The sequence below is a fragment of the Hydrobacter penzbergensis genome (genome assembly GCF_900106985.1).
GTDB lineage: Bacteria > Bacteroidota > Bacteroidia > Chitinophagales > Chitinophagaceae > Sediminibacterium > Sediminibacterium magnilacihabitans.
The window spans coordinates 1-57,671 of the sequence record NZ_FNNO01000004.1 but is presented as its reverse complement, the minus strand read 5'-3'; the positions used below and the strand labels follow the sequence as shown (position 1 = coordinate 57,671).

Sequence of the window (57,671 nt, the reverse complement as noted above, 5' to 3'; positions counted from 1 at the left end):
TTGTGCCCAGTTCTTGATGGCAAAATAGGAATCCATGATGAACCCTTCCTTGAACGAAAGCTCGTTCTCCACCGAGAGGAACGATTCTATGATCACAAAACGTATATCGGCATGGAAAGTTTCTCTTTGCAGGCTCTCGTATTTATTGATCACACATATTTCTCCCCTGTTAAACATTTCCTGCACCACTTTCTTGAACAACAGGTTGATGCGGGGCTGTACACGGAAGCCCAGCTTAAAGTCGATCCGTATCACTTTCCCTTTCACGAGTTCTTTGGTAGAATACTCCATGGTAAAAGGAGCATCGGCCCTGTCGATATGTATAAACCAGTAAACTTCGGCCCGCTTGGCCCTGCGGTGCAGGATGGAATGCATGATCCTTTTTTCAATTTCTCCATCGTAATCGGCCTTGGTAAGGTAAACCAGGTGCGTGGCGTATTTGGGGAAATTCGTATCCTCGCTGAGTTCTATCAATCGTGGGAGATAATCCGAGAACTTCACGAACTGTAAATAGCGATTGGTGATCTTGCGGGCCCGGAACCATATTACCATGATGAAAGTGAGTCCGAATTCAAAGAAAAGGAACATCCACCTTTGCTTGATCTTGGCCACATTAGCAATGAAGAAAGCCAGTTCCACGGTAATGAACACCATCATAATAAGGGTGATCAATGCAAAATTCCATTTGCGAACCCTGTGCATGTACACATACATCAGCGTGGTGGTCATCAGCATGGCAATGACAATGGAGAAGCCATAAGCCGCTTCCATATGACCGCTCTCCCGGAAATACAACATCATGGCTATACATCCGATCCATAATATGATATTGAGGCTGGGAATATAGATCTGCCCTTTGATGTCGGTGGGGAATTTAATGGTAACCCTTGGCCAAAAGTTCATGCTGATGGCTTCACTGATAAGTGTAAATGACCCACTGATCAAAGCCTGGCTGGCAATGATAGTGGCCATCGTGGCAATGATGATACCCACAAGCAGGAACCAGTGCGGCATCAGCTCATAAAAAGGATTCAAATCGCCCAGCGATTTACTGTGCTGCAACAGCAACCAGGCGCCTTGCCCCATATAATTGATGATGAGGGCGAATTTCACAAATATCCAGCTCACCTGGATATTTCTGCGTCCGCAGTGTCCGAGGTCACTGTACAACGCTTCTGCTCCTGTTGTACAAAGGAAAACAGCGCCCAGTATCCAGAAACCTTTGGGATAGTTGACCAGCAGCTCAATGCCATAATAAGGGTTGATGGCCTTAAGAATTTCAGGCATGTGCGCAATCTGCGCAGCCCCTAATATCATGATCATGGTAAACCAGATGAGCATAATAGGGCCAAAAGAAAAGCCCACTACTTTGGTACCGAACCGCTGGAAAAAGAACAGTAGAGAGATGATACCGATCACAATACCTACCGTAAGGTTATTGCCGGGAACAATGATAGTTTCCAAACCTTTTACACCACCCAATCCTTCAATGGCCGAAGCCACGGAAATGGGAGGAGTGATGATTCCATCGGCCAGCAGGGTGGCAGCACCGATGATGGCCGGCACATACAACCATTTGGCATACCGGCGAACCAGTGCATACAGGGAAAATATCCCTCCCTCGCCTTTGTTATCCGCTCTCAGCGTAAGGAATACATACTTAAAAGTAGTTTGCAGGGTCAGTGTCCACACCACACAGGATATTCCACCATATACCAGCTCTTCCGTAATGGGCCGCTCGCCGATGATGGAGCGGAATACATATAAAGGAGAAGTTCCAATATCACCATAAATGATACCCAGCGTTACCAATAAGCCCGCAAAACTTAATTTGCTCAAATAATTATGACCAGCCGAAGAAGAGGTAGGCATGATGAGTCAGAGTGGTTTGGTTTATGATTAAATACAAAATAAGTAAAAAAGGATATCGGAAAGATGGCTGGCAATCATAGCAATTATCAAGGGTCAAAACTATTTTCTAAATCAGCACCTGTAAGGTTTTTACCAAAATATTAATCGACATTTAAGTAATAACAATTGTTCGTTTTACCTTTCGGGTCCGAATCCCTTCATCCTGTTATCTTTATCGCATGTCAGCACACCAGCACTTTACGAACCTGTTCACCGATATTTACGGTTCGCTCAACGAGCAGCAAAAAAAAGCTGTAGATACCATTGAAGGTCCTGTGATGGTGATTGCCGGTCCGGGTACAGGTAAAACACAGATACTGGCGGCCCGCATTGGAAAGATCCTAATGGATACCGATGTTTTACCCGAAAATATCCTCTGCCTTACCTATACCGATGCCGGCGTAGTAGCCATGCGCAAAAGACTGGTTGGCTTCATGGGTCCCGATGCGTATAAAGTGAATATCTATACTTTTCATGCCTTCTGCAACGACATCATCCAGGAAAACCTCTCCCTCTTCGAAAAAACAGCCCTGGACCCCATTTCAGCGCTTGAAAGCATCGAGTTATTCAAAACGCTGATCGACAACTTTCCCAAAAACCATCCTTTAAAACGTTACCGGGGCGATGTTTATTTTGAGGTCAGGAACCTGCAATCACTCTTCAGCACCATGAAACGCGAAGGGTGGACGCCAGGGTATATTTCGTCTCAGATCGATGCCTATCTCAAAGACTTACCCAACCGGCAGGATTATATCTACCAGCGCAATGGCAAAAATTATAAGGCCGGCGATCTGAAGACGGCCCGCATAGAAGAAGAAACGGAGAAGATGGAAAAGCTGCGTGCTGCTGTTAACGAATTCAACCGTTTCCAGGAGATGATGCTCAGGAAGAACCGTTACGATTTCGACGATATGATCAATTGGGTGATACGGGCCTTTAACGAAGAGAAGCACTTGCTGGCCCGCTACCAGGAACAATACCAATATATATTGGTTGATGAATACCAGGATACCAGCGGTACGCAGAACAGGCTGGTGGAACTGCTCATCAGTTATTGGGACAAGCCCAATGTATTCGTGGTGGGCGATGATGACCAAAGCATCTATCGCTTCCAGGGAGCCAACGTGGAGAATATGCTCCATTTCGCCAACCAGTACCGCGAGCACCTGCGAACAGTAGTGCTAACCAACAACTACCGTTCAACCCAACCCATCCTTGATGCTTCCAAAACACTGATCGACCGGAACAGTGAAAGGCTGGTGAATAAAATAGAGGGGCTTTCCAAAACATTACTTGCTTCTAATGCTGCTATCGCCCAACTGGATCACCAGCCAGAACTAAGGGTTTATGAAACGCAACAGGATGAAATGATCGATATCACCATGCACGTGTCTCATCTATTAGAACAAGGCATTCAGCCGGGAGCCATCGGTATTATTTATAAAGAGAACAAATACGGTGAAGAACTGACGCAATACTTCAGGCAGCAAAACATTCCTGTGTACAGCAAACGCAGGCTGAACATATTGGAACTACCCTTGGCCAGGAAGATCATCTTATTACTCAAATACCTGGCTGCTGAACACGATATTCCTTATGGTGGTGATGAAATGTTGTTCGAGATCCTGCATTTCGACTGGTTCGGTATCGCACCGCTCGACATTGCCCGGCTGAGCATTGAAGTGGCTGAACGGAAATTTGGAAAAGATAAAACATCTATCAGGCAATTATTGCATGACAAAATTAACCAACCTCCACAGGATCTCTTCAGTCAGCCTGTTCCTGCAGCATTGAAAAATGCTGGACTCATGCTTGAATCACTGATTGCTGATGTACCCAATGTTACCCTGCAAAACCTTTTTGAAAACTGTATCCGCAAAGCAGGGGTATTGAACTTCATCATGCAACAGCCCGATAAACACTGGCACCTGCAGGTACTCACCGGCCTCTTCAATTTTATAAAAGAAGAGACGCGGCGTAATCCTTTGCTTTCACTGGAAACACTGGTAAACAATATAGCATTGATGGAGAAAGAAGCCATCAGCCTTCCGTTGGTACAGGTAAGCGGTACCGATAAAGGTGTTAACCTCATGACGGCACACGGTTCAAAGGGATTGGAATTTGAGCATGTATTCTTTGCAGGTTGCAATGCCAGTAACTGGGAAAAGAAACGCAAGCCGGGCGGTGGATACAGTTTCCCGGATACACTCTTTATTTCCCAACCCGCACATAAGGAAGAGGAAGAATTGCGCCGCCTGTTTTATGTGGCCCTTACACGCGCCGAAGAACACCTCGTTATTTCTTATGCACGGTTCAAAGACGATGGCAAAGAGCTGGAGCCTTCCATGTTCATTGCCGAGATACAGGAAAAACATACATTGCCTGCCATGACGGTATTGGTTGATGAGGAAACCCGCAGCAGATTTGCCGCACTGACTTTCCAAGCCGCATCAGCTCCGGAGATCGACCCCATGGAAGCCGACGTGGTTACACACCTGCTCGACCGATTCGTGATGAATGTGACCGCTTTGAACAATTACTTGAAATGCCCATTGCAATTCTATTTCAACAACCTGGTTCGCGTTCCTTCGGGCAAATCGGAAGCCACCGAATTCGGTTCCGCCGTTCACGATGCCCTGCACAAGCTGTTTAGCAAAATGAAGGACACCAATGCCTTCCCGCCTAAAAGTACTTTCATTGAAGACTTTGAAAAATACATGCACCGGCACCGTGAGAGTTTTACCAAAGAGCAGTTTGCAAGAAGAAAAGAATATGGGCAGGAAGTGTTGTCTAATTATTACGATCAATATGTTGATACCTGGAATAAGATCGTGGTAGTGGAAACCAGCATCCGGAATGTGGTAGTAAAAAATGTTCCGCTCAAGGGCAAGATAGATAAACTGGAGTTCGACGGTAAAAATGTAAATGTGGTGGATTACAAAACCGGTGATATTGAAAATGCAAGAGATAAGTTGAAACCGCCGCACGATAAAAATCCCAACGGGGGCGATTACTGGCGGCAGGCAGTATTCTACAAGATCTTAATAGACAATATGGAGCAGAAGAACTGGAATGTGGTAAGCGCCGAATTCGATTTTGTGGAGCCCGACAAAAAGAAGCAGTACCGCAAAGAAAAGATCGTTATCAAGCCGGAAGATATTACCACTGTTACACAGCAGATCAGCTCTGTATGGCAGAAGATACAGGATCGCGAGTTTTATACCGGTTGCGGCAAGGCCGACTGTCACTGGTGTAATTTTGTTAAAACCAATAACCTGGCCGTATCACTCCACAATCTTAACGAAGAAGAAGACAACGATTAATTTCAAACAATATAATTTTGCGCCTGATTAATGATCCAGATGAAGCATACGGTATCCTTTTTTATCGCTGTCCTGTCGGCCTCCATCGCCACACTGGCGCTGCATTCCTGTGCCAATATCATTCCGCCTGGCGGAGGGCCTAAAGACAGCCTGCCTCCCCGGCTGGCCCTGGCATCGCCCAGGGATTCATCCCTCAATATCCCGCTGACCACTAAAAACATCGTACTCACTTTCGATGAGTTCGTGCAGTTGCAGAACATACAGGAAAACCTCATTGTTTCCCCCACGCTTAAAAATATTCCAACGGTAGACGCACACTTGCGCAACGTAACGGTGCGTCTTAGAGACACCCTGGAACCCAACACCACGTACACACTCGATTTTGGCGATGCCGTCAAAGATGTAAATGAAGGAAATGTGGCAAAAGGTTTCAGCTATGTTTTTTCTACGGGAAAAAACATCGACCATTTTACTTATAGAGGCAAAGTGTTTTTAGCAGAAACAGGTAAGGCAGACAGTACATTGATCGTTGTACTGCACAACAACCTGTCAGACACAGCCATTTCGAAAGATCGTCCGCGTCATTATGCACGCATCAACGGAAAGGGAGATTTTGTATTTCGCAACCTTCCAGCCGCTACTTTCAACGCCTATGTAGTACCCAACGATTATACCAAGCGATACGACGACAGCACAAAATTGTTTGCTTTCCTGGATTCATCCGTAACAGTAGGCGCCAGCACCAGGATAGATACTTTTTATGCTTTTCAACAGGTAAAAAAGAAAGAAAAAGCTACGACTGTTCCTAAAAACACTGCTGCACCCAACAAACCCAAGGAAGATAATAAGCTCAAATTGTTTGCCGGTTCATTGGAAGGTGGCAGTCAGGACCTGTTGAGTGATCTTCAATTGAATACCAACCATAAGCTGGCAACGATCGACAGTACGAAGATCCTTTTATGCGATACCAATTACCAGGTGGTAAAAGGTTATACCCTTTCGCTAGACACCAGTAAGACCAGGATCCATCTCCGGTACGATTGGAAGGAAAATGTTCCGTTCAGGCTGGTCATTGCCAAAGACGCGATGACCGATACGGCCGGGAATATGCGGGCCAAAGCAGATACCATCCGCTTTTATACAGAAAAAGAATCCAGCTATGGGAGTCTTTTCCTTCAATTCAAAAACCTTAACCTACAGCTGAACCCGGTATTGCAATTTGTACAGAACGACCGCATTGTGGAGTCGGTAGTGCTTACCTCGCCGGAATTCAAACGCAAGCTTTTCAAACCTGGTAATTACGAGTTGCGCGTGCTGTACGATGCCAACCAGAATGGTGTATGGGATACCGGAAGGTTCCCTGGCAACCGCAAGCAGCCCGAACGCGTGCAATCCATTCCAACTCCGCTGAACATCAGGGGCAACTGGGATAACCAGGTATCGGTGAATCTCTGATGATGTATCTTTGCAGGATGCAGCTTCCTTCCGCTTTATTAGAGAATGCAGTGGCGCAGTTTGCCAAATTGCCGGGCATCGGCAAAAAAACAGCGTTGCGGCTGGTCCTGCACCTGCTTAAACAGGAAGTGAACGAAGTACAACATTTTGGAGAGACCATCGCCCGCATGCGGCGCGACATTAAATTCTGCCAGCGTTGCTTCAACATCAGCGATGGCGATATCTGTGCCATCTGTTCCAATTCCATGCGCAACCAGCGCATGATCTGCGTAGTAGAAAACATCCGCGACGTCATTGCCATTGAAAGCACCCAACAATTCAACGGCGCCTATCATGTACTGGGTGGCGTTATTTCCCCGCTCGACGGTGTTGGTCCCGATCAGTTGAACATCAGCGCCCTCACACACCGTATTGAAAAAGAAGAAACAGAAGAGCTGGTGTTCGCGTTAAGTCCGAATATACAGGGCGATACCACCATTTATTATATCCAGAAAAAAATAACCCACCTCCCCTGCCGCGTTACCACCATTGCACGTGGCATTGCTTTTGGCGGCGAACTGGAATATGCCGATGAGATGACATTGGCGCGCAGCATCGCCAACAGGCTGCCGGTACAGCAGTATGTAAAGTAAAATAGTGCAGCAAGCAACCTTTCGTTACCCATTACCGTAATAGTATATAATTAATGCATAACATTGAATAATTTGCATATCAACCGCAAATTCAATTTTATGAAAAGATGGATTCGGATCATTTTGGCAATTGCTGTGGCATGTGCTGTAACCGGCGGCATCATTGCCTATCGTATTTTCAACAAACCCCACAGGGATGTTACACAGGAAACCGGCGTAGCGCTTACCGCACAGCAGCTTTATGACGCTTTCAAGACCAACGAGCAGGCGGCCAATCAAAAGTACCTCGACAAAGCCATCCAGCTTACCGGAGAGATTGCCGATATCAGCAAAAACCAGGAAGGTAATATTGTCGTAAATTTTAAGACCAATGACCCGCTTGTTATGATCAATTGTACTTTCAAAACCAACCCCGGCGAGTTAAAACCGGGGCAGAACATCACTTTCAAAGGCATCTGCACCGGGTATATTCCCGATGCCAACGTTGTTATCAATGAAGGCGTTTTAGCAAAATAAACAACCTATGAAGCAAATCATTACCATCCTCCTCCTTGCACTGGCAATGACCGGCGATCTGCATGCACAAAAAATATTCGGCACAAGGAATGGAAAGATCGGTTTTATTTCACCTACGGATGACGATGTGAAAGCCGTAAACAACGAAGTCTCCAGCAGGATATCTGACAATGGACAGATCACTTTCAGCCTGCTCATCAAAGGGTTTCGTTTCAAATACGCAGAAATGCAGGACCACTTCAATGACCAGTACCTGGAAAGCACCAAATTTCCAAGGGCCGATTTCAAAGGCATGATCACCAACCTGGGCGATATCAACTTTTCGAAAGATGGTACTTATAAAGCCATTGTAAAGGGCGATCTGCTCATGCACGGCGTTACCAAAAACGTTCTGGTGAATGGTGTAATTGAAATCAAAGGGGGTAAACCTTCGGTTAAAGCCTCTTTTGTGATTGTGATGAAAGATTTTAAAATAGACGCGGCCAATGTAACCGATAAGGTAACAATCGAAATCAATTGCCAGTACCAATAAACATCATTGTGATATAATAAACCATCTTTATGTACCGCTCCTATAAGAAACTTGCTGTGCTGATCACTTGCTGCTTGACCGCCTCATTGTTGCAGGCGCAACAGGTAGATCTTTTTAAAATGCAGGACAGCGCCAATAAAGCAACCGACAAAACCATTACTGCCGGACCTGTGATCAATACTTTTTATTCTACACGACTGGTAAATGCGCATACAGTAGAAATCACGGGTCCTGGAAGTATGGACTTTCGCATCAATCACCGTTTTTCGCCGGTGAACCAGGGCCTGTATGAATTATTCGGTCTCGACGGCGCCTCGTTTCGTTTTGGGTTCGACTTTGGTATTGCTAAAGACCTGATGATCGGTGTGGGCCGTACTACATATAACAAAGAATACGACGGGTTTATCAAATACCGGCTCATGCACCAGAGTACCGGAGCAGGGGCCATGCCTTTATCCATTGCAGTACTCGGATCGGCCATGTACAAGACCATTGATTTGGATACCAGTCTGAAAGCAACCGCCACTGACCGGCTCACTTATGTGCTACAGCTGATGATTGCCCGCAAATTTAATGAGCATACCTCTGTTCAGATATCGCCCACCCTCACACATTACAACCGGATCATCGGCTTCACCGGCGGATCTTCCGATATGCTTTCCATAGGTTTTCTCGCCCGGCAGAAAGTGAGCAAACGCATCAGTATCAATGCTGAATATTTCTGGCAGGCGAATCGCTTCAACGGCACATATGACCCGCTTTCCATTGGTGTGGATATTCAAACGGGCGGGCATGTTTTCCAGCTTCATTTTACCAATTCCATTGGCATGAACGAACATGCGTTCATCCACGAAACCACTGGCTCATGGGGCAATGGAGCCGTTCGCTGGGGCTTTAATATATCCCGTATCTTCAATATCAGCTCGAAGAACAAGAAAGGGAATTGGTAATCCATTCCCTTTTCCCTTAACTTTGCACTGCCACAGGCGGATTTGTTTATTGTTCAGCCTGGCGTTCCGCACTATTGCGGAATCAATTGAACTAATAAACGTATTGAAGAGCCCTTCATTTTTTCTCTCACAAGCGTTTATTGGTTCCATAATATAACCGGTTGCCCTGTTCTCTTACAACGGAACAACAGCAACCCAAAGAGTGCATTATGGATATCAGAAAAGAACTGGAAAAAAGGATACTGGTGATCGACGGCGCTATGGGCACCATGATCCAACAACACAAACTTACAGAAGCCGATTACCGCGGTGAGCGTTTCAAAGACTGGCAATGCGATGTAAAGGGCAATAACGACCTGCTGTGTATTACACAACCACAGATCATCAAAGGCATTCATAAACAATACCTTGCTGCCGGCGCCGACATTATTGAAACCAATACCTTCAGCAGCACTTTCATTGCCATGGCCGATTACGAAATGCAATCGCTGGCTTATGAATTGAATGTAGCCGCTGCGCGCTGTGCCAGGGAAGCCATCCAGGAATTTACCGCAGAAAATCCGGGTACTGCACAACGGTATGTGGCTGGCGCCATCGGTCCGCTGAATAAAACCTTGAGCCTTTCTCCCGATGTAAACAATCCCGGCTACCGCGCCGTAACATTCGATGAAGTGGCCGATGCTTATTATGAACAGATAAGCGGACTCGTAGATGGCGGCGTTGATATTTTACTAATTGAAACCATCTTCGACACCCTCAATGCCAAAGGCGCCATCTATGCGGCCAAAAAATATTTCAGAACAAGCGGCAAACCGGAATTGCCCATCATGATCAGCGGTACCATTACCGATGCTTCGGGGCGTACGTTGAGCGGACAAACACTGGAAGCCTTTTATACTTCCATCATGCATGCAAACCCTTTAAGCGTGGGATTGAACTGTGCATTGGGTGCCGCCGAAATGAGACCACATATTGAAGAACTGAGCCAGATAGCCGCTTGTTATACTTCGGCCTATCCCAATGCGGGTCTGCCTAATGCCATGGGTGAATACGATGAGGCGCCCCATGAAACGGCTCATTTTATAGAAGAATGGGCCAAAGAAGGGTTCGTGAACATCGTAGGAGGTTGTTGCGGCACCACGCCCGATCACATCAAACACATTGCCGACAACGTTAAAAAGATTGCGCCGAGAGCGATACCGGTTATTGAAACCGAGTTGGTTTAATCATTAAGTCAAGTATCATGAGTGGAGACATCATTATCAAACCTTATTTACGCCTTTCCGGACTGGAACCATTGGTTATACGGCCTGAAACGAATTTTGTCAATGTAGGCGAACGTACCAATGTAACCGGTTCCAAGAAATTCGCGCGGCTCATCAGGGAAGGTAAATACGAAGAAGCCCTTTCTGTAGCGAGGCAGCAAGTGGAGAGCGGTGCACAAATACTGGATGTGAACATGGACGATGCGTTGCTTGAAGGCGTAACAGCCATGACCACTTTCCTCAACCTGATCCAGAGCGAACCCGATATTGCCAAGATTCCCATTATGATCGACAGCTCGAAATTCGAGATCATTGAAGCGGGATTGAAATGCGTACAGGGTAAATGTATTGTGAACTCCATCTCCATGAAAGAAGGAGAAGAGAAATTCATTGAGCAGGCCATCATTTGTAAATCTTTTGGCGCCGCAGTAATTGTGATGGCATTTGATGAAATAGGACAGGCCGATACCAAAGAAAGAAAAGCAACTATCTGTCACAGGGCTTATAAAATACTGACTGAGCGCGTAGGCTTTGCACCGCAGGAGATCATCTTCGATCCCAACATCTTTGCTATTGCCACCGGTATTGAAGAGCATAACAATTATGCAGTTGATTTTATTGAAGCCACCCGCGAGATCAAGCAACTGATGCCGCTGACCAAAGTGAGCGGTGGTGTTTCCAACGTTTCTTTCTCTTTCCGCGGCAACGACCATGTGCGGGAAGCCATTCACTCGGTATTCCTGCTCCATGCCATCAAAGCCGGTATGGACATGGGCATTGTGAACGCAGGTCAGTTAGTGGTATACGATGAAATAGAACCCCGCCTGCGCGAGTTGTGTGAAGACGTGATCCTGAACCGCAACAACGAGAACAACGAAGCCACCGAAAAACTCATTGCCCATGCCGAAACAGTGAAAGCCAAAGGCAAAGTGGAAGTGAAAGACGAAGCATGGCGGAATGAGCCCATTGAGAAAAGACTGGCCCATGCACTGGTGAACGGCATTACCGATTATATAGATGCAGATACGGAAGAAGCCAGACAAAAATATCCTAAGCCATTGGATGTGATCGAAGGCCCGTTGATGGATGGTATGAACATCGTAGGTGACCTGTTTGGCGCCGGTAAGATGTTCCTGCCACAGGTGGTGAAGAGCGCCAGGGTGATGAAAAAAAGCGTGGCCATCCTTACACCTTATATAGAAGCCGAAAAAGAAGAAAAGAAAAAGGCGCAGCTACTTAGCGGTGAGGCAGACACAACATCTGCCGGCGCTGCCAAGATATTATTGGCTACTGTAAAAGGCGATGTACACGATATCGGAAAAAACATCGTAGGCGTGGTATTGGGATGTAACGGCTATGACATAGTTGACCTGGGTGTGATGGTGCCGGCCGACAAGATACTCGAGACAGCGATCAAAGAGAAGGCAGATATCATTGGGTTGAGCGGGTTGATCACACCTTCACTCGATGAAATGGTGCATATAGCCAAGGAAATGAAGCGTCGCAATATGCAGCAGCCGCTGCTCATCGGAGGCGCTACCACTTCGCGCATACATACTTCGGTTAAGATCGCACCGGAATATAATAATGGCGTTGTGCATGTGCTTGATGCTTCACGAAGTGTTACCGTAGCAGGTTCTTTGTTGAATAAGGAACAGAAAGAAGCCTTCCTGAAAAATACCGCTGAAGAATACGCCCGGTTGAAGCACAATTTCGACAACAAAAAGCCGGTGAAGCAATACCTTCCTTACGAAGACGTATTGCAGAACAAAACAAAGATCAACTGGGATGATTTTCAGGCAACCGATCCGCAATTCCTGGGCACTAAAGTATTCGACGATGTAGACCTCTCCGAGATCAGACCTTATATTGACTGGAAGCCTTTCTTCATTGCCTGGGAAATGCACGGCAATTTCCCCGACATTCTCAGCGATGAACTGGTTGGAAAAGAAGCCACCAAATTGTACAACGATGCCAATGCACTGATTGATAAGATCATTGCTGAAAAATGGCTCACAGCCAAAGGCACCATCGGCTTCTGGGAAGCGGGCAGTGAGAACGACGATGTGGTGGTAAAGAACGGAACAGCAGATACCCGCTTATCCTTCCTGCGACAGCAGGTAAAAAAAGCGCCCGGACAACCCAACCTGTCGCTGGCTGATTTTGTGGCGCCTGTTTCCAGTGGTAAAAAAGATTTCATCGGCGCTTTTGCCGTTACCATACACGGCATTGAACCGCATATCAAAAGATTCGAGCAAAACTTCGACGATTACAACAAGATAATGTTGCAGGCCCTGGCCGATCGTTTTGCAGAAGGTTTGGCCGAATACCTGCACCTGAAAACAAGAAAAACATATTGGGGTTACGATCAGTCCGAACAGCTGAGCAACGAAGAACTCATCAAAGAACAATACACTGGTATTCGTCCTGCGCCAGGTTATCCTGCCTGTCCGGATCATACAGAGAAACACAAACTCTTTCACTTGCTCAAAGCCACCGATACAGTGGGCATTGAGTTAACAGAGAGTCTGGCCATGTACCCTGCTTCCTCTGTTTGCGGTTGGTATTTTTCTAATCCAAGCAGCCAGTATTTCGGCGTGGGTAAGATCCTGCGCGATCAATTGGAAGATTATGCCCGTAGAAAGAACATGCCCCTGGCAGAAGCAGAAAGATGGTTGAGTCCGGTTTTGGATTAGCCCTTACCTTTGCGCCGAACAACCGATTCAGTATGAAATGTGTAAGTAAATCGCTGTTGGTATTGGCTATGGTATTGCCCGTTTTAACGCAGGCGCAAACAAAGAAAAAAGAAAAAAAAGGCGAGCTTTATTTTTCCTGGGGCTATAACAAAGAATGGTACACGCATTCAGACGTTACGGTTAGTCAGCCTGAGCTGCAGACTAAGTACACAATGAAAACTGTGCACTCGCACGATCATATCGGATGGGATGAAGGTATTTTCAGCATTCCCATCAGCATACCACAATACAATTATCGAATAGGATATTTTTTCAACCGAAAAAAAGGATGGGCTTTCGAAATCAATTTCGATCATACCAAACATATCATACAAGACGGACAGCAAATTGAAGTGAAAGGCATGCTGAATGGAAGACCGATTGATTCCACCATCAATTTCTCCAAAGCCAATGGCTTTTATTATTACCTGAACAATGGCGCCAATTTCCTGTTGTTCAACATCGTGAAAAGATGGAACTGGTTGGAAGCAAAGAACAATTGGTTCAAATTGGATGCACTTGCAAAAGCGGGTGTAGGTCCTGTTATCCCGCACGTAGAGAACAGCCTGTTCGGTCAGCACAACGATGCCGGTTTCCAATTGGGCGGATGGAACATGGGTTTCGAAGGCGCTTTACGCGGCACTTTCTGCAAGCATGTTTACCTTGAGTTTGCCAACAAGCTGGATTATGCCAGCTATTCAGGATTGAAAGTGTACAAAGGAACTGCGTCGCAGGCTTTTGGAACTTATGAGCTTATCCTGAACCTGGGATTCACTTTTTAATATCATCTCTTCTCAAACAGCCACCATAACCTTCTACGTGGTTTAACCTTGAAGTTTTTGCGCACATACGTTGCGATGTGGTGCATGGCTTCATCCATATCATCGGTAAGGAACAACAATGTTTTGTCAACCGGCGCGATGGTTCCGGCGGCTTCCATGGAGTCGATGGCTTTCATCAATGGTTCGTAATAAGATTTGCCATAGAGTACGATGGGAAAATCGTAGATTACTTTTGTCTGCGCTAACGTAATGGTTTCGAAGAATTCATCCATCGTGCCAAAGCCTCCCGGCATGATGATGAATGCGTAAGAATATTTTACCAGCATCACTTTGCGGGCGAAAAAATAATCGAAAGTGATCCATTTGTGCATATACGGATTGGGATGCTGTTCATGCGGCAGTTTGATATTACATCCTACCGAAGTACCGCCGCTTTCAAAAGCGCCGCGGTTGGCTGCTTCCATAATGCCCGGTCCGCCGCCTGTCATGGTGGTAAAACCGGCAGCAGCAATGCGCCTGCCGAATTCCCTGGCTGCATGGTAGTATGGATGATCTTCTCCAAACCTGGCAGAGCCGAACACCGTAACACAGGGCCCAAGGAAATGCATGGTCCTGAACCCTTTGATGAACTGCCAGAATACATCCCAGGCAAAACCCAGTTCACTGATCCTGGGGCGGGGTCCTTCGAGATAAATGGATTGTTTTGCAGGAATGATCCTGTTTGTCTTTTTCATATACACATCTTGAATACAAAGAAGGGTCAAATTAGTAAAAAAATAGCATGCGGTGAATGTGGTTTTTGATGCATCTTTATATTCGCTTAAACCCATCAACATGCGCATCATTTCATACAATGTCAATGGCATCAGGGCTGCTATCAAAAAAGGATTTCTCGACTGGTTGCAGACGAATCCGGCAGACATTATTTGTTTGCAGGAAACCAAAGCACAAAAAGAAGACATTGATATTGCATCCATAGAATCGCTTGGCTACCAGACATACTGGTTTTCGGCACAGAAAAAAGGATACAGCGGGGTGGCCATCTTTACCAAAATCAAACCCGACCAGGTTATATCGGGAAATAAAATTGAACAAAGTGATTTTGAAGGAAGGGTGATCCGCGCCGATTTCGGAGATATCACACTCATCAACGCTTATTTTCCTTCGGGCACCAGCGGCGATGAACGGCAAACTTATAAATACCAATGGCTGGATGAATTCTTTGATTATGTTCAGGACTTGCGTAAAAAAAGACCTAAGTTGATTGTTACGGGTGATTATAATATTGCACATACCGAAGTAGACATCCACGATCCCAAGGGAAATAAAAACTCATCCGGCTTCCTGCCCGAAGAGCGGGCCTGGATGGATAAATTTCTTGGGAAACAATGGATCGATACTTTCCGCCTCTTGCATCCCGATACCAAAGGCGCTTATTCCTGGTGGAGCCAGCGTTTCCCTTCAGTACGATTACAAAACAAAGGATGGCGGATCGACTATATCTGTATCAGTGAAGCATTGAAGCCCCAACTGAAATCCGCTGCTATTTACCCAGATGTAAAACACAGCGATCATTGTCCCATCTACGCGGAAATTAAATGAGCATGTTTATCTACAACGTCACCACGAAAGTCTCCCCGCATATCCACGAAGACTGGGTACGCTGGATGAAAGAAGAGCACATACCGGCTGTTATGCAAAGCGGCTGCTTTACGGAGTACTGTTTTGTAAAACTGCTGGAAACCGACGAATCAGAGGGGCCTACTTATGCCACGCAATATTTCGCAGCTACCAGGGATGATTATGAGCGGTACATTGCACAGCATGCAACTGCATTGCGGCAGGATGCCCTGGATCGATGGGGTAATCATTTCGTTGGTTTTCGCACACTCATGCAGATTGTGAATTGAGTGTGGATAGTTTTTACAGGCGATGTTGGCATATCCAAATCTTCGTTATATTTCTCTGAAACCCGCACGGGAACTGAATTCCAGCCATCTAACCCTTAAAACCCTTTGCCCGCAAGCGTTCCAGCCAGAAGGCATTTACGGAATTATTTCCAACTATTTGAATAAAATCGGCTGAAATCCTTTATGGCAGGGTGTTTGCAGGTTCCAAAAAAGAGGATAAAAAAGCAATGAAATATTTTGCTGAACGACAAAAGCCAATAAATTTGTTTCATAGAATTAAAACAATCTAAAAACACATCTATGAACAAAGCTGAATTGATCGCCCAGATTGCTGAAGATGCTGGCGTTACTAAGACCCAGGCAAATGCTGCCCTGGATTCTTTTGTTGACACAGTAACCAAAGCGCTGAAAAAAGGCGACAAAGTTACCCTGGTTGGTTTTGGTACTTTCTCTGTATCTAAGCGTGCTGCTCGTACAGGTCGTAACCCTCAGACTGGCGAAACGATCAAGATCAAGGCTAAGAAAGTTGCCCGCTTCAAAGCTGGTAAAGAATTAAGCGCTAAGATCTAACTGAAAGCTCTTCAAAAGAATTGAACCCCGCATTAGCGGGGTTTTTCTATTTTTGCAATTCATTTATTTTCAAAACCAAAAACAATACCATGGGTAGAGGTGATAAAAAGACCGCAAAAGGTAAAAGATTTCAGGGCTCTTTTGGAAAAACGCGTCCTGCCAAGCCGAATAAGAGTAAGAAGCCTGCCGTAAAAGCTTCTTAAACATTCCATCGTCATCCCGAGCAACGTCACCCTGAGCGAGCGAAGCGAGTCGAAGGGGCAGCCGAGGGACCTCATGAAGTCTTCAGCAGGTCCCTCGACTCGCTGCGCTCGCTCGGGATGACGATATAATGGTACATCAGCGATTCTTCGTTGCTATTGTTTCTATTGCCTGAACCAATCTGTCCAGGTCATCTATTCTTGTATATACATGCGGCGTAACGCGCACGCAACTGATGTTTTCCCACACAATACCAACGGTATGTATCTTATAGCGGTTGAATAAAGCGCTGTCGAGCTCTGCCGGTGTCATACCTTCAATGCTTACGCCCGTTATGGCGCAGGAATATTCCGGTTTCAAAGATGTATGCAGTTTTACACGCGGAATGGATTTTACCTTCCCGGCCCAATAATTTTTGAGATAGCGAATGCGTTCTTCTTTCCGTTTACTCCCGATGGCTGTATGAAAATTGATCGCTTCGCCTATTCCCTGCTCTATCGGAAAGCTACGGGTACCAAGGGTTTCAAATTTGCGAATGTCGTCGCTGTGCGGTTTATCGTTACAGAGTAGCGGCCATATCTTGCCAATTTTATCTTGTTTGATCCATAACATGCCGCTGCCAATGGGTGCACTTAAGAATTTGTGCAGACTGGTTCCGAAATAATCACATTCCAGGTCCGGGATCTTGAAATCAAGCAGTCCGAATGAATGCGCCCCATCCACAATCACTTCCAGGTTGTGCCGGTGCGCCATCTGGCAAATCTTTTTCACGGGCATGATCTGTCCCACCCAATTGATGATATGGGTAACATGCAATATCCGGGTTTTAGGTGTGATGGCTTTTTCATAAGCGCTTACAATCGCCTCATCATCTTCTATGGGAAAATCGAAACTGATCTGCGTATACTGTAATCCGTCACGCATGGCACGCTGCTTCCAGGCCTGTATCATGTTCGGATAATCCTGTTTGGTACCGATCACTTCATCGCCCGCTTTGAGTTCCAGTCCATAGATAACTGTATTCAGCGATTCGGTGGCATTCCTGTTCACCGCTATTTCTTCGGGCAGGCAGCCGGCCAGTGTTGCCAGCTTCTGGCGCAGCGGCTCCCTTCCCTGGTCCAGTATCCGCCACATATAATAAGAGGGCCCTTCATTGGATAAACGATTGAAGCGTTCCACCGCTTCCTGTACCACACGCGGAGCGGGACTTACTCCGCCATTGTTGAGGTTCACCAGGTTGGGATTTACAGTGAAAGACTGTTGTATCACTGACCAGTAGTCTTCATCAGTTGCCACAGTCTCCGGACTGCATCCTGCTACTTTTTGTGCAGCCTGCTTCCATTCCGCTGCATGCAACTGGTTAAAAAGGCTATTGGCAGAGAACGCCCCCGCCATCAGGCCAAGCTGCCCGATGAATTTCCTGCGCTGGTTCATACGCATAGGTTTAGTGAGAAAGTTAATGATAATTTTGCGTCCAAAAAATCGATTATGCTAAAACCAATAAAAAATGAAAGACAATATGAAGATGCGCTGGCTCGTACTTACGCACTATTGCAAAAAGAGTTGAAAGCCAATTCAAAAGAGTCGGATAAATTAGAGATATTGTCTATCCTGATCAAATCGTATGAGCATGAACATCATGCGATGCCTAAGCCCAACCCATTGAAAGCCGTCAAATTCAGGCTCGAGCAATTGGGCATGTCGGAAGCCCAATTATCTGAAGTATTGGGCTACCGCTCCAGGAAATCAGAAATTCTGTCCGGCAAAAGAAAACTCAGTTTGGCTATGATTCGGAAGCTGAACCAGGCACTGCATATTCCCGCCGAAGTGTTAATACAGGCTTATTAAGTACCTATAACCTGGTTTGTGTGTATCTTTGCAACAGAAAACAGTTGTTATGAAAACGAAGGGATGGATACTGGCGGTGTGTTTGGTATTGTTGCTGCTGAATGCAGGATATTTACAGGCACAGTGTTCCATTTGTACCAAAACCGCTTCTCAAATGGGCGAAGGCCCGGCCAAAGCCCTCAACTCTGCCATTATTTATTTAGCAGCGGCCCCGCTGCTCATCATGGGTTATATAGGCATGCGCTGGTGGAAGAACGAGAAAAACATGCACAAATAACGCCTGACCGGATTTTCAATACAATCCCCGGTAGATCTCTATATACTGACGGGCCGTTTGTTGCCAGTTGAATGAATAAGCCCTTGCTTTCAGTCTTTCCACCAAGCCCGTATCTGTTGAATAAACAGTCATCCTCCTTTGCAGAATTTCCTGCATATTCTCCGGATCAAAATCATTGAAATAAAAAGCATCTTCCCCTCCTATCTCGGGTAAAGAAGTCTGTGTTGATAAAAACACCGGCTTGCCAAACGCCATGGCTTCTATCACCGGTAAGCCGAACCCTTCTGCCAATGATGGAAATACAAATGCTTCACAATGCTGGTAATACCAATATTTTTCTGCTTCTGTTACCGGCCCTGTAAAATGCACCCTGCTTAGTACACCAGTCTTCTGCGCAGCTGCTATGATTTCCTTTTTATATGCTTCATCCTGCACAATGCCTGCAATAACTAAATGTTTGTCGTTATTCACCAGCAGCGCCGGTAATACATGAAAGTTCTTTTTTACCGCAATCGTTCCAATGGTAAATAAAAAAGGACCGCCAGGTTGTACAAGCGGTGCAGCAGGCAAAATAGCTGCATTGATATTGCATCCGTTATAAATAACCGTTGCGGGTTTGTTATTCAACCGGATATGAGCATGCAAATCATCCAGCACAAATTGTGAAATGGTTGTAATATGATCTGCCCGGTCTATTTTATGCTGCAGCGCCTGCAGGCAAGTTTTTCTTTTTGCAGCCGATTTAAAGTTCCCTTTCAGAAAATTCAAATCGTGTACCGTTAATACAACAGGGATCTTCCTGTTGGCAGGAAAGTATTGACTGCCCTGGTGTGTAGCATGCCAGACATTGTATTTAGCGGTAGCAGGCAATATCCATTTATGCACAGCATGCTGGTATATATATTGTGCATGAGTGCCAAAAACAGGACCGCATTTCCGGGGCATGAAAAAAGAAATCGCTTCTTCCACAGCTTCTTTCAGCAACGAACGACCCAATTGCAGGCAGAAATGGTATAACCCCGTATGAGGGTATTTCATTCTTTCGCAATCGAGTATGATCTTATGCATTGGTCGGGTGTAGATTATTTGATCTTGTAAAACATTTTCAGGCAAAACAGCCATCGTCTGAGTTGGTTTCGCCGCTTGTATGCCAGTATCCTGCGATTGTATCGAAAGAACAGGGTCATTCTTTTGAAATTGTTCATCAACGAAAAATCATGGTACGACTGCATCACAGCAGCCAGTATCTTTTTTTCATTCCCCAGCAATGCAGGGCACTTCTCATACTGCAATCGTATCCGCTCCCTGATTTGCGCCAGCTCCGCTTCTTTACCAGGCTTTTTCTTTTTCACTGGCACCGCCTCTCCTTCCGCCTTCACTTTTGCGGCGCCAAACACATTGGCATTGTGCTGCCGGTATTGTACCAGCACTTTATCTACGAATTTGATTTTACCTGTCAACGTAGCTACAAAGCCCAACCAATGATCGTGAGGTATCATAGGCGCCAAAGGAACAGACGCTTTTACCAGGCTTCTCCTGATGATCATCGCGTGTCCCGGCGCTGAATTGCCCACCAAAAAACTCAGGCAATCATCAAAATCGCCCAGCCTTTTGATATCCGATAATTTTTTTCCTACCCGGTTGCCATTGTAATCGATCAGCTCGGAATTACAGTACACAATGGGGTAATCGCCTATTTCCTGCATCAGCAGGCTCAGCTTTTGCTTATCCCAGATATCATCCTGGTCGCTGAGCGCCAGGAACTCACCGGCCGCCAATAACATACCCTTTTCAAAATTGCGTACATAGCCAATGTTCTGTTCATTGAAGAACAACCTGATATTGTTGAAGCGTTCTGCATATTGCTTTAGCAGGTTCGCCGTACCATCTGTTGATCCATCATCTACTATGATCACTTCCAGGTTAGGATAAGTTTGTTCCAGGATGCTGTTGAGCTGTGCACCTATGAATCGTTCTCCATTATAAGTGGCCATCACTACCGATACCAATGGTAATTCTGCTGCAGGATTCATGTACTATTTACAGGTATTGCTGAACGAAAGTAAATAAATTAAAACCAGGTTCTTCCAAAGCCCTTCTAACCGATCGCCTCATTTCCTCTTTATCAATGGATGCCATTCTGTGTTTTTGGATGAGCCGGTAAGCTCTTTCGGTAAACAACCACGATTTTCTTTCCAGTAAACGTGCTGTATGCTGGTGTGCCACGATGGCTTCCATCAGGGCATCTATACCTTCTTTGCGTGAAGCAATTGTTTTGATCACAGGCACCTGCCATGTGCGCTGCTGAAATGCAGGCGCCAGCATTTGTTTCAGGTTTTTCACAAACAGATCGGCATCCGGCCTGTCGCTTTTATTTACCACAAATACATCTGCAATTTCCATAAGCCCTGCTTTCATGGTCTGTACTTCATCTCCCGCTTCAGGCACCACTACTACTACTGTTGTATCGGCCAGTCCCGCTACTTCAATCTCGCTTTGCCCAACACCCACGGTTTCAACAATGATCTCATCAAACCCCGCAGCCTGCATCAATGCAGTGATCTCAATCATTTGCGGATGAAGGCCCCCCAGCGCTCCCCTTGAAGCAAGTGAACGGATAAAAACATGCGGATGCTGGTACCATTCACTCATGCGAATCCTGTCGCCCAGCAATGCACCCAGGTTAAAGGGGGAAGATGGATCAACACAAAGCACACCCACTTTTTTCCCTTGCGCCACCCAGGCACCGATGAGCGCATCTACCAGCGTGCTTTTCCCGGCCCCGGGAGGGCCTGTAATACCTGTTATGGCAGTTTTTCCGGAAGGCAACCGGCTCAGGAACGTCTCGTAACCACTCACCGCATTTTCCACCAGGGAAATACTTCTGGCAAGTGCTTTAAAGTCGCCCTGGCTCACACCTGTTATGAACTGCTCCCACATAGTTCTAAATATAGACCTATTATTTCAACAACCTGTAATTCCTGAAATCAAACGGCCTGATGCCGGTAAGCCGCTCAAAATAATAAAGGAGCCTGTCTTTCAATGAAAACCGCTTCCTGGTAATATCCAATTCTACCTGCCAGTTCTTGCGCGCGATCCTGTCTTTCATCACCGACGGGTGAGTATCCCTGAAGCGTTGCAACGAATCGAATTCATTGAAATCATAAAAATCCGGACTCGTAATTACCGACCGTATATTGGCATTACTATCCCAATACCGGCTGATCTCTTTTTGCTTTTTCATCATCTGCTCGGGGCTCTTTACCCAGCCATAGTGATAGATATAAGCGTCTGCCGGTTTCACCCACAATTTCCTTTCATCCACCCGGAATCCCTGCGCGTCTTTATAAGCGGCGATCTTTTTATCATTCCGTATAATACGCACTTCGTGATCGTACCATTTACGGCTATCGCCCACATAATCATACGTACCATAAAAATGGAGGTATTTGAAGAGCAATCCTTCTACTCTTTCATCATCTTTATATCGTATACAAGCCTCTTTAATAGCCGGATGGTATTTTTCGTGCACTACTTCATCGCCCTGGATATAAAAAGCCCAATCACTTTCGGGATCGATCAATTGAAAAGCCTTGTTCGTTTCAACCGCCAGTACCGATCCGCCGCTGCGTAAGCCGGAATCCCAGACCGACCGGTGTATGCGGATCTTGGGGTCGTTGATTGATTGCATCAGTCCCAATGTATCATCAGAAGAATCTCCTACCAATACGATCATTTCATCCACTACCGGCAGAATAGAGCGAATTGCTTCTACAATGGGGTAGTCGTTCATAACAGCATTGCGAATGATCGTAAAACCTGAAATTTTCATAGTCCGAAATTGTCACGGCAAAGAAAGGCTTTAATTTTGACCTGTAACATACCCGCTTATGCCAACAACCCTCTGCTTCGATTTTGGGAACACCCGCCTCAAATCTGCCGTATTTGAAAACGACGAGATCAAAGAAGTAGTGGTATTGGAAAACGATACGCCCGATGCCATTCGCCCGCTGATAGAAAAATACAAACCTTCCCGATCGATCCTTTCTTCTGTGATCAGGCATAACGCTGAAACGGAAACTTTCCTGGCGGCACATACACAATTCCACAAGCTCGACCACCATAGTCAATTGCCCTTCACCTCACCGGTAGGCAAGCCCGAGACCATTGGAGCCGACAGGCTGGCCATTTGTGCAGCGGCTGTTCAACTATTCCCGCACCAGCACAACCTGGCCATCGGGCTGGGTACCTGCATCACCTATAATTATATCAGCCCCGTTCATGAATTCCTGGGAGGCAGCATCTCTCCCGGCCTCAATATGCGTTTCAGGGCCATGCACGAACAAACCGCCCTGCTGCCCCTGGTAAGCCCTGAAAACAGGTTTCCGCTGATAGGTTATGATACCAAAACCAATATTTTGAGCGGTGTGATACTGGGAATGGCCAAAGAAATAGATGGAATAATTGATGCTTATGCATTGAAATACAGCAACTTTAACGTGCTGTTAACCGGGGGTGATATGGGTTTTTTTGTCTCACATCTAAAAAACAGGATATTTGCCGACCCTTATTTAATCTTTAAAGGCCTCTATGCGATCAGTGAGTACAACTGTGGCCAGGCTTTACCTGGCTCTATTAGTAACCGGAACCACCCTGCTTAGTGCTGTTGCACAAGAGAATTCTCCCTTTGCACGTTACGGACTTGGTAATATTTATAGCGGATCCAATGTGGTGAGCCGCTCCATGGGTGGACTGGGTGTTGCCCATGCAGATGGCCTGAACAATAATGTGGGGCAATCCATCAACTTCAGTAACCCCGCTACTTACGGGAACCTGTACATGACTTCTTTTGACCTGGGTCTGATGATCGATTCCCGCACGTTACGCAGCAATAATCCTTCGGGCCATTTCCAGTCGAACTATTTCATACCTACTTATGTGGTGGTGGGAATGCCCCTGAACCGCAAAAAAGGATGGGGTCTGGCTTTTGGCCTGCGACCTGTTACCAGGATCAATTATTCTGTTCACACTTTTGAACAGATCAGGACCGACAGCCTCGTCAATGTGTATGAAGGCTCTGGTGGATTGAACCAGTTTTTTGTGGGATTAGGCAAAAAATGGAAATCGCTCAACATCGGTTTTAATGCGGGCTATCATTTCGGAAACAAGGATATTTCTACTAAAAAAGCTTTCGTGAACGATACGGTTTTCCATTACCAGTCGAACTCTTTTACCAATACGCATTTCAACGGCCTCTTCTTTGATGCCGGTATGCAGTATGAAATAAAGCTGAGCAAGAAAGAATTCAAAGAAAAAAAATCCACCGATCAGTATGCACTCCGTTTCGGAGCCACTGCCAGCCTGAAGCAGCAATTATCTGCTTCGCAGGATATCGGCCGCCAGACCTATACGCAGACTTCCAATGGCGAAGTGACCATCGACAGTATTTACGAAGTAAAGAATACCAAAGGCAAAATAACCCTGCCTTTCAGTTATGCAGGCGGTATCACTTTCCATAAAACAACCACAAGTGTAAGAGGTGCATTCGAAATGTGGTCGATCGGTGCAGAATATGCTGTTACACAATGGACCCAATACCGTTTTTATGGACAAACCGAGCCACTGGTGAATAGCTGGCAGATGAAAGTGGGTGGACAGTTCTGTCCGAACCCCATCAATGGAAAAAATTACTGGAGCAATGTCAATTACCGTGCAGGGGTATACTACGGTAAGGATTACGTGAACCCCGATGGCAATGGTCTGAAACAATTCGGCGTCTCCCTCGGCGCCGGCCTGCCGGTAAAAAAATGGCGCTCTTACGACTACCAGTTCACCACCATCAATACTGCCTTTGAGTTTGGCAAACGCGGGTCCAGTGTTAACAATATCACAGAAAATTATTTTCAGTTATCTTTCGGACTTAGTTTGAGCGACATTTGGTTCCAGAAACGCAAGTATGATTAATCGCAGGATACATAAAAAACTAATTACAGCAGCCGTGATCACCGGCTGCTTTTTTATGTTCGCCTGCGAAAATGATGTGAATGAAGTGAGAGCGTTGGGTAAGCGAAAGCCCGGCGTTGACGAAGGACGCAAAATTGAAAGTTACCTGAGTGTAGGAGGTCATATGCGGGCCAAGCTGATTGCACCTCTGATGTTAAGTTTCCAGGGCGATAGCGCACGCAAAGCCGAATTTCCTAAATCGCTGCACGTTGATTTTTATAATGACAGCCTGGTAATCGAAAGTCAGCTCGGCGCCAAATACGGGCGCTACCTTGAAGGAGAAAACAAAGTATTCCTGAAAGACAGTGTGGTAGCGTTCAATATCAAAGGAGATACATTGTTTGCCAAAGAACTTTACTGGGACCAGTCCCTCGGTCAGTTCTATACCGATAAAGAAGTGACCATCAGTCAACGTACCCCCCGCCAAAAACTGATCGGACTGAAAGGTATCCGCTGCAACCAGGATTTGTCGAACATCACACTGTTCGACCTCAAGCCCGGCAGCTTTTTCATTGTTCCCGACAGCACTTCTACGGCCAAAGACACAAGTAAAACCGTAATAAAGTAAATTGCGAATGGATGAGGTGAAGAACGTCATCCTGAGCGAGCGAAGCGAGTCGAAGGACCTGCTGGTACTTCGAGCAGATCCCTCGACTACGCTCGGGATGACGAATAAAATAAATCAAATAATATGGAATATCGCAGGATGGGCAAGACCGGCCTACAACTCAGTGTGCTCAGCTATGGCAGTTGGGTAACTTTTCACAAGCAGATCAACGATGGCATTGCCGATGAATTGATGGGACTCGCTTATGACGCCGGCATTAATTTTTTCGACAATGCAGAAGTATATGCCCTGGGCGAGGGTGAGCAAATGATGGGCCGGGTATTGAAGAAAAAAAACTGGGACCGTACCTCTTATACCCTTTCTTCCAAAGCGTATTTCGGATGGAGGGGTAAACAAAACAAGCCCAACCAGACCGGCCTCAGCCGCAAACACCTGGTAGAAGCCTGCCACGAAGCCTTGCAACGCCTGCAAACAGATTACCTGGATATTTATTTCTGTCACCGTCCCGACCCTGCTGTACCCATTGAAGAAGTAGTGTGGACCATGCACAACTTGATACAACAAGGCAAAGTGTTGTATTGGGGCACCAGCCAGTGGAGCGGTGCAGAGATCATGGAAGCCCATCGCGCAGCGCAACAGTATCACCTCATCGCCCCTACGGTTGAGCAACCGCAATACAATATGTTCGAACGTTTTAAGATGGAGCAGGATTACCTGCCGGTATTCAGGAACGTTGGATTGGGTACTACCATTTGGAGTCCGCTCGCCGCCGGTTTCCTTACAGGCAAATACAACAACGGTATTCCGGAAGGATCGAGACTGGCATTGGAAGGATTCGACTGGTTAAAAGACCGCTGGGTGCAGGAAGCCAAAATAGAAAAGGCGAAGCAATTGCTACTCCTGGCCAACGAGCTCGGCGTATCCCTTGCCAGCCTGGCCATTGCCTGGACCATTCACAACCCGCATGTAACCACCGCTATCCTGGGCGCTACAAAAGCATCGCAACTGGAAGAAAATCTGAAAGCGCTGGAGGCGTTGCCATTGCTTACCACGGAAATAATTGAACGGATTGAAAAAATATTACAGAACAAGCCGGTAATGGATCTTTCCTGACGCGTTCTGTTTTCGGAAACCCGGTTCATTTTAGACGATTAAACACTGATTACAACATGAGATGCTTTATCCTGTGCATACTTACCTGTTCCCTGACGCTTGCCCATGCGCAGCATTTTCAACAGGCGCTATCATTGTTAACCGAGAATAAAAGAACCGAAGCCAAGAGGTTGCTGAACAAACGGATTGAAATTTATGGCGATAATGAAGATACCGAGTACAAGCAACTGGAATTGCTGGTAAAAAGAAGCGATATCGACGGACTGATCAAAGAATTGGGAAAAGCCTATCAGCGCTATCCCGACAATGTTCCATTCGCCAACATGAAATACAACCCCGAGGCCAATGTAAACAAAGACAAGAGCAAAGCCGATACAGTGCTTGAAACTTTCCTGAGCAACCATTATAACGAACAACTGCTTGACATATTGGTGAACGATAAGATGGCCCCTGGCAAAAAAGAAGAAGCACCTAAAAATATTAGCTACAGCTGCCCTGCACTCAATTATAGCCTGCATTTTGAAGTCAAACCCGACAGGGTCATTGCTACATGGGAAGTAAAATACCTGGCAGAAGAAGTCCCCACCAGTGAATTTGCAGCATTTAAAGAAGTGCTCAACAAAATGGTGGCGGCAGACAAAAAGCAGATCGCATTCAAATAAAAACGACCTGCCTTTCCAACTTTTTCGCCAGCCTGCACTCTTATAAACGGATTTTCCGATTGGAACAGGCAAATAACATACAAACGGCTGTTGTGAGAAGGGCCAGTAAAGGTGATGCAGCGGCGCAGGCTTTATTGTACAAGCAGTACAGCAAAGCCATGTTCAACATCTGCACGCGTATGACCGGCAATCTCAACGATGCGGAGGACATCCTACAGGATGCTTTCGTAATCGCCTTTCGCAGCATGTACCAATTGAGAGAGGCTGCGCAGTTCGGCGGCTGGTTAAAGCGCATTGTGGTAAACGAATGCATCCGTTTCAGCAAAAAAAACACCCGTTGGAATGAATGGAATGACCAGATGAATGATGTGCCGGCTGATGATGCTTCCGAATGGTGGACCAGCATCAGCCTTGATCTCATACACCGTGAGATCAAGGGTTTGCCCGATGGTTGCCGGCAGGTATTCAACCTTTATGTACTGGAAGATTACAGCCATAAAGAGATTGCCGAAAGCCTGGCCATATCGGAATCTACCAGCAAAAGCCAGTATTGGAGGGCCAAACAATTATTAAAAGAACGCATCACCGCGCAAATACAGGTTCATGGATGAATTGAAAAAATATTTGAAAGAACATGCCAGCCAGCTCAACCACGACGAGCCGGGCGAGGAGTTATGGCAACGGATACAGGAAAGAACTACCAACGCTGCTCAAACGCCCGTTATAATGCCGGTTATGAAATGGATGGCGGCAGCCTGTGTTATACTGATGGCCGGTATCGGCAGCTGGTACTTGCTGCACCCAAAAAACATGCACATTGATCCGGTTGCAACTACACATAAAAATAATCCGGTACAAGCGATCAGTCCTGTTGAAGTACAGCAACCCATCGAAGAACAGGATTTGCGGGTTGTTACTTCCGATGATAAACAGAACCCGTCTGTGCAGCATGTGGCTCGTTCAGTTAAACATAAGGCGTTGCCACCGGCAACGGATCCTGACTACAGTTTGGTACACAATATCGAGTCCAGCTTTACCCAGGTGATCGACCTGCAACGCAACAAATTGAATAGTACACCCATCTATGCCGAGTCGCCCGCGTATTTCAACGACTTCAAAGTGCAACTCAAACAGATGGAAAAAGATGAAAAGCAGATCAAGGAAGACATCGCTAAAAATGGCATTAATGATGAATTGATTACCCAGCTCATTAATATATACCAGCAAAAATTGAATATGCTGAAACAATTACAAATAGAAATGAACAAACTCAATAACCGGTTCAAAAAAGAGCGTGTTCCGGCAGACAGTACGCAGACTTATTTTCTGAACATGTAAATCTCCTAAACACCCCCTATATGAAAAATAATCATCAACAAATGGTATTATGTGCTTTGGCCGCATTGAGCCTGGCGGGTACCGCAACAGCACAACGGTATGACAATGACAACAATATAACCATCAACAGCAATCTTGACACCATCATAAAAAAACAATATGTTTCTGTAGCAGTCCGGGAATCCAAAATTCCTGTAACAGAACCGTTGTCAAAAGAGGTGAGCGCTGAAGTAGCCATGCCTAAAAACGGAGAAATTTATATTCAGAATAATTATCGTTCAGTGCAAGTGAAAACTTGGGATCAGCAGAAAGTAAAGCTCACCACCACTGCATATTATTACGATAAAGATAATACCCCTACTGATGAAGAACTGCTGGATAAGGCCAATATTTCGCTTAAAGTGATGGGCTCATCTGTTAAGATCAAATCAGGTATCGGCAATAATTATGGTTATGGTTTCGCTTATTCCAGCTGTAACAATTGTGCCGAAACAATGACATCTGGCAGTGGGTCGGCTGGCCAGATCACGTCCATAAGGCTACATTCGAACTCTACGAAAAAAAACAGCTCCAAAAGTGATCTTATTATCTATATGCCTGCAGGAACCAAAATAGACATTGAAAACAAATATGGCAATGTGATGCTTTTTAATGGTATTACGGAGGCGAGCATTGATATCAGCAATGGCAACCTGGAAGTTGGAGACATTAACAAATTGATCCTCCGCTCCAAATATGCCAATGCCAATTTGGGTAATTTGAAAAACGCAGAAGTAGAGTTGATGAATGGGCGCTTCAGCGCCCAAAATATCGATCAGCTCGATATAGATTCCAAATATTCGAATATTGAATTGGCTGCTGTTAAAAACCTTTCCATACGAAGTAATGTTGACGAGTACGATGTGGAAGAAGTGGGTGAATTGCGCGGCAGGAAGAATTACGGTAACCTAAGGATCACACACCTCAAAGAATCACTGGAACTGGAAGGACAGAATGCCGATCTTAAGATCAAAGATGTAGCGGCCAGTGTGAATCGTGTCAAAATAGATGATAAATATGCCGATATCAGGATACCACTTCGTAACATAAAAGCTTTTTCCATAGACTTTAGTGGTGCATATAGCACTGTCTATGGCGATTTTGAAAAGAAACCTGTCGTTGAAGAGAAAGCTGCCAAAGAGCCAAAGGAAAACACAACAACTGGAACTGAAAAACCAGTAACAGGATATGCTGCAAGCAGTGATACTAAAAATCAGCAGTTCAGGATCAATTTAGTCCAGGTTGGCGCCTGGGGAGGAGGCAATGACACACCTTCTAAATTCACAGCTGCTGTAGGTGATGGCAAAGGAATGAAAGTTGATATGAAATGCCAGAACTGTACGGTAGACTTCAAATAGCTTTTTTCTCATGTGCATCTATCTCACAAGCCGGTTATGTAAACTATAGACAATCGGTACGTGCTCCGTTTCAACGGGGCACTTTTGCAATCCCGAATATTTGTTCTATTTTTCCTGCATGTCTGAACTCTATACCCTGATATGGATAGGAGTGACCCTCATACTGATCGGTTTTTTTGCCGGCTACGAAATCGCCTTTGTTACGGCCAACCGCCTGAGCATTGAACTGAAAAAGAAGCAAGGAAAAAAAAGCGGGCTTATCCTTTCCAGCTTCATTGAGCAGCCTGCTAAATTCATTGGGAGCTGCCTGATAGGACTCAATGTATTCCTGGTGATATACGGATTACTGTTCGATGGTTTCCTGAAAAGTATCGCCTGGAATCCCCTGCACGTAAAAAACGAATTCCTCAAACTCTTCATCGATACACTGGTTTCCTCCCTGGTAGTGTTGGTGTTCGGTGAATTTATTCCCAAAGCCATCTTCCGGGCACGTAATGATGCCTTGCTGAGTTTTTTCGCTCCCGTTGCCCAGTTCTTTCATTCGGTATTTCAGCCGTTGACCAACACATTTGTAGAGATTTCGCAATGGATACTGAAGTATATTTTCAATGTAAGGGTTAACGAAAAAACAGATGCTTTTACCAAAGTAGACCTGGAACATTTCTTCCAGCAAACCAAAGAACAGGATGAAGACAACCAGGAGCTCAATACCGAGCTTTTTGAGAATGCCCTCAGTCTGCCCACCGTAAAAATCAGGCAATGCCTGGTTCCCAGAACCGAGATCGAAGGCATTGAAGTTAACATACCACTGGAAAAACTGCGGCAACGGTTCATAGAAACCCGGCTGAGCAAACTCGTGGTGTACGACGACACCGTAGATAATATCCTGGGCTATGTGCACCAGATAGACCTCTTCAAGAAGCCCGATTCCATTCAAAGCGTGTTGCATCCCATCATGGCCGTTCCCGAAAGCATGAGCGCCGCAGACCTCATCAATAAATTCACCAAAGAAAGAAAAAGCATTGCCTGGGTAGTAGATGAATTCGGCGGCACGGCCGGGATTGTTACCATGGAAGATGTGCTGGAAGAGATCTTTGGCGAGATCAAGGATGAATACGATGTGGAGGAATTCGTGGAGAACAAGCTGGCCGATGATGAATTCATTTTCAGCGGTCGCCTCGAACTCGATTACCTGAATGAAAAATATGATATGGAGTTCCCCGTCTCCGAGTCCGAGACCCTGAGCGGATACATCATCAATGCCCATGAAACCATTCCCAAGCAGAAAGAGACCATTATCATAGGTGATTACCGTTTCGACATCCTCAATGTGAGCGATACCCGCATCGAAATGGTTAAAATGAAAATACTCCGGTAATATATCTCGCTTCCCTTTAACTTTGCCCACTCTTAACAGTCAAAGCAAAGCAATGGCATTATTGGATAGAAACAGGGGTGGCGGATTGGCCGATATGACCTTCATCGATCACCTCGAGGAATTACGGATGCATATCATCCGTTCGGTGCTCGCCATACTCGTCATGGCCATCGTAATATTTGTATACCGTAACTGGATATTCGATTATATCATTACCGGCCCCATCAATCCCAATTTCATCAGCTACCGGGTACTTTGCCAGTTCAGCCATTGGGCCCACATGGGCGATGCGCTCTGCATGCCCCCGGTAAAAGTGAACATGCAAAGCAACTCCTTTGGAGGCCAGTTCATTGGCAGCATCAGCATGTCGTTCATCCTGGGATTCATTATGGCTTTCCCTTATATATTCTGGGAGTTCTGGCGTTTTGTGAAACCAGCCCTTAAAGAAAACGAGCTGCGCACCACCCGCTTTGTGATCTTCTGGGTATCCTTTTTCTTTTTCCTGGGTGCTGCTTTCGGGTTCTTCCTGTTAGGCCCCTTTACCTTTAACTTCCTGGCCGGCTTCCAATTGGGTACACAGGGCACTTTGGTTACTTTCCCTACCCTTTCTGACTATCTAGATAACCTCACCAATATCATCCTTGGCTGCGGACTGGCTTTCGAGCTGCCGGTACTGGCTTATGCACTTACCCGTATTGGACTGATCACGCCTTTTTTCCTGAAGAAAACCCGGAAATACGCTATTGTGGTCATCCTCATCATTGCAGCTTTTATTACACCCAGTCCCGACTGGATGAGTCAAACCATTGTATTCCTGCCGCTTTATCTCCTGTATGAGCTGAGCATCGTTCTTTCTGTAAGGGTTTACAAGGAAGAGCAGAAGCGCGAGCAGGAGGACGAATGGAGTTAATAATTGAGTAACTTTGCTTTAGAAAAGTAAGAGATCATGAGCTTTGTTTTTGACCCCTCTAAACCGATTGCGATCGGTAGCGACCATGCCGGTGTTGAATATAAGACCGTATTGGTTAAATGGCTGGCCGATAAGGGCTTTGAAGTGAAGGATTTCGGCACTTATACAACTGATTCAGTAGACTATCCTGATTTTGCCCATCCAACAGCCGCCAGCGTTGAGAGCGGCGAATCGTCATTTGGCATTTTATTGTGCGGCAGCGCCAATGGCGTGGCCATCACAGCCAACAAACACCAGCACATCCGTGCCGGCCTCTGTTGGGAGAACGATGTAGCCCGGCTTGTCCGCATGCACAACAATGCCAACATCATCTGTATCCCTGCCCGTTTTGTAGCCCTGCCCCTTGCCCAGCAGATGATCGAGAACTTTATGTCTACCCCTTTTGAGGGCGGACGGCACGCTACCCGCGTGAACAAGATTGCTTGTGCCTAACAATAAACTACCATATGCGAAAACACTTACTCGTACCTGGGTTGCTGGTTCTTGTCATGACCGGCCACGCCCAAAACAATGCCAATCCTGAAAAATATGCTGAAAAGATTACCGCATCAGGTCTGAAAGAAAAACTGACCGTGATCGCCAGCGCTGAAATGGAAGGACGCGAGACCGCTTCTCCCGGACAAAAAAAAGCCGCTGCTTATATCGAAGCCCGTTTTAAAAAAATGGGACTGAAGCCTGGTAACGGCAACGCTTACCAGATGCCCTACCCGGTTTATAAAGATGAAATCACTGCCCAAACTTTTTCTGTGAATGGCAGACAATTCAACTGGGATAAAGATTATACACTGAATATCGGCACCATCGCTTCTGGCGAATGGACACAACATAATACTGTTTTTGCAGGATATGGTATTGTAGACGATACCAAAAGCAGGAACGATTTTGCCAACCTCGACGTAACCGGCAAAATAGTGATCGTGCTCGATGGCACCGATGACCCCAACCCTGCTCCGGTTGGCAATAGCACACGCGCCCGCAACGCAAACCCCGCTTCTGTTTTTGCGAAAACCAATGCAGCAAAGAAAAACGGGGCCATAGGCCTGTTCGTTGTTACAAAGAATTTTCCGCTTACAACTGCTACACCTACCCAGGGTAATATGTACCTGAAGCCCAATACTGCCAGCTTCATCAGCGCTTCTATTTCGGAAGAAATGGCATCTGCCCTGCTGGGAAGGACTTCCCAACTTTCCTCAGATCAATTGAAGCAGGTGAATAAAGGAAATTATGTAGCAGAAGTAGCCATCGCCGTTACCAAACACACCGAAACACTCGAAAGCAGTAATGTGGTAGGTATCATTCCCGGTACAGATAAAAAAGATGAATACCTCTTCATCACTGGCCACTACGACCATTTGGGTAAAAAAGGCAATGTGATCTGGTACGGCGCAGATGACGATGGATCTGGTACTGTAAGCGTTATGCAGATGGCGGAAGCTTTTTCTGCTGCTGCTAAAAAAGGCGATGGCCCGCGTCGTACTGTTGTGTTCATGACAGTAAGCGGTGAAGAAAAAGGATTATGGGGTTCTGATTATTACTCCGAGCATCCCATCTTCCCCCTTGATAAAACTACTGCCGACCTCAATATTGACATGGTGGGCAGGATAGACACCGAGCGCAAAACAGCCGATACACTGAACTATGTATATGTGATTGGTCACGATAAACTGAGCAGCGACCTGCCCGTGATCAATGAAGGGGTGAACAACAAATACACCAAGCTGACGCTCGACTATAAATACGATGATCCGAACGACAGGAACTTTATCTATTACCGCAGCGACCATTTCAATTTTGCCAAGAAAGGAGTGCCGGTATTGTTCTTCTATGATGGCATGCTGCTGGCCGATTACCACCAGCCTACCGATACCATTGAGAAAATCAATTTTGATCTGATGGAAAAACGTGTGAAGATGATCTTCCACACAGCATGGGTAATCGCTAATAAAGATGAAATGCTGAAACGCGATACGCCTTTGAATATGCCGAGCAGATAATATCCGCTCTCAATAAAAAAGCCCGTTCGTAATGAATGGGCTTTTTTATTGAATATGGTTTGCTGTTACCAGCCCAGCAAATAAGCAAAGATCAACGGCGCTACGATGGTAGCATCGCTCTCCACAATGTATTTGGGTGTATGTATATCCAATTTACCCCAGGTGATCTTTTCATTGGGTACGGCGCCTGAATACGATCCATAAGAAGTGGTGGAATCGCTGATCTGGCAGAAATAGCTCCAGAAAGGAACATCATGCCATTCCAGGTCCTGGTACATCATGGGCACTACGCAGATAGGAAAATCGCCTGCAATACCTCCGCCGATCTGGAAGAAACCAACGCCTTTGCCGCCGCTGTTGGCGCGATACCACTCCGTAAGCATCACCATGTATTCAATACCACTTTTAACGGTACTGGCTTTCAGTTCGTTCTTGATCACATAACTGGCAAAAATGTTACCGGTGGTACTGTCTTCCCATCCCGGAACCACAATCGGCAGGTTTTTTTCTGCGGCCGCTACAATCCAGCTGTTTTTGGGATCGATCTCGTAATACTGTTTCAGCTCTCCGCTCAATACCGCTTTATACAGGAATTCATGCGGGAAATAACGCTCACCTTTGGCCTCCGCATCTTTCCATTGTTTTACCAGGTGTTTCTGCAATCTGCGGAAAGCCTCTTCTTCCGGGATACAGGTATCGGTAACGCGGTTGTAATGATTCTCCAGCAGATCCCACTCATCCTGCGGCGTTAGGTCGCGGTAATTGGGAACGCGCTTGTAATGGCTATGCGCTACCAGGTTCATCACGTCTTCTTCCAGGTTGGCGCCGGTACAACTGATGATGGCAATTTTATCCTGCCTGATCATTTCAGCCAGGCTGATGCCCAGTTCAGCGGTACTCATGGCACCGGCCAGGCTCACCAGCATCTTCCCTCCTTCCAATAAATGGGCTTCATATCCCTTTGCAGCATCTACCAGGGCCGCCGCATTGAAATGGCGGTAATGGTGTTGAATAAACTGCGAAACAGGTCCTTTACTCATTATTTCCGATTTTAGGGGGCAAAAGTAATTTTTTTGAAACTATTTTTGTTACCTGCCATCCTCTGCTCATGAAAAAAAAGGTCTCGATAGTCATACCAGCGTTCAACGAAGCAACCAATATTCCAAAAGTTACGGAAGCGGTTGCACATGTCTTCTCTGCACTGGATTATGATTTTGAGATCATTTTCATCGACGATGGCAGTACCGATGCATCGGCCAATGTGCTCAGGCAGCTTGCTGCAGCTAACCGGCAAGTATCTTATATCCTGCTGTCGCGCAATTTTGGTAAAGACAGCGCCCTCAGCGCCGGGTTGTCAAAAGCCCATGGAGATGCGGTGATTACCATGGATGCCGACCTGCAGCACCCGCCAACACTTATCCCTGCTTTTTTGGAACATTGGGAAAACGGCAATGAAGTGGTATATGCCTACCGTGAAAGCAAAAATGAGCACGCCAGCAGAATGAATAAAGTTAGTTCGGGACTGTTCTATAGTATTATTAACAACCTATCCGACCTGGAACTGGAAGATGGTATTTCCGATTTCAGGCTGCTCGACAAAAAAGTGGTAGACATTTTAAATACCATGTCTGAAGACGAGCCTTTTTTCAGGGGGCTGATCAAATGGATCGGTTTTGCCCAGAAGGGACTGCCTTATGTACCTGAAGAACGTCACAGCGGCCGTTCCAAATACAATACCCGGCAACTGACCAAACTGGCCATCAGGGGCATTACTTCTTTCAGCACAAAACCCCTGTACATTGCTACTTACCTGGGTCTCAGCTTTTCATTGCTGTCGCTCTTATATATTCCCTATATCGGTTATAGTTATTATTTTGGCCATACGATCTCAGGATGGAGTTCCATCATCGCCACTATTGCATTCTTTGGGGGGCTGCAACTGATGATCCTGGGTATTATAGGTCTCTATCTTGGCAAGCTGTTCATGCAAAGCAAACAACGCCCCCATTATATTGTTAAAGAATCCAATCTTTCCTGATACTATGTCCCCTACTGATACCAATCGTTCCTTCAAATCATTTTTCGCCAATATTCTTTACAACAGAAATTTTGCAACCGTACTCTGGTTCGGACTGGCCTTCATAGGCGTGGTGCTGGAATATGCCAAGAGTACGGGTAACAATTATCTGATTTTTAAAGGAGTCTTCGAACATACCATTCATCAGCAGAACCTCTACCTGGCCTATCCCGCCGAATACCAGGATTACAATCATTATGGCCCGGTTTTCAGCCTGGTCATTGCTCCTTTTGCTTTGCTGCCGAATTGGCTGGGCGTGGTATTATGGGTGATGCTGAATACAGCCATCCTGTATGCAGCTATCCGTATGCTGCCCATTGCCGAAAAATGGAAAAATGCCATCCTTATTTTCTCTGCCCATGAAATGATGATCGCGGCAGAATGGATGCAGAGCAATGCCATGATCGGCGCTTTCATCATACTGGGATTCGTATTCATCACCCGTGGGAAAGAAGCCTGGGCGTTGTTTTTCATCATGCTGGCCACTTTTATCAAATTGTATGGGGTCGTGGGATTTGCGTTTTTCTTTTTCAGCAAGAACAAGATCAAATTCATCGGATGGGCCATTGTATGGTCGGTGGTGTTCTTCCTCGCTCCTATGCTGATATCTACCCGTGCATTCATTACACAATCTTATGTGGATTGGTTTACCGAACTGCGTTTCAAAGACCTCAGGAATGCGCGTATGGACATACGCAATGATTTCCAGGACATTTCGGTGATGGGTATGATCAGGCGTATCTTTCATTACCAGGCGCTCAGGAATTATTTCGTTACGGTTCCGGCTGTGTTGTTGTTTGCATCCCAATACCTGCAGTTCAAATATTTCAACGATGTTCGTTATCGCTTATACCTGCTCTGCTCGGTACTGATCACTACCGTGGTATTTACCACCAGCGCAGAATCGCCCACTTATATCATTGCTTTCCCTGCCGTCTGCATCTGGTTCGTTCTGCAACCTGCATCCAGGTGGGCCACTGCTTTTTTTATTTTCGCTCTGCTGCTCACCAGTTTCTCTTATTCTGATATTTTCACTCCTTATGTACGGGAACATTTTGTAAGGCCATATTCGCTTAAGGCATTGCCCTGTTTCCTGCTATGGTTGGTCTTATTGATACAGATCTGGCGGAAACAATTCCTGCATATCAGCATGGACAAATTGAATTCACAGCCCGCTCATACATGATGCAACACCCTTCCCGATACATATTATTGAGCTTCGATGTAGAAGAATTTGATATGCCGCTGGAATACGGAGTTCCCATCGACCCGGCCACGCAAATGGAAATGGGTAAAGCCGGTTTGGATGCCATCCTGCCAGTTTTGAATGAGGAAGAGATCACCGCCACGCTATTCACCACTGCAAATTTCGCCATGCATTATCCCGATGCCATCCGTGCATTGGCCGCAAAGCATGAAATAGCTTCCCACAGTTTTTATCATTCCAATTTTTCCAATGAGCACCTGCTTGAATCAAAACAGCAACTGGAGCAGATCAGCGGCCAATCAGTAGTTGGTTTTCGCATGCCCAGAATGCGCGCAGTGGATATAGAGGAAGTAAAAAAAGCAGGTTATCGCTACGATTCTTCGATCAACCCAACCTGGATTCCTGGTCGATACAACCACCTCAACCTGCCACGTACCATTTATACAGACCAGGAGCTCACCCGCCTGCCAACATCGGTCTCACCGCATTTGCGCATCCCGTTGTTCTGGCTGAGCTTTAAAAACTTCCCCTATCCTTTTTTCAAAACACTGGTAAAACAAACCCTTCGGAAAGATGGCTATGTGTGCCTGTATTTTCATCCCTGGGAATTTGTCGATATCAGTCATTATGCATTGCCCGTTTATGCCCGGAAGCCTTGCGGCGTAACCCTCCTTGAACGTTTATGGCAATTGATACAAGATTTTCGCAGGGAAGGTGAATTCATTTCTATAAAAAATTATGTTCAATAAACTTCTCGTATCCAACTTATACAAGCCGCTGCTAATTTAAAAATACTTTAAAGACTACCAAAATAATGTACCCTTACTATTTTTTTGTTAATTGCTATATGTACATACAAAGGAAGCTCGATTGAACTTAAGCAAGCATCCTCTTATTAATACATAAATTGCCTGCCAATTAAATGAGAATCAGCAGTGTGTGGAAATTTCAATACTTTCTTGGAACCCGAAGAGCGAGCCAATATTGCAATCCTTTATGAAAAATTGGAATTACTGTTAGATGCTGGTCAGCTGATATATCTGTCTCAAAAGGAGTTTCATTATTGAGTACACCAAAACCGGAATCAATCAAAGGCAATCGGATTTTGCAAGTAAGTCCTTGATTTTTTATTGCCCTTATTTAGACAGCAGTAACGGAAAAGAAAGTTGAGCTGGAAAAAATGTTTGAGAAGCCCATCCCTCCCGAAAGAATGAGCGCATTGGAGAACTGATATTTACTCCTGATGGTTTAGTCTTTTTAAACGAAGCGGGGAAATTGAGATGAATCGATTTTTTTCGGTAGGGTTTAATATGAGTTAATTATTCATAATATAAAATACTTAATTTTTATAATCACTTGCGAAAAGACACAGTCAAAAATTGTTTTTTTTATTTCCGATAAGTCTTAATATTGCGGTAGTTCAGGTAACTGATATATCCCCCCAATCAATTACCCAAATTCCGTAGCCTGAAGTTTAATGTATTTACTGCCTCTGTAATAGGAGGTGTAATGTAGTTGTGTTATTTAACTGCACGCAACCTGTATTATTATATATGACTTAATAAAGCATCATGATGAAATAATATGGTTAACTCTTATTTATGCTTATGAAACAAAGAATTTTACTACTCTTTATTATTGCCGGTTTATTATATTCAATACATTCAGCTGCTCAAAATACACCTTGGACAACCAGCGGTAATATTGGTATTGCCACTACAACTCCTAATGCGTCATTACAAGTTGGAAATCCGGGCAATGCCGGGGGATGGCAATCTGCTTTATTTCAAGATGGTATTGGTGTTGCTGCATCAGGAAGCAGTAGGCATACTTACCTCTATTCAGGTGGTACGGATTATTTTGGAGTTAATTCCTATGATTATCAAGCAGGTATTTATTTACCATTAAGTATTGGCTGGGGTGGTAACAATGTATATATAGCCCGGGAAGGCGGCAATGTAGGAATTGGGACCACAACTCCTACAGAAAGACTTTCTGTAAATGGTAATATCAAGACTAGGAAACTGATTGTTACCCAATCTCAGTAGCCGGATTATGTATTTGATCCTGCGTATCCTTTAAAACTACTTTCGTACGTAGAGCAGTTTGTCAAAAGGAACAACCGTTTGCCAGATATGCCTTCTGCCGAGAAGTAGAAGATAAAGGGTTGGATATGGGAGCAACACAAGCAGTGCTGTTAAAAAAGATTGAAGAACTTACTCTATACGTAATAAACTTAAAAAAGGAAAATGAAGCGCAGAATAAAAAAATAGAAATATTAATGAAGCAAATCGGTCATAAATGAAAAAATATTTACTTGGAGCGTATTGCTTTTTTCAGTGTGTTTTGACTTTTGCACAGAATACCTTCCCCTCATCTGGAAATGTTGGCATTGGCACACTGAGCCCTGTTTCCCAATTGACAATTAACGGCGGCGATCTACAGATAGAAAGTGGGCAAGGAAGATTTAAAGGATGGTATCATACCGGTACTGGCCTTGGTACAGAAATAGGTGTTTCAGGCGGCAATGGTTATATACTCACGTATGATCGAACAGGTCAAGCATATGCTAGTACTTCTATACAATCAAACAATGCTTTATTTACGGTAAGCAACAATAACAGTTTTCTTTTTGCTGGTGGCAATGTAGGATTCGGGACAACCGCGCCAGCGTATCCTGTACATCAACAAGTATCTTTTCTTGATGGCTATGCACACGTTATCGAGAATACAAGTGCCAACTCAGTCAGATGGAAAATAATGAACGCTGCCTCGCAAGGAGCGTTTGAAGTAGCAGTCAATGGCAATGGTAATACCATTATACAAACGGGTAAAACTACCAGCAGCCCCGTATTGTCCATCCTGTCAGGAAATGTAGGTATTGGTACCCTTACCCCTGCGTCTCAACTGACAATTGGTAGCGGCGATTTACAGGTAGAAAGCGGGCAGGGAAGATTCAAAGGGTGGTACCATACCGGCACTGGGCTTGGCACAGAACTCGGCGTTTGGAATGGCAATGGTTACATACTCACTTACGATCGGACGGGGCAAGTATATGCAAGCACTATTATACAATCGAACAATGCATTGTTTACAGTTAGCAGCAACAATAGTTTTCTTTTTTCAGGCGGCAACGTAGGTATAGGAACTACGGTCCCTACAGAAATGCTTTCCGTGAAAGGTAATGTTAAAGCTCAAAAAATGATTGTTACTCAAACCGGATGGAGCGATTATGTTTTTGCTAAAGACTACAAGCTTAGAAGCCTTAATAGCCTTGAAACTTTTATCAAAGAAAACAAGCATTTGCCGGAAGTGCCTTCTGCTAAAGAAGTAGGCGAGAAGGGGATTAGTGTAGGTGATAACCAGGCTTTGCTGTTAAAGAAGATTGAGGAATTAACGTTGTATGTGATTGAAATCAAAAAAGAAGTTCTGGTATTACAACACCAAAATAAAATCTTAAAAGACCAGCTAAACAAATCAAAATGATTAAATATATCAAGGGAAGGGTCATTTTAATAATTACACTGTTATTGAGTAATATTATTATTGCGCAGACGAATACATTTCCTGCGAGTGGGAATGTTGGTATCGGTACAGTCAGCCCACGATCTGCATTGCATGTCGAAGGTATATCAGGCCTGCCGCCAACTTCAGGTAACACAAATGCCGGAAGAATGAGACTTAACGGGGCAGGAAATATTGCACTCGATTTTGGTGCATTAGAGAATGCATCACCTTATCCGGCCTGGATTCAAGTTCACGATGCAAATAACTGGGCAAGTAATTTTCCATTGTTGCTGAACCCAAATGGCGGTAATGTTGGTATAGGAACAACAAGTCCCAATACTTGGTTAACAGTAAAAGGAGCTAATACAAACGGCTATGGACAATTATCAATACAGTCAAGTGATGCAAATAATGCAGCGAGAGCTACATGGTATTACAACGGAGCTTATATAGGCGAGATAGGAACAACAGGCGCTGATCTTTATAATCTAGCTGGAAACAATAGTCTTTTTTATGCAGGGGGTGTCGAACGTGTGCGTATTACATCAGGCGGCAATGTTGGCATTGGAACTACGACTCCACCTGAAAAACTCTCTGTCAATGGTAATATCAAAACTCAGAAACTGATTGTTACTCAGCTTGGCTGGAGCGACTATGTATTTGATAAAGGGTACAAATTAAGAAGTCTTCAAAACCTTGAAACCTTTATCAAAGAAAATAAGCATTTACCAGAAGTACCTACAGCCAAAGAAGTGGGAAGTAAAGGCATTAATGTAGGCGATAATCAAGCTTTATTACTGAAGAAAATGGAGGAGATGACTTTGTACATGATTGCAATGAACAGGGATATTAAATTGCTTAAAAAAGAAAATAAGGAACTAAAATCAAAAATTAAGTTGTCAAAATAACCAGCATGAAAAAAAGAGAATTGGGTTTAATTATTACCCTTTTGTTTTTAATAAATAGTTTGCAGGCGCAAACGAACACCTTCCCTTCAAACGGTAGTGTTGGAATCGGTACCACCAGCCCCAATTCACTTCTTGATGTTTCTAAGGCGACTGGTACGGAGATTAGAGTGAGTAATACAACAAATTCAAGCTGGAATGCACTGGGTAATGATGTGAATGGCCCATATGTATTTGCTTCAGCAAATCAATCTCTGCGCTTATTCAGCGGTGGAGTATTAGCCCTCACCGTGGCAAGCAACCAAAATATAGGGATAAGCAGAACACCCAACGCAGGCAAAGTACTTATAGGCACAGGCAATGTGACCACTTTAGGTGCTGTTACGAGCAATGGATTAGGTATCAATGCGAATGATGATAACAAGGCTGTAGGCAACCTTGCGCAGATAGGCTTGGGATTGCAGAATACCTATCAACCTGTTGCCATTGCTGCAACTATTACAGATGCATCTGCTTACAGTACGGCTGATCTATTGTTTGCTACACGTGCTACGAATACAGATGTGGCGCCTACGGAAAGAATGAGAATTGCCAGTAATGGTAATATTGCCATCAACAGAACCCCGAATGCGGGTAAGGTGCTCATTGGTACAGGGAACGTTACAACTTTAGGAGCCACCGCAAGCAATGGATTAGGTATCAATGCGAATGACGATAATAAAGTTGTAGGCAATCTGGCGCAGATAGGTTTGGGATTGCAGAATACCTATCAACCTGTTGCCATTGCTGCAACTATTACAGATGCTTCTGCTTATAGTATGGCTGATTTAATTTTTGCCACACGTGCTACAAATACAGATATAGCGCCTACAGAACGAGTAAGAATTACCAGTAATGGAAATATCGGTATCGGTACCAGCGTCCCCGGCTCTTATAAACTGGCAGTTGAAGGAACCCTTGGAGCAAGAGCGATAAAAGTAACCCAGGTCAATCCCTGGGCAGACTATGTATTTAACCAGGGATACTCTTTACTTCCACTGTCAGAAGTGGAGCAGTTCATCAAAGTAAACAAGCATTTGCCGGATGTGCCTTCGGCGAAAGAAGTGAATGAAAATGGAATAGATGTTGGTGATACGCAGACACTATTGTTAAAGAAGATAGAGGAATTAACCCTATATGTCATTGACCTTGAGAAAAAAGTAAAGGAATTGATGACAAAGAAACAATAATAAAGAAGCGAAATATGCGCATAATCAGCACACTCATTTTACTTGGTATTGCCTATTGTCTCAACGGACAAACCAATACATTTCCTTCATCCGGAAATGTAGGGATAGGTACAACAAACCCACTCGTATCGCTTCATGTAATTTCAGCTGCACCTGAATTACGAATTACTAATACTGGCACTGGGGATGTGAATTTTAGCATGTCACATCCGGGGCAGCAATGGAATCTAGCAATGCAGACTGATAATTTATTTAGGATTTATAATGTTACTGCCGGAACATACCCGTTAGTGGTAAGTACTACTGGTAATGTAGGTATAGGAACAACTTCTCCGAGCGTTTGGAATGGAGCACCAGGAATAATAGTATCTCAATATAGTGCGAGTGGTAATACTATTTACTCATTGCAAAGTAATACTACATCTCTTGACCAAGGAGGTATCTTAGAAGGATATTCAAACGCCGTAACAAGTGGTAGTAAAGCAGTAGGCTCAATAGCGTTTTTGAGAGAAAATACATCAACAACTGCATTAAGTTCTTATACTGCATTTTACACTAACAGCGGTGGTTCAGTGAGTGAAAAAATGCGTATTACAAGCGGGGGCAATGTGCGCATAGGTACCAACTCCCCCACTGAAAAGCTCTCTGTCAACGGCAATATCAGAACACAAAAACTCATCGGAACCCAGCTTGGCTGGAGCGACTATGTATTTGATAAGAATTATAAACTAAGAAGTCTTCAAAACCTTGAAACATACATCAATCAGAATAAACATTTACCCGATGTGCCTGCTGCAAAAGAAGTGGAAGAGAAAGGTATCAGTGTAGGGGATAATCAGGCTTTGTTGCTGAAAAAGATAGAAGAATTAACCTTATATGTGATTGACTTAAAGAAGGAAAGCAAAAGACAACAAGAGCAAATAAACGAATTACAAAAAAGAATACCAAGATGAAAAAGATAGTGTCAATCTTTTTATTATTTCAAATGTATTTACCAGGGTACACTCAAACGAATACATTTCCGGCAACTGGGAATGTAGGTATTGGGACAACGAGTCCATTGGATTTGTTGCACGCAAATGGTAATATACGCTGGGGTGGTACCAATACCAATTATGTATACTCTGGTCAGGATGGAATCGGCTTGTATTTGGAACAAGTGGGCAATACTGCTGCTAAAAGCAGGGTCAGGCTACAGTCTTCCAAGTCATCAGACCTTACAAACTATTCACAGTTTTTCATTGACCCTTATAATGGCTTTTCCTTTATGACATTAGGAAATGCAAACGGTAATGTTGGCATTGGCACTTCAATGCCTACTTATAAACTGGAAGCTGTTACAGGAGGTGCGGCAGCACTTCGGCTTCAAACATCTAATTCTACTGTCCCAAATCCTCAAATCGATTTATATGACGCTGGCAGGTATCAAGAGACCGTTATTTCGTCCAGTGATGGCGCTACAGTAGGTACCTATCTGGCCAGTTATTCAAACCACCCATTGATGTTTGGGACCAACCATTCAACGGCACAGGTTACATTGGTTAGCAGTGGCAATTTAGGTATTGGTACAATTAACCCTTCTGAAAAGCTCTCTGTTAATGGTAATATCAGGACCCAAAAACTCATCGTTACCCAGCTTGGCTGGAGCGATTATGTATTTGATAAAGACTACAAGTTGAGAAGCCTGCAAGATCTTGAAGCATTCATTAAGGAAAACAAGCACCTTCCTGAAGTGCCTTCTACTAAAGAAGTGAGCGAGAAGGGCATTAGTGTAGGAGATAACCAGGCACTGCTATTGAAGAAGATCGAGGAGTTGACATTATATGTGATTGAATTGAAAAAAGAGATCAATAAAATAAAGAATAAATAGCGAATATCCTATTAAAAACATCAAGAATGCAATACAGTATAATGAAATTTTTACTTATTACTTTGTTTATAAGCATCTGCATTGGGACCAAGGCACAATATCTGTCTACCAGCGGGGGAACCGTTAGTGGGCAGTTAACGCTTACTGGCCCTGGTAATGCCTTACAGATAACAGGCCAAACCGGATCAAATGCATATATGTCATTTGATCAGACAGTAAATAATACAGGTGGGAAGAAATGGAGGGTAGGTCACACCGGGTATGTAACCGGGTTTTCAACCTTTGATATTCTCAATGGCTCAGATAATATTCTTGCATTATCCATTGCTTCAAACGGAAATGCCGGCTTCGGGAGCATAAATCCAAATGGCTCAATCGAAATATTTAGAAGTAATGGAGAGGCCTCTATGCATTTAAATGCAGGGAATGGATCACCAGCCTTACGATTCCAGAAAGCCGGCTCAAACACATTTGGAATTATAGGTAATTATCCAAATGGTAATGACCTTAATTTTTATAATTATACTACTAATAATTCTCAAATGTATTTTAAGAGTGATGGGAAAATAGGTGTTGGTACTACTTCCCCATCTTATACTATTGATATTAATGGCACTGTTAATACAACAGTTTCTTCCGGCTCCAATCTTTTCCTAACCAAAAGCTCTGGCGCAAGCATTGCTTTCTTTGATGGGGTCAATTATAATGCACTTATAGAGGCGGGGTTAGCAGGCCATCGGCTTGAATTCTGGACAAATGATGGTAATTCCCTGGTTGAACGGATGCGGATAAACCAAAGCGGCAACGTAGGTATTGGTACAACTAACCCTTCTGAAAAACTTTCTGTTAATGGTAATATCAGGACCCAAAAACTCATTGTTACTCAAACTGGTTGGAGCGATTATGTATTTGATAAAGATTACAAGTTGAGAAGTCTTCGAAGCCTCGAAACATTTATTAAAGAGAACAAACATCTGCCAGAAATACCTGCGGCTAATGAGGTGGAAACCAAAGGCATCAATGTGGGAGATAACCAGGCTTTGTTATTGAAAAAGATTGAGGAACTGACTTTATATGTAATTGAACAAAATAAGAAGATAGAACAGCTTGAAAGAAAGATAGAGAAACAACAAAGGAAATAAACCGAAACTAATCATCGTAACTAATTAAATAAAAATGTACGAAGAGGGTTTTCATTTTTTTAAAAAGGTCAAAAAATATCATATGACTATCATTGTGAATTTATTCAAAAAGCAATTTCTTTTGCCGGTATTTGTTTTGATTATCTCAGTTTGTAAATCACAAGTTGAAAACAGGAATTTGTTTCCCACACCTAATGCCGCTTCTTTAGGTATGTATGGCCAGGTACCCGTTGATTATTTTACCGGGTTACCACAGATTGATATGCCTATTTATAAGTTTAAATCGGGAAGTATAAGTATCCCTGTTCATTTATCGTACCACGCAGGCGGAATAAAACCTGCAGATCATGCGAGTTGGGTGGGGCAGGGATGGACTTTACAGGCAGGAGGAGCTATAACAAGAATAATAAATGATTTACCGGATGAATGGATAAATATGGCTTTGGCATATTTAGAAGCCAGCAGTTATCCTGATGTGCCAAGTTCTATTAATGCTAATAAAAATGGCTTTTTCTATAATTACGGTATTCTGGGAGATAATTATTGGTCATCTACAACTTTAAACACAGACTATCAATTGCTTTATCCGGCAACTCAGGCAATCTCTTCGTCGCAGGATAATGCGTATAAGCACAGAAAAGACAAAGCCCCGGATGAATTTGCTTTTAATTTTTTGGGAATGAGCGGCAGCTTGTTTATGGGACAGGATGGCCTCTGGAAAATGAAAAGCAAGCAGGGATTAAATTTTAAAGTTGATTATGTAACAGGGCCCTATTTGATACAAGACCCCAATTGTACTTTTAGCGGTTCAACTATATATAATTGCCTCACGAGATTCATATTAACAGGGAATGATGGTACAAAATATTATTTTGGAGCTGACACGATATCTAATATACATGCAACGCAGAGGCGCTATGGAACTTCAAGTGGAAGCTTTGTTCAGGATTGGGGATTGGGTAACAAAAATTTTTTAACTGGAGATTCTACCGCTATTGAATTTACCCGGATAAATCCAGGGGGAGGCGATGCATTAAAAGGAAGAGATGGAGGAACTGTTCCGATGACATGGTATTTAACCAAAATAAAAAGCCCCACAGGAGATTCTGTTACTTTTAAATATACAAGGGACGGTTACCAGATAATCAATAATCCTGGCGGATCGCAATATCAATATACATGTAATAATTGCTATCAAACTTCCGGCGGAGGTGGTTCAACCACAGGGGCAGATGACCAGCTATCTATACTGGATGGTGTGAGTCTGGCCAGTATTAACGGTACCAATGGTTCTTTAAATTTCAGTAAATCAAAGGCAAATATCCTGGACTATACACTTGTTGGCTTGTCATTGCCACAGGCTACCTTGAATTTGTTCTGTGCCTACGGGTACGAACTTTTTAATGGTACTATGCCAACCTGTGCCAGCTCAGAAGTTGCATCCAAGAGATCAACTTTTATGAAATTAGATTCCATTAATGTTATTAGTAATAGCAAGAATTTAGAATCATTTTATTTCAGGTATACCGAAAATGCCAATAACCGCCTTTTCCTGGATTCATTGATGGTAAAAGGTTCCGATAATATTTCGGTTGCGGCTACCCGTTTTGCTTATAACAATAAAGCAGCTTTAGCAGGTATACCTTATGAAACAGTAAAAATTGATCACTGGGGTTACTATAATGGAGTAAATCCGCTATGCAGTTATTTTAGTTCTCCATCATCATGCTCCGGAACATTTAACTGGCAAAATTTATTGAATCCGGCCATTACAAATTATTATAACAGCAGAACCCCAAACCAGGATTCCATGCAATTGGGGATTTTGACCTCTATCATCTATCCAACAGGAGGCAATACACAATTCATATGGGAACCAAATACCTATTCTAAAACACTTACACAGAATGTTTCCGGAACAAGCTTTTCTGTTACACCAACCGATCAAAATAATACATACATCGCCGCAGGAGTAAGGATTAAGCAAATTAATTCTTCAGCAGGGTTTAATGCTCCTGTGTTAACTAAAAATTACCTCTATTACAGGGATTATATTCACCGCAGTTTCCTATCCAGCGGAGTTTTAAATGGGGCTGCTCCTAATTATATTGACAATTATTCACAAACCGGTCAATTTAGTTATACTATCTGGACCAGCTATAACAGAACTCCCATGCATTTAACTAACGGGAGCCTGTTAACGTATACTGATGTAATTGAGCAAAACAACGATGGCAGCATGAAAGAGTATATATACTCCAATCATGATAATGGGTATTCAGACCGGGTACCTGTTTCATCTGAGTTTTATAAATATAGCAATTTTAATTTCCAGGATTACCAGAGCAGCTCTACCGAACTGGAAAGAGGCCTTTTATTACAGGAAAATACTTATAACCAGGGATCAGCATTATTGTTGAAAAAGTCTTACCAGTACAACAATAATCCTAACCGGTTTACAGGTGCTGTAAGAAGATATCTGAATGTAAATAAATTTGCATTAGCCGGTTCATTATATTCACCAATCCAAGGGTTTTTCCCCGGCGGTACAATTTACCAAGGAGCAGAGATGTACGCACTGGAAATTTATACACATTACCCCTTTTTGCAAAGCGATACAACTGTTCAATACGATCAAAATGGTTTAAATCCCCTAACCACTATTAATAGCTATACTTATGATACTTACCGAAACCGGAAAACTACTACAACATATAGCAGCAAAGGGGAAACGCTTCTTTCGACTATCAATTATTGCAACGATAGTATAACAGGATTATCTCCGATAGCTCAGCAGGGTAAAAGTATTATGATGTCAACCGGTATGTCTGCCATTCCACTGGAGACAATTGTTACCAGGAACAACAACCCAATGAAATACAACCGTATTGATTATAAGTCATACCCAGTGCTTAATCCTTTTCCTGTACCCGGAAGTTCTTATGAAGCCAATGGTTCCGGTTCAACAGAGCAGAAAGCACAATATATAAATTATACCAACCGGGGAAATATTCTTGAATATATTGATCGTAATGGAATACCTGTAAGTTTTGATTGGGGATATAATAAGGAATACCCTATTGTGAAAGCCATCAACGTTGCTAATACTTTGCATGATTCTGTATATACCTATAACACATCTATTGCTGCTGCCAGTCCTTCCTCCGCGATAGGTGTTAGTGTGTCGTCTTTTAGTTCTTCAGTTACCTTTACTCAGTCACAGGCTGGAACAATAACAATATCTGTACCAGCATCCCCTCCCGGGGCACAGGTAAATACAACATTTACTTTAAGTGGGGCTTCTTCTCAAAGCGGTTCATTATGTACTGCGGGTGGGGGAACTAATTGCAGTACTACACCTTCATCAATAACATACAATAATATGCCTGCCGGTGTATACACATTGAGTTTTTCATGCTCCACAACTTTTCAAAGCTATTCATTTAGTTATTATATCAACTACTCTTATATAGGCGTTGCTGTGGGCACCGTATCAACAGGAATTAAAGAATTTTTCTATGAGGGATTTGAGGAAAGTTCATTGGCAAATATTTTATCTGATTTACCTCATACAGGGAAGTATTACTTGAATGCAAATTATACAACGAGCTATGCACCCCCTAATGCACGCAGCTATATAATTCAATGGTGGAATTTTGCAAATGGGAAATGGAATCTTAACCAACAGGCCTATACTAATGGCATGGTATTAACAGGCCCGGTAGATGATATAAGGATTTTTCCGGTGGATGCACAAATGAATACTTATACCTATGAACCGATGAAAGGAATCAGCAGTATGTGGGATGCCAATAACAAAATAAGCTATTACGAGTACGATGCTGTTAATCGTCTGTCAATAATTCGCGACCAGGACAAAAACATCATAAAGCGATTTAATTATCAATACCAGGCACCGAACAACTAATAAAGAACGTAAAAAATCATCTAATATGACTTTCCTCAAAAAAGTTTCAGGATACCTGACAGTCTTGTCCGTACTGGTATTACAGCAGGCAGTTGGCCAGACGAATACACCCACGGCTGATACCAAGGTAGCTGCCACGGGCATCGTAGGGTATAAGCCAGCAGCGTACAGTGCGGGCGCTGTGGTGAACTATGTGCGGACATGGGAACCCCGGCAACCTTATTCGGTACAGGATTCTGTGATATCTTCTTACAGGCTTGTATCTGAAGTGGCCCGTGCCACCCAGTATGTAGATGGCCTGGGGCGGCCTGTTCAGACAGTCAACTGGCAAAGCTCTCCGGTAAAAAAAGACCTGGTAGCACCTGCTGTATATGACTCACTGGGCAGGGAAATGTATAAATTCCTTCCTTATGCAGCAACAGCAACAGATGGTCTGTTAAAAACAGATCCCTTTGGCGATCAGAGCGCATTTTACGGTACCAGCTACCCGGCCCAGCAGGCGGCTTATATCAATGAATCGATTTATTATGGCAAAACGGTTTTTGAAGCTTCCCCTTTGAACCGGGTGCTGAAGACCTTTGCCCCCGGTAACAGCTGGGCGGGCACAGAGGGCAGCGCCGGCGAACATGCGGTACAGCTGCAGTACCTGGTAAATAGCGTCAGCGATTCGGTAAGGATCTGGACCATCACTAATAATGCACTTACTTACCTCAATACTGACGTAAGCACCAATATTCCTGTTACTACTGCTGCTTATGGCGCAGGCCAGTTGTACAAAAATGTAACGATAGATGAAAAAGGGAATAGCATAGTGGAGTATAAGGACAAGGAAGGGCGTGTGGTATTAAAGAAAGTGCAGATTGCCGCTGCACCAGGCACAGCACATGTGGGCTGGCTTTGCACTTATTATGTGTATGATGATTTTGGATTGTTGCGTTTTGTTGTGCCGCCCAAAGCAGTGCAAACCCTTCTGAACAGTAATATTTGGGACCTGACCACCGGCGCCGGCACAGTCATTACCGAGCTGTGCTTCCGTTATGAATACGATGGCCGCCAGCGCATGACAGCCAAGAAAGTACCCGGCGCAGGCTGGGTGTATATGATCTATGACAAGAGAGACCGGCTGGTGTTTACACAGGACGCCAATATGAATACCAGCAATCAATGGTTCTACACGTTGTACGACGTCTTGAACCGCCCTATGCAAACAGGCATGATGACCGATAATATCAGGCCCGATAGCCTGCAGGCTTATGCAGACAGGAATACCGGTAACAACAGCACCAGCACAGTGACCACGAATGGCACTTATACTCCTTCCATACCAGCCAACCTGCTGATCAGCATGAGGGAGGCAGGCAGGACTGCCTACCAGGCAACGGGTACCATTACCGTTACGGGAGAGTTTGCCAGTGAGAACGGCGCCGAGTTTGTCGCACAGATTGTTACTGGTGGCAGCAGCAGCTTCAGCAACACCATAACCGTATTGAATAACCCCCTGCCTGCCGGCACCAACCCGATCGCACTTACCTACACGTATTATGATGATTACAGCGCCACCAATAAAACATACAACACGGCCAACAACAGTAAACTGGGCATTGGCGCCAACCCCTATGGAGAAACATTACCCGCTGCCAACAGCAGCCAGACCAGGGGCATGGCCACGGTGACCAGGGTGAGGGTGATAGAGAACCCGGCAGACCTTACAATAGGTAACTGGCTGGAGACCGTTAATTTTTATGATGACAAGGGCAGGGTGATCCAGACCAATGCCGATAATTACAAAGGCGGGCAGGATATCAATACCAACCGCTATGATTTTACGAATAAAGTGATCTGCAACTATTTAGTGCACAATAACCCGGCAGGCAATATCAGCAACCACCGGGTGCGTACCAATATGGATTATGACCATGTAGGAAGATTGTTAACGATCACCAGGCAGGTCAATGACAACGACAGCACCAAACGGATCACCGTGCGCAACAGTTATGATGCGATGGGGCAACTGTTCAGAAAAACACTGGGCCAAAAATCGATGCCGGATACTACGGCGCTGAACAATACAGATTACAGTTACAATATCCGCGGCTGGCTGAAGGGGATGAACTGGAATTACGGCGCAGCATCGGGCCCCACTACTTCACAAATGAACCCAGCCAATAACAAATGGTTTGCGATGGATCTGGGTTACGACTGGGGCTTTGGCAGCAATGAGTTCAGCGGCAATATCTCGGGCCAGCGCTGGCAGGGTGCGGGCGATGGGGCAGAGCGGGCTTTTGGTTATGGCTATGACGGGGCCAACCGGTTACTGTTTGCAGACTTTAACCAGAAGTTCAGCAGCTGGGCAAAAGCAGACCCGGTGAATGCAGGCTTCACGATCGATTTTTCGACCAAAATGGGCGACGGTGCAACAGCAGCCAGCGCCTATGATGAGAACGGCAATATCAGGGCGATGCAGCAGAAGGGGCTGAAACTGAACAGCAGCTCCCTGGTAGATAACCTCACGTACACGTACAATACCAACAGCAACAAATTACAGAATGTGGTGGATGCACAGAACGATACACAGACCATATTGGGAGACTTCAGAAGCTCCGCTGCTTATATGGGTAGCCTGGGAGGCGCTAAAACAAGTGCCGCTGTTGATTATGGCTATGATAACAACGGCAACCTGCTCAAAGACCTGAACAAAGATATTGGTAACAGCTCGTCTAATGGCATTGTGTACAATCACCTGAACCTGCCTTACAGGGTAACGGCAACAGGAAAGGGCACGATCACTTATATCTATGATGCAACGGGCAACAAACTTGAAAAGATCACCAGGGATACGGTGTTGAGCAATAAAACGACCACCACCGATTACCTGGGCGGCTTTGTGTACGAGAACAACAGCCTGCAGTTCTTCGGTCATGAAGAAGGCAGGATCAGGCTGAACCATGCCGTATCGCTGGGCAGCCCAACGGTCTTTAACTATGATTATTTCATCAAGGATCACCTGGGCAATACGCGGATGGTGCTGACCGATGAACAACAACAGGATGTATATCCTGCAGCTACCTTAGAAGATGGGGCCACCGCCACAGAGAGCAGTTACTATACCATCAATACGGGGGCCATCACCCTCAACCCTGCGAGCCTAACCACGCCTTATCCCAACAACAATGGCAACCCACCCTACAATACCAACCCGAGCAGTAATACTACAGCCACGAGCCTGAAGATGTACCGACTGAACGGTGCAACAGGAGATAAGACAGGATTGGGTATTACGCTAAGGGTCATGAGCGGGGATAATGTGAGCATCTTTGGCAAGAGTTTCTGGCACAGCCCCGGCAGCAACCCCAATAATGGTTACCCGATCGCAGTGAACGACCTGCTGACAGCGCTGGCGGGCACGAGTGCGGTAGCGGGCTCGGGCAAGGGAGCCACAGCAGCGGCGCTAACGGGTTCAGCGGTTACCCCCGGTGATGTAACCAGCTGGCTGGGTAATGCCCCGGTAACGACCACCCGTCCCAAAGCCTATATCAACTGGATCTTGTTCGACGAACAGTTCAGGGCAGTCAGCGCGAGCAGCGGCTTCAGTGCGGTGAATGATGCCAGCGACCAGCTGAAGACCCATGTGCAGGCGGTGAACATGACGAAAAACGGGTATCTTTATGTGTATTGCAGCAACGAATCAAACGTTGATGTGTTCTTTGATAACTTGCAAGTGACACATACAAGAGGGCCTTTGATCGAGGAAAATCACTTCTATCCGATGGGGCTATTGATGGCAGGGATAAGCAGTAGGTCTGCGGGGAAACTCGAAAACAAATACAAATACAACGGCAAAGAATTACAACACCAGGAGTTTAGTGATGGTAGTGGATTGGAGTTGTATGATTATGGAGCCAGGATGCAGGACCCTCAGATAGGTAGATGGCATGTGATTGACCCTCTGTCAGAGCAGTATAGAAGGTGGAGCCCTTATACCTATGGTGTTGACAATCCTATTAGATTTATAGACCCTGATGGGATGTCTGTTACTGAAATTGCTGGTGGATTTAGGATTGAAGGAGCTGAAGATATTGCAGCTTTCTTAGGCCAATTTAAAGGTAAGGATGATGATATCGTAAAAGTTGATTCAAAAAATAAAAAAGCCGAAATCACAAAATGGGAAGGAGATGAAGATGCAGTAAGTGTTGATGGTAGTAAGCCCACTGCTGTAAAAAAAGGTGAGACAGAGGCTAAACTGAAAAAAGAAGGGTACAAAATAACCCATATTGAGGGTGTGGGGATGGATGCTTCTGATTTTGCATTTGGTTTAATGATTGGAAAAGGAATTTCAGGTCTGATTTCATTGTTTACATCATCAGCAAGCAGTGCATCAGAAACTAATGTTCCTGATGCTGCAAGAAATGTGGTTGATTATGCTAGTAGGAAAAATGGAGCAGCTCAACCTGGATATAAAGGTGGTAGGGTTTTTGAAAATGATGGTAGATCGGGAGGACAGGTTTTACCTCAAAAAGATGCTTCAGGGAATACAATAACATATAAAGAGTATGATGTGAACCCCTATGTGCAAGGACAAAACAGAGGTGGCGACAGGGTTGTTATTGGAAGTAATGGGAAATCATACTATACTGAAAATCATTACTCGACATTTACAGAAATTAAGATGAAGTAAAATGGATAATCAGACTAAAATAAAGTTGTTCAGTCAGTACGATTTAAGCCCAACGACAACATATATCGGACTGATTGATGGCAATAAATCCAGGACATTAAAAGCTTTTATGAAAGAAGTCAGTGTAGAGTTTAAGTTCCCTGATTATTATTCAGGAAATATGAATTCTTTCACTGAAATCATGAATGATCTTTCCTGGCTTAACGCGGATAATTACATTCTAGTAGTTGATAATGCAAGTGCATTTTTGCAAGATGAAAGTTTGAATGAACAAGAGGCGATTAAAAAAATACTGACCAACATAACAATGGAGTGGAATGGCGTTCCTAATTATGATGGGGAAGATGAATACAGGAAAAGATCCCGATTTATAGTTCATTATATGTAAGACGCAAACTTAAACAACAAAGCCCCGGAAAAATCCGGGGCTTTGTTGTTTACATCAGTGCTACATTTTTTTGAAAGAAGTCTTTGAACTTTTTATTGGTAAGCATTTTATCGATGAGTTTGAAAATGGTTTTCTTGTCTTCATCGTCGAGTTGTTGAATGAGCCTCATTTGTTCCACTGCGGTTTTATCTTCGAGCACCACTTCCTGGGGCATGTCGCCATCGTAGTTAAGCAACTGGTCGGTGGTCATGTTAAAGAGCTGCGCTATTTTTTGAAGTTCTGCCACGGTCAGTTCCCGGAGCCCCTTTTCAATCTTGCTATAAGTTGACTTATCCACGCCGATATGGGTGGCGACCTCTTTTTGCATGAGGTGTTTTTCTTCCCGGATGTTTTTAATGCTGTCTGCTAAACTCATGATACAAAAGTAGTAATTAAAGCAACTTTTGCCGTCATGTGGAAAATTGGTAAACATAATAGTGTCTAAAATAGAAACTATTTAGTAATTTAGCAGTAGAAAAATAAGAAACAAATAATCATGGCAATGAAAACGATCCGAAAAGCGAAGCTGCACTACAAGTGCCGGGTGACTGGTGGCGATTGGAGCAGTCCGGGCAAGTGTAAAACGATCCCCTGGTTAAATGTATGCGGGTTGTGGCTGGAACAGGCGGGCTTTAAAGTAGGTGACCCGGTAGAGATCAGGGTGGAAGAAAATATGCTCACCATTAAAAACTGTGCAGTCGATGGACATAGCAGCCATTAAAGAGCAACTACCGATCAGGGAAGTGTTGCAGCATTATAACCTGTATCCGGATAAACAGAACCGCCTGCGTTGCCCGTTCCACGATGACAGCACGCCGAGTTTACAGGTGTACTATAAAACGCAGACGGCGTATTGCTTCAGTAGTAACTGCGCCACGCATGGCAAGAGCATGGATGTGATAGATTTTATCATGTACCTGGAAAAATGCAGTAAGCATGAAGCGATTGAAAAAGCAAAGACACTGATCGGTGGAGATAACCAGCTGCAACGTTTAACCCGGCAGGCGGTGCTGACAAAAATGTTCAGCTATTTTAAGAATGCGGTGTACAACTCAAAACCTGCACAGGAGTATTTACAAGCGAGGTGTATTGATTACAGGCAAACCGAAGTAGGCTACAACGCCGGCCAGTTCCATCACGGCACAAGAAAAGACGAAGCGCTGATAAAGAGTTGTATTGAACATGGATTATTAAATGATGTGGGTAACAAAAGCCGTACGGGCGATACAGCATATAATGTGTTTGGTAAATGGTGCATCGTGTTTGCCCTCAAAGACAGCAGTAACCATGTATCAGGCTTATATTTTAGAAGTACGTTAAACAACCAGGATCAAAGACATTTTTATTTAAAAGACCGGTCTGGTCTATATCCTAAATACCCTGCAACTGATACAAAGAAATTAATCCTTACCGAAAGCATCATTGATGCGGCCACCCTGCTGCAAATCCCCGCTATCGCATCGCAGTACAGTGTTTTAGCGTTGTATGGTACCAATGGGTTTACGCAGGAACACCAGGCAGCGATCCAATCTTTAACCCAATTAGAAGAGATTATTTTTTGGCTCAATGCTGATCAGCCAGGTGCGGAAGCTACCAGCAAACATGCCATTGCATTACAATCCTTATATACGAAAGCGCGTATCAGTTGTGTAAAGATGCCGCAAGGTGAAGACATCAACAGTATGGCACAGGCACATGATAACATGGATGTCTTTATTGATTTACTGGAGCAGCGAACAGCGGATTTTTCTTTTTCAATTGAAAAAGAAAATAACAATGCCGGTGAGCAACAAGAAAAAGCAAAGTTGTTTATAGAACGCGGCGCGCCCAAGCAACCAACAAAAACACCACCCCCTATAACTACCGGAGAACTGGACAGCACGAACCCTTACAAGCTGCGCTACGAAAGGGATACAGTAAACTATTACATACAGGGTGGACTACCGAAGACCACAGACAATATGAAGATCATGCTGGTGATAGAAGACAAAGCCAGTACACAAAAGGCCAGGAACCGCATTGATCTGTACGAGGACAAGCAGGTAGAGAAACTGTGCAAAGAGGCAGGCGAAAAACTATCGCTGCCAGCAGCTACACTGCAGGCCGACCTTTACCGGCTGACAGATTTATTGGAGCAACTGATAGAAAAGCAGCTGCAACAAGCAAGGCCGCCCGAGCAGGCACTGCCGGTATTAACGGCCAAGGAAAGAGAAGCCTTACAGCAGTTTGCCAGTAAACCCAAACTGATCAAGCGATTGAACGAACTGCTCGGTAAAGCGGGTATTGTAGGAGAAGAAAGGAACCGTATTTTTTTACTGATTATTGCCATCAGCCACAAGACGGCTGACACCCTGCACGCGCTGATACAGGGCAG

At 44.6% G+C, this 57,671-nt stretch carries 52 protein-coding genes (1 of these 52 running past the window's edge); 43 read left to right on the top strand and 9 right to left on the bottom strand.

Translation table 11 applies throughout. The features are described from left to right. Positions 1–1,872, bottom strand: the 5' portion of a protein-coding gene (locus tag BLU98_RS05950; protein ID WP_092723014.1) for a KUP/HAK/KT family potassium transporter. Its footprint begins 123 nt before the window's first position; the window shows 1,872 of its 1,995 coding nt (coding positions 1–1,872); the start codon lies at positions 1,870–1,872; its stop codon lies beyond the left edge, outside the window. Positions 1,873–2,090: 218 nt separating this feature from the next. Between BLU98_RS05950 and BLU98_RS05945 the strand changes: the two genes are divergently transcribed. The 9 genes from BLU98_RS05945 to BLU98_RS05910 all read left to right on the top strand — a co-directional run bounded on the left by BLU98_RS05945 (position 2,091) and on the right by BLU98_RS05910 (position 14,101). Then, positions 2,091–5,234 (top strand): ATP-dependent helicase, encoded by a 3,144-nt coding sequence (locus tag BLU98_RS05945; protein WP_092723012.1) that lies wholly within the window; start codon positions 2,091–2,093, stop codon positions 5,232–5,234. Positions 5,235–5,273: 39 nt separating this feature from the next. Beyond that, entirely contained in the window at positions 5,274–6,689 is a 1,416-nt protein-coding gene (locus BLU98_RS05940) for an Ig-like domain-containing domain (protein ID WP_257574743.1), read from the top strand. Between the two features lie 17 nt (positions 6,690–6,706). After that, the gene (gene recR / locus BLU98_RS05935) at positions 6,707–7,321 is read left to right on the top strand and encodes a recombination mediator RecR (protein WP_105469848.1); all 615 of its coding nucleotides are present in this window, start codon (positions 6,707–6,709) and stop codon (positions 7,319–7,321) included. 99 nt (positions 7,322–7,420) lie between these two features. Next, entirely contained in the window at positions 7,421–7,837 is a 417-nt protein-coding gene (locus BLU98_RS05930; protein ID WP_139173849.1) for an OB-fold protein, read from the top strand. Positions 7,838–7,844: 7 nt separating this feature from the next. Next, on the top strand, positions 7,845–8,369 hold the full coding sequence (locus tag BLU98_RS05925) for a YceI family protein (RefSeq protein ID WP_092723004.1): 525 nt from the start codon (positions 7,845–7,847) through the stop codon (positions 8,367–8,369). A gap of 29 nt (positions 8,370–8,398) precedes the next feature. Further along, positions 8,399–9,319, top strand: a complete 921-nt coding sequence (locus BLU98_RS05920) for a DUF5777 family beta-barrel protein (protein WP_092723002.1) — start codon at positions 8,399–8,401, stop codon at positions 9,317–9,319. 209 nt (positions 9,320–9,528) lie between these two features. Next, on the top strand, positions 9,529–10,545 hold the full coding sequence (locus BLU98_RS17735; RefSeq protein WP_257574742.1) for a homocysteine S-methyltransferase family protein: 1,017 nt from the start codon (positions 9,529–9,531) through the stop codon (positions 10,543–10,545). A gap of 17 nt (positions 10,546–10,562) precedes the next feature. Continuing rightward, complete coding sequence (metH, locus tag BLU98_RS05915; RefSeq protein ID WP_257574741.1) at positions 10,563–13,280, top strand: methionine synthase; 2,718 nt, start codon at positions 10,563–10,565, stop codon at positions 13,278–13,280. Between the two features lie 32 nt (positions 13,281–13,312). Then, complete coding sequence (locus BLU98_RS05910) at positions 13,313–14,101, top strand: hypothetical protein (protein WP_139173848.1); 789 nt, start codon at positions 13,313–13,315, stop codon at positions 14,099–14,101. A 2-nt stretch (positions 14,102–14,103) separates the two neighbouring features. Here the strand turns inward: BLU98_RS05910 and BLU98_RS05905 are convergent, their stop codons facing one another. Then, positions 14,104–14,835 carry an LOG family protein gene (locus tag BLU98_RS05905; RefSeq protein ID WP_092723265.1) on the bottom strand — a complete coding sequence of 244 codons (732 nt, stop codon included), beginning with the start codon at positions 14,833–14,835 and terminating at the stop codon, positions 14,104–14,106. 100 nt (positions 14,836–14,935) lie between these two features. Between BLU98_RS05905 and BLU98_RS05900 the strand changes: the two genes are divergently transcribed. The 4 genes from BLU98_RS05900 to BLU98_RS05885 all read left to right on the top strand — a co-directional run bounded on the left by BLU98_RS05900 (position 14,936) and on the right by BLU98_RS05885 (position 16,784). Beyond that, positions 14,936–15,703 (top strand): exodeoxyribonuclease III, encoded by a 768-nt coding sequence (locus BLU98_RS05900; protein WP_092722998.1) that lies wholly within the window; start codon positions 14,936–14,938, stop codon positions 15,701–15,703. Between the two features lie 2 nt (positions 15,704–15,705). After that, positions 15,706–16,011, top strand: a complete 306-nt coding sequence (locus BLU98_RS05895) for a DUF4286 family protein (RefSeq protein ID WP_092723264.1) — start codon at positions 15,706–15,708, stop codon at positions 16,009–16,011. A 300-nt stretch (positions 16,012–16,311) separates the two neighbouring features. Then, positions 16,312–16,581: an HU family DNA-binding protein gene (locus BLU98_RS05890; RefSeq protein ID WP_026768314.1), complete on the top strand. Its 270-nt coding sequence runs from the start codon at positions 16,312–16,314 to the stop codon at positions 16,579–16,581. 89 nt (positions 16,582–16,670) lie between these two features. After that, positions 16,671–16,784, top strand: a complete 114-nt coding sequence (locus BLU98_RS05885) for a 30S ribosomal protein THX (RefSeq protein WP_070415550.1) — start codon at positions 16,671–16,673, stop codon at positions 16,782–16,784. Between the two features lie 136 nt (positions 16,785–16,920). Here BLU98_RS05885 and BLU98_RS05880 read toward each other — a convergent pair whose 3' ends face one another. Further along, positions 16,921–18,216 (bottom strand): aminotransferase class V-fold PLP-dependent enzyme, encoded by a 1,296-nt coding sequence (locus BLU98_RS05880; RefSeq protein ID WP_257574740.1) that lies wholly within the window; start codon positions 18,214–18,216, stop codon positions 16,921–16,923. 54 nt (positions 18,217–18,270) lie between these two features. On the opposite strand from BLU98_RS05880, the gene BLU98_RS05875 reads away from it, so the two are divergent. Then, on the top strand, positions 18,271–18,630 hold the full coding sequence (locus BLU98_RS05875; RefSeq protein WP_092722994.1) for a helix-turn-helix domain-containing protein: 360 nt from the start codon (positions 18,271–18,273) through the stop codon (positions 18,628–18,630). Between the two features lie 49 nt (positions 18,631–18,679). Then, on the top strand, positions 18,680–18,907 hold the full coding sequence (locus BLU98_RS05870) for a CAMCR motif-containing small membrane protein (RefSeq protein WP_092722992.1): 228 nt from the start codon (positions 18,680–18,682) through the stop codon (positions 18,905–18,907). Positions 18,908–18,922: 15 nt separating this feature from the next. Here the strand turns inward: BLU98_RS05870 and BLU98_RS05865 are convergent, their stop codons facing one another. Genes BLU98_RS05865 through BLU98_RS05850 form a run of 4 tightly spaced genes read right to left on the bottom strand, consistent with a single transcriptional unit; the run spans position 18,923 to position 22,739 of the window. Next, positions 18,923–19,975 carry a glycosyltransferase family 4 protein gene (locus tag BLU98_RS05865; RefSeq protein ID WP_257574739.1) on the bottom strand — a complete coding sequence of 351 codons (1,053 nt, stop codon included), beginning with the start codon at positions 19,973–19,975 and terminating at the stop codon, positions 18,923–18,925. Positions 19,976–19,989: 14 nt separating this feature from the next. Further along, the gene (locus BLU98_RS05860) at positions 19,990–20,940 is read right to left on the bottom strand and encodes a glycosyltransferase family 2 protein (RefSeq protein WP_092722989.1); all 951 of its coding nucleotides are present in this window, start codon (positions 20,938–20,940) and stop codon (positions 19,990–19,992) included. Between the two features lie 7 nt (positions 20,941–20,947). Then, the gene (gene meaB / locus BLU98_RS05855; protein ID WP_092722986.1) at positions 20,948–21,847 is read right to left on the bottom strand and encodes a methylmalonyl Co-A mutase-associated GTPase MeaB; all 900 of its coding nucleotides are present in this window, start codon (positions 21,845–21,847) and stop codon (positions 20,948–20,950) included. Between the two features lie 19 nt (positions 21,848–21,866). Then, on the bottom strand, positions 21,867–22,739 hold the full coding sequence (locus BLU98_RS05850; protein WP_092722984.1) for a glycosyltransferase family protein: 873 nt from the start codon (positions 22,737–22,739) through the stop codon (positions 21,867–21,869). A gap of 58 nt (positions 22,740–22,797) precedes the next feature. Here BLU98_RS05850 and BLU98_RS05845 point away from each other — a divergent pair, with 58 nt between their 5' ends. The 12 genes from BLU98_RS05845 (at position 22,798) to BLU98_RS05790 (ending at position 34,330) form a co-directional block, all read left to right on the top strand. Next, the gene (locus BLU98_RS05845) at positions 22,798–23,568 is read left to right on the top strand and encodes a type III pantothenate kinase (RefSeq protein WP_092722982.1); all 771 of its coding nucleotides are present in this window, start codon (positions 22,798–22,800) and stop codon (positions 23,566–23,568) included. Next, complete coding sequence (gene bamG, locus BLU98_RS05840) at positions 23,498–24,871, top strand: BamG family beta-barrel-assembly machinery protein (RefSeq protein WP_139173847.1); 1,374 nt, start codon at positions 23,498–23,500, stop codon at positions 24,869–24,871. The genes BLU98_RS05845 and bamG overlap by 71 nt, the downstream gene beginning before the upstream one ends. Further along, positions 24,864–25,478, top strand: a complete 615-nt coding sequence (locus BLU98_RS05835) for an LptA/OstA family protein (protein ID WP_139173846.1) — start codon at positions 24,864–24,866, stop codon at positions 25,476–25,478. The genes bamG and BLU98_RS05835 overlap by 8 nt, the downstream gene beginning before the upstream one ends. A 123-nt stretch (positions 25,479–25,601) precedes the next feature. After that, positions 25,602–26,591 carry a potassium channel beta subunit family protein gene (locus BLU98_RS05830; protein ID WP_092722978.1) on the top strand — a complete coding sequence of 330 codons (990 nt, stop codon included), beginning with the start codon at positions 25,602–25,604 and terminating at the stop codon, positions 26,589–26,591. A 56-nt stretch (positions 26,592–26,647) separates the two neighbouring features. Beyond that, on the top strand, positions 26,648–27,253 hold the full coding sequence (locus tag BLU98_RS05825) for a tetratricopeptide repeat protein (protein WP_092722976.1): 606 nt from the start codon (positions 26,648–26,650) through the stop codon (positions 27,251–27,253). A gap of 92 nt (positions 27,254–27,345) precedes the next feature. Further along, the gene (locus BLU98_RS05820) at positions 27,346–27,864 is read left to right on the top strand and encodes an RNA polymerase sigma factor (protein ID WP_257574738.1); all 519 of its coding nucleotides are present in this window, start codon (positions 27,346–27,348) and stop codon (positions 27,862–27,864) included. Beyond that, positions 27,857–28,591 carry a hypothetical protein gene (locus BLU98_RS05815; protein ID WP_092722972.1) on the top strand — a complete coding sequence of 245 codons (735 nt, stop codon included), beginning with the start codon at positions 27,857–27,859 and terminating at the stop codon, positions 28,589–28,591. The genes BLU98_RS05820 and BLU98_RS05815 overlap by 8 nt, the downstream gene beginning before the upstream one ends. A gap of 20 nt (positions 28,592–28,611) precedes the next feature. Beyond that, positions 28,612–29,988 (top strand): hypothetical protein, encoded by a 1,377-nt coding sequence (locus tag BLU98_RS05810; protein WP_092722970.1) that lies wholly within the window; start codon positions 28,612–28,614, stop codon positions 29,986–29,988. Between the two features lie 118 nt (positions 29,989–30,106). Then, the gene (locus BLU98_RS05805; RefSeq protein WP_092722968.1) at positions 30,107–31,366 is read left to right on the top strand and encodes a hemolysin family protein; all 1,260 of its coding nucleotides are present in this window, start codon (positions 30,107–30,109) and stop codon (positions 31,364–31,366) included. A gap of 52 nt (positions 31,367–31,418) precedes the next feature. Then, positions 31,419–32,276 carry a twin-arginine translocase subunit TatC gene (gene tatC / locus BLU98_RS05800; RefSeq protein WP_092722966.1) on the top strand — a complete coding sequence of 286 codons (858 nt, stop codon included), beginning with the start codon at positions 31,419–31,421 and terminating at the stop codon, positions 32,274–32,276. 36 nt (positions 32,277–32,312) lie between these two features. After that, a complete protein-coding gene (gene rpiB, locus BLU98_RS05795) occupies positions 32,313–32,768 on the top strand; it encodes a ribose 5-phosphate isomerase B (protein ID WP_092722964.1) in 456 nt (151 codons plus the stop codon). A gap of 14 nt (positions 32,769–32,782) precedes the next feature. Then, positions 32,783–34,330 carry a M28 family peptidase gene (locus BLU98_RS05790; protein ID WP_092722962.1) on the top strand — a complete coding sequence of 516 codons (1,548 nt, stop codon included), beginning with the start codon at positions 32,783–32,785 and terminating at the stop codon, positions 34,328–34,330. Between the two features lie 65 nt (positions 34,331–34,395). On the opposite strand, the gene BLU98_RS05785 is transcribed toward BLU98_RS05790, so the two are convergent. Then, the gene (locus BLU98_RS05785) at positions 34,396–35,370 is read right to left on the bottom strand and encodes a deoxyhypusine synthase family protein (protein WP_092722960.1); all 975 of its coding nucleotides are present in this window, start codon (positions 35,368–35,370) and stop codon (positions 34,396–34,398) included. A 68-nt stretch (positions 35,371–35,438) separates the two neighbouring features. Between BLU98_RS05785 and BLU98_RS05780 the strand changes: the two genes are divergently transcribed. The 14 genes from BLU98_RS05780 to BLU98_RS05720 all read left to right on the top strand — a co-directional run bounded on the left by BLU98_RS05780 (position 35,439) and on the right by BLU98_RS05720 (position 55,258). After that, positions 35,439–36,368 (top strand): glycosyltransferase family 2 protein, encoded by a 930-nt coding sequence (locus BLU98_RS05780; RefSeq protein WP_092722958.1) that lies wholly within the window; start codon positions 35,439–35,441, stop codon positions 36,366–36,368. 4 nt (positions 36,369–36,372) lie between these two features. Then, positions 36,373–37,593, top strand: coding sequence for a glycosyltransferase family 87 protein (locus BLU98_RS05775; RefSeq protein ID WP_092722956.1), 1,221 nt, complete (start codon positions 36,373–36,375; stop codon positions 37,591–37,593). After that, a complete protein-coding gene (locus tag BLU98_RS05770; RefSeq protein ID WP_257574737.1) occupies positions 37,590–38,363 on the top strand; it encodes a polysaccharide deacetylase family protein in 774 nt (257 codons plus the stop codon). The genes BLU98_RS05775 and BLU98_RS05770 overlap by 4 nt, the downstream gene beginning before the upstream one ends. Before the next feature lie 858 nt (positions 38,364–39,221). Continuing rightward, positions 39,222–39,662 carry a hypothetical protein gene (locus BLU98_RS05765; RefSeq protein WP_092722954.1) on the top strand — a complete coding sequence of 147 codons (441 nt, stop codon included), beginning with the start codon at positions 39,222–39,224 and terminating at the stop codon, positions 39,660–39,662. Positions 39,663–39,787: 125 nt separating this feature from the next. Beyond that, positions 39,788–39,919 (top strand): hypothetical protein, encoded by a 132-nt coding sequence (locus BLU98_RS17730; protein ID WP_257574736.1) that lies wholly within the window; start codon positions 39,788–39,790, stop codon positions 39,917–39,919. Then, positions 39,916–41,100, top strand: a complete 1,185-nt coding sequence (locus tag BLU98_RS05760) for an autotransporter outer membrane beta-barrel domain-containing protein (RefSeq protein ID WP_092722952.1) — start codon at positions 39,916–39,918, stop codon at positions 41,098–41,100. The genes BLU98_RS17730 and BLU98_RS05760 overlap by 4 nt, the downstream gene beginning before the upstream one ends. Then, a complete protein-coding gene (locus BLU98_RS05755; protein ID WP_092722948.1) occupies positions 41,097–42,029 on the top strand; it encodes a hypothetical protein in 933 nt (310 codons plus the stop codon). Before BLU98_RS05760 ends, BLU98_RS05755 begins: the two co-directional genes overlap by 4 nt. A gap of 5 nt (positions 42,030–42,034) precedes the next feature. Beyond that, positions 42,035–43,255: a hypothetical protein gene (locus BLU98_RS05750; protein WP_092722946.1), complete on the top strand. Its 1,221-nt coding sequence runs from the start codon at positions 42,035–42,037 to the stop codon at positions 43,253–43,255. 14 nt (positions 43,256–43,269) lie between these two features. Then, positions 43,270–44,208 carry a hypothetical protein gene (locus tag BLU98_RS05745; RefSeq protein ID WP_092722944.1) on the top strand — a complete coding sequence of 313 codons (939 nt, stop codon included), beginning with the start codon at positions 43,270–43,272 and terminating at the stop codon, positions 44,206–44,208. After that, a complete protein-coding gene (locus BLU98_RS05740) occupies positions 44,205–45,125 on the top strand; it encodes a hypothetical protein (RefSeq protein WP_139173845.1) in 921 nt (306 codons plus the stop codon). Before BLU98_RS05745 ends, BLU98_RS05740 begins: the two co-directional genes overlap by 4 nt. A 26-nt stretch (positions 45,126–45,151) precedes the next feature. Beyond that, the gene (locus tag BLU98_RS05735) at positions 45,152–46,267 is read left to right on the top strand and encodes an autotransporter outer membrane beta-barrel domain-containing protein (protein WP_092722940.1); all 1,116 of its coding nucleotides are present in this window, start codon (positions 45,152–45,154) and stop codon (positions 46,265–46,267) included. Positions 46,268–46,301: 34 nt separating this feature from the next. Then, on the top strand, positions 46,302–50,195 hold the full coding sequence (locus BLU98_RS05730; RefSeq protein ID WP_139173844.1) for a hypothetical protein: 3,894 nt from the start codon (positions 46,302–46,304) through the stop codon (positions 50,193–50,195). A gap of 25 nt (positions 50,196–50,220) precedes the next feature. Then, entirely contained in the window at positions 50,221–54,870 is a 4,650-nt protein-coding gene (locus BLU98_RS05725) for a DUF6443 domain-containing protein (RefSeq protein ID WP_092722936.1), read from the top strand. Position 54,871: 1 nt separating this feature from the next. Continuing rightward, positions 54,872–55,258, top strand: coding sequence for a barstar family protein (locus BLU98_RS05720; RefSeq protein WP_092722934.1), 387 nt, complete (start codon positions 54,872–54,874; stop codon positions 55,256–55,258). A 49-nt stretch (positions 55,259–55,307) separates the two neighbouring features. Here the strand turns inward: BLU98_RS05720 and BLU98_RS05715 are convergent, their stop codons facing one another. After that, the gene (locus tag BLU98_RS05715; RefSeq protein ID WP_092722932.1) at positions 55,308–55,673 is read right to left on the bottom strand and encodes a helix-turn-helix domain-containing protein; all 366 of its coding nucleotides are present in this window, start codon (positions 55,671–55,673) and stop codon (positions 55,308–55,310) included. A gap of 126 nt (positions 55,674–55,799) precedes the next feature. Between BLU98_RS05715 and BLU98_RS05710 the strand changes: the two genes are divergently transcribed. Further along, on the top strand, positions 55,800–56,018 hold the full coding sequence (locus tag BLU98_RS05710; protein WP_092723261.1) for a SymE family type I addiction module toxin: 219 nt from the start codon (positions 55,800–55,802) through the stop codon (positions 56,016–56,018). Further along, a partial coding sequence (locus BLU98_RS05705) for a CHC2 zinc finger domain-containing protein (RefSeq protein WP_257574735.1) occupies positions 55,999–57,671 on the top strand: 1,673 nt, incomplete at its 3' end. The genes BLU98_RS05710 and BLU98_RS05705, both read left to right, overlap by 20 nt.

Coding starts and splice junctions, on each gene's coding strand:
- BLU98_RS05945 (WP_092723012.1), top strand. CDS start 2,091: ATGTCAGCACACCAGCACTTTACGAACCTGTTCACCGATATTTACGGT.
- BLU98_RS05755 (WP_092722948.1), top strand. CDS start 41,097: ATGATTAAATATATCAAGGGAAGGGTCATTTTAATAATTACACTGTTA.
- BLU98_RS05715 (WP_092722932.1), bottom strand. CDS start 55,673: ATGAGTTTAGCAGACAGCATTAAAAACATCCGGGAAGAAAAACACCTC.
- BLU98_RS05750 (WP_092722946.1), top strand. CDS start 42,035: ATGAAAAAAAGAGAATTGGGTTTAATTATTACCCTTTTGTTTTTAATA.
- BLU98_RS05770 (WP_257574737.1), top strand. CDS start 37,590: ATGATGCAACACCCTTCCCGATACATATTATTGAGCTTCGATGTAGAA.
- BLU98_RS05760 (WP_092722952.1), top strand. CDS start 39,916: ATGAAAAAATATTTACTTGGAGCGTATTGCTTTTTTCAGTGTGTTTTG.
- BLU98_RS05885 (WP_070415550.1), top strand. CDS start 16,671: ATGGGTAGAGGTGATAAAAAGACCGCAAAAGGTAAAAGATTTCAGGGC.
- BLU98_RS05710 (WP_092723261.1), top strand. CDS start 55,800: ATGAAAACGATCCGAAAAGCGAAGCTGCACTACAAGTGCCGGGTGACT.
- BLU98_RS17735 (WP_257574742.1), top strand. CDS start 9,529: ATGGATATCAGAAAAGAACTGGAAAAAAGGATACTGGTGATCGACGGC.
- bamG (WP_139173847.1), top strand. CDS start 23,498: ATGCGATCAGTGAGTACAACTGTGGCCAGGCTTTACCTGGCTCTATTA.
- BLU98_RS05785 (WP_092722960.1), bottom strand. CDS start 35,370: ATGAGTAAAGGACCTGTTTCGCAGTTTATTCAACACCATTACCGCCAT.
- meaB (WP_092722986.1), bottom strand. CDS start 21,847: ATGTGGGAGCAGTTCATAACAGGTGTGAGCCAGGGCGACTTTAAAGCA.
- BLU98_RS05875 (WP_092722994.1), top strand. CDS start 18,271: ATGCTAAAACCAATAAAAAATGAAAGACAATATGAAGATGCGCTGGCT.
- BLU98_RS05810 (WP_092722970.1), top strand. CDS start 28,612: ATGAAAAATAATCATCAACAAATGGTATTATGTGCTTTGGCCGCATTG.
- BLU98_RS05920 (WP_092723002.1), top strand. CDS start 8,399: ATGTACCGCTCCTATAAGAAACTTGCTGTGCTGATCACTTGCTGCTTG.
- BLU98_RS05815 (WP_092722972.1), top strand. CDS start 27,857: ATGGATGAATTGAAAAAATATTTGAAAGAACATGCCAGCCAGCTCAAC.
- BLU98_RS05910 (WP_139173848.1), top strand. CDS start 13,313: ATGAAATGTGTAAGTAAATCGCTGTTGGTATTGGCTATGGTATTGCCC.
- BLU98_RS17730 (WP_257574736.1), top strand. CDS start 39,788: ATGGGAGCAACACAAGCAGTGCTGTTAAAAAAGATTGAAGAACTTACT.
- BLU98_RS05890 (WP_026768314.1), top strand. CDS start 16,312: ATGAACAAAGCTGAATTGATCGCCCAGATTGCTGAAGATGCTGGCGTT.
- BLU98_RS05870 (WP_092722992.1), top strand. CDS start 18,680: ATGAAAACGAAGGGATGGATACTGGCGGTGTGTTTGGTATTGTTGCTG.
- metH (WP_257574741.1), top strand. CDS start 10,563: ATGAGTGGAGACATCATTATCAAACCTTATTTACGCCTTTCCGGACTG.
- BLU98_RS05830 (WP_092722978.1), top strand. CDS start 25,602: ATGGAATATCGCAGGATGGGCAAGACCGGCCTACAACTCAGTGTGCTC.
- BLU98_RS05835 (WP_139173846.1), top strand. CDS start 24,864: ATGATTAATCGCAGGATACATAAAAAACTAATTACAGCAGCCGTGATC.
- recR (WP_105469848.1), top strand. CDS start 6,707: ATGCAGCTTCCTTCCGCTTTATTAGAGAATGCAGTGGCGCAGTTTGCC.
- BLU98_RS05865 (WP_257574739.1), bottom strand. CDS start 19,975: ATGCATAAGATCATACTCGATTGCGAAAGAATGAAATACCCTCATACG.
- BLU98_RS05850 (WP_092722984.1), bottom strand. CDS start 22,739: ATGAAAATTTCAGGTTTTACGATCATTCGCAATGCTGTTATGAACGAC.
- BLU98_RS05825 (WP_092722976.1), top strand. CDS start 26,648: ATGAGATGCTTTATCCTGTGCATACTTACCTGTTCCCTGACGCTTGCC.
- BLU98_RS05905 (WP_092723265.1), bottom strand. CDS start 14,835: ATGAAAAAGACAAACAGGATCATTCCTGCAAAACAATCCATTTATCTC.
- BLU98_RS05895 (WP_092723264.1), top strand. CDS start 15,706: ATGTTTATCTACAACGTCACCACGAAAGTCTCCCCGCATATCCACGAA.
- BLU98_RS05940 (WP_257574743.1), top strand. CDS start 5,274: ATGAAGCATACGGTATCCTTTTTTATCGCTGTCCTGTCGGCCTCCATC.
- BLU98_RS05720 (WP_092722934.1), top strand. CDS start 54,872: ATGGATAATCAGACTAAAATAAAGTTGTTCAGTCAGTACGATTTAAGC.
- BLU98_RS05925 (WP_092723004.1), top strand. CDS start 7,845: ATGAAGCAAATCATTACCATCCTCCTCCTTGCACTGGCAATGACCGGC.
- BLU98_RS05860 (WP_092722989.1), bottom strand. CDS start 20,940: ATGAATCCTGCAGCAGAATTACCATTGGTATCGGTAGTGATGGCCACT.
- BLU98_RS05775 (WP_092722956.1), top strand. CDS start 36,373: ATGTCCCCTACTGATACCAATCGTTCCTTCAAATCATTTTTCGCCAAT.
- BLU98_RS05745 (WP_092722944.1), top strand. CDS start 43,270: ATGCGCATAATCAGCACACTCATTTTACTTGGTATTGCCTATTGTCTC.
- BLU98_RS05880 (WP_257574740.1), bottom strand. CDS start 18,216: ATGAACCAGCGCAGGAAATTCATCGGGCAGCTTGGCCTGATGGCGGGG.
- BLU98_RS05845 (WP_092722982.1), top strand. CDS start 22,798: ATGCCAACAACCCTCTGCTTCGATTTTGGGAACACCCGCCTCAAATCT.
- BLU98_RS05730 (WP_139173844.1), top strand. CDS start 46,302: ATGTACGAAGAGGGTTTTCATTTTTTTAAAAAGGTCAAAAAATATCAT.
- BLU98_RS05900 (WP_092722998.1), top strand. CDS start 14,936: ATGCGCATCATTTCATACAATGTCAATGGCATCAGGGCTGCTATCAAA.
- BLU98_RS05765 (WP_092722954.1), top strand. CDS start 39,222: ATGAAACAAAGAATTTTACTACTCTTTATTATTGCCGGTTTATTATAT.
- BLU98_RS05740 (WP_139173845.1), top strand. CDS start 44,205: ATGAAAAAGATAGTGTCAATCTTTTTATTATTTCAAATGTATTTACCA.
- BLU98_RS05780 (WP_092722958.1), top strand. CDS start 35,439: ATGAAAAAAAAGGTCTCGATAGTCATACCAGCGTTCAACGAAGCAACC.
- BLU98_RS05735 (WP_092722940.1), top strand. CDS start 45,152: ATGCAATACAGTATAATGAAATTTTTACTTATTACTTTGTTTATAAGC.
- BLU98_RS05930 (WP_139173849.1), top strand. CDS start 7,421: ATGAAAAGATGGATTCGGATCATTTTGGCAATTGCTGTGGCATGTGCT.
- BLU98_RS05725 (WP_092722936.1), top strand. CDS start 50,221: ATGACTTTCCTCAAAAAAGTTTCAGGATACCTGACAGTCTTGTCCGTA.
- tatC (WP_092722966.1), top strand. CDS start 31,419: ATGGCATTATTGGATAGAAACAGGGGTGGCGGATTGGCCGATATGACC.
- BLU98_RS05790 (WP_092722962.1), top strand. CDS start 32,783: ATGCGAAAACACTTACTCGTACCTGGGTTGCTGGTTCTTGTCATGACC.
- rpiB (WP_092722964.1), top strand. CDS start 32,313: ATGAGCTTTGTTTTTGACCCCTCTAAACCGATTGCGATCGGTAGCGAC.
- BLU98_RS05805 (WP_092722968.1), top strand. CDS start 30,107: ATGTCTGAACTCTATACCCTGATATGGATAGGAGTGACCCTCATACTG.